The sequence below is a fragment of the Streptomyces sp. NPDC027672 genome (assembly GCF_055566335.1).
Window position 1 is genome coordinate 1 of the sequence record NZ_JBVHSO010000022.1, and the last position, 56,143, is coordinate 56,143.

Consider the following 56,143-nt stretch of genomic DNA (forward strand, 5'->3'; position numbering starts at 1 on the left):
GCTACGAGAAGACCGCCACCATCTACCTGGCCGGACTTCACATCGCGGGCATCTTCCTCTGGTCCGCCCGATGATCCAAACGAGACTGCCTAGCCTGCGGGCACGTGTAAACGCTCCGCGGAACGAAGAAAGCCCCCTACCGCGGAGCGTTGAAGGGTTGGTGGATCTCGGAAGGGCTGAGATGGATCCGTCCCGCCGAAGCGTTCTCGGGGCCGGTCTGTACTCCGTTGCGCTCACGATCCCGGGGTGGCCGGACGTCGTGGGGCGGGCGGAGGCCGTGAAGAAGGGCAAGGGGCTGCGTATCGGCTTCGGCGAAGTCGACATGGTGGTTCAGATGACCGAGAAGGTGTCCGAGCTGGACGACCAGTTCGGGGGCCGCACCGCGCGCCCTATGGCCGCGTCGTTTCTCGTGAACACCGTTGCGCCCTGCCTTCGGGCGGACGCGCCCGAGAACGTGCGGAAGGCCATGCTGTCGGCTGCTTCCGACCTCTGCTACCTCACCGGATACATGGCCGTGGACGAGGGTCTTCACGGCCTGGCGCAGAGCTACTACCTGAAGGCACTCGAACTCGCGGGTGCCGCCGACGACCATCTGACGTACTGCACCACGCTCCGAGGGATGAGCGTTCAAGCCGTCGACCTCGGGCACGGACCGGACGCATGGCGTCTGGCCGACTCCGCTGCCGCCGCCTCGCCGAAGGCCGGCCCGCGCATGCTTGCCTTCCTGACCGGACAACAGGCACATGCCGCCGCGCAGCAAGGCGACCGTACGGCGGCCCTCCGGTACATCCGGGAAGCCGAGGCCGCTATGGACCGGGCCGAAAGCCGGGGAAAGCCCCTCGGGTCCTACGATCCCGCCGCGCTGAACTACCACATCGCGCAGGTGCGGTACGAGCTGGGCGACGTGAACGGCTCCATCGAAGCCCTACAGGAAAGCAACCGGGTCCGGTTCTCCGTCTATCGCCGGGGGAACGTGCGCATGCGGGCGCTTCTCGCCGAGCGTCAGCTTCAGGTGGGACGCCTCGAAGAGGCCCTGACGACCTGGCATGCGGCTCTCGGTCCGCGCCGAGGGCGGTGCCGAGTGGCCGGCCGGCTCCGGTGGGGGGCGGGGTTTGGGGAAGTGGTACGAGCGCGTCATGTGCGCGCAGCACCCGCTTAACACGCGTCCGGCACAGTAAGGGGTGTCGGCAAGGCGACGGAAGCGCCTCCCAGGCTTCGCGCAGGGGAAGGCTTCCCGCCCAGGCCGGCACCCGAACGGCGCCAAGGAACTCCGGAGCGGCTCCCGGACCTCCATGGACGCCACGGACGCGCCAGCCCGGCCCTGACCCGGCCCGCGTCCCTCGCGGGGACCGCCGTCGTCCCGCCCCCCGGCAACGGGGGTGCGGCGGTCCCCGCGCAAGCCTTTCCCGCGCCGGGCGCGTACGACGGCCCGGCGAGGGCTCCTAGACCGTCGTCCAGCTCCCCAGCAGCGCCAGCCGTTCCGCCGTCTCGGAACCGGGTTCCGGTGTGTAGACCACGAGCGTCTGCTCCGGGTCCGACGGCACCGTCAGGGTCTCGTACGGCAGGGCCAGCAGGCCCGCGACCGGGTGCTGGATCCTCTTCACGCCGTAGGCGCACTCGCGGACCTCGTGGTCCGCCCACAGCCGGCGGAAGTCGTCGCTCTTCAGCGAGAGTTCGCCGACCAGTGCGCACAGGACGGGGTCGTCGGCGTACCGGCCGGCGCTCAGCCGGAGCTGGGCCACCGTCTGGGCGGCCACCGCGGCCCACTCGGGGAACACCTCGCGGGCGGTCGGGCCGAGGAAGACCTGCCGGGGCATGTTCCGCTCCCGCGGTGTCATCCGGCTGAAGCCGTTGACCGCGTCGCCGAGCGCGTTCCAGGCCAGCACGTCCATGCGGCGGTCCAGCACGAAGGCCGGGCTGCGCTCCATGCCGTCGAGCAGGGCCTGGAGGCCGGGGCGGACCCGGGACGGGCCGGCCGGCTCCTTCCGCCGCCGGCGGGGCCGCGCCACCGTGCGCAGGTACGTGTGCTCGGTCTCGTCCAGCCGCAGCACCCGCGCGATCGCGTCCAGCACGGCGTCGCTGACGCTCGGACCCCGGCCCTGTTCCAGCCGGATGTAGTAGTCGACGCTCATCCCGGCGAGCTGGGCCACCTCCTCGCGGCGCAGACCCGGCACCCGGCGCCGCCCGTGCGCGGGCAGCCCGACCTCCTCGGGCCGGATGCGGGCGCGGCGCGAGCGCAGGAAGCCGCCCACCTCTGCTTCGGTCCAGTCCCCGTCCATGCGCCCGATCGTAGGGGACCGCCGCCCGCGCGTCCTGGTACTGCCAGACCCAGGAAAAGCGCATCCCTGGGTACGGCGGCCGGGCGCGGCCAGAGTGGTCCCGACCCGCCGGGGACCGCCCCGGCCGGCAGTCCGAGAGGGAGCACCCATGCCGTACGAGAGCCTGTCCGGCCGTACCGCCGTCGTCACCGGGGCCGCCAGCGGCATCGGCGAGGCCGTCGCCCGCCTGCTGGCCGCCGAGGGCGCCCGGGTGGCGCTGCTCGCCCGCCGCACCGACCGGCTCGACGCGCTGGCCGACGAGATCCGGGCGGCCGGCGGCCAAGCGCTGGCCGTGGCCGCCGACGTCACCGCCGACGCGTCCGTCGACGCCGCCCGGGACCGGATCCACGAGGCGTTCGGGCCCGTCGACCTCGTCGTCGGCAACGCCGGCGTCATGCTGCCCGGCCCCATCGAGGAGGGCCGGTCCGGGGAGTGGCTGCGGATGCTGGACACCAACGTGGCCGGAGTGCTGCGGACCCTGCGCGCCTTCACCGCCGACCTGCTCGCCGCCGCGGCCGGGGGCCGCGCCGCCGACCTGGTGCACATCTCCTCCATCAGCGCCCACCTGTCCTTCCCGAACTACGCGGTGTACGGGGCGACCAAGGCGGCCGTCACCCATCTGTCGCAGTCCCTGCGCGGCGAGCTGGGCCCGCGGGACGTCCGGGTCACCAACATCGAGCCGGGGCTGACGGAGACCGAGCTGGCGCGGCACGTCACCGACGCCGGGCTGTCCGGGCAACTGGACGGCATGTTCCGGGAGATCGGCGGGCTCGCGGCGGCGGAGGTGGCCGATGTCGTCGCCTACGCCGCCAGCCGCCCCCGGCACGTCAACCTCCGCCAGATCATGGTGCTGCCGACCCGGCAGGCGTGACCGGCGGAGGACCGGTCACTCCCCGGTCACTCCCCGGGCGCGCGGCGGCCCCGGCCGGCCAGGAGTTCCGGGCTGAGCCGTACGGCCTGCACCGCGTTGACCCCGACGAGGCCGGCCCAGGCGACCAGGATGCCGGGCAGGTGGGCGAGGGCGCCGGCGATCGCGGACAGCGGGATCGCCAGCACCAGCGTGATCAGCGCGAAGCCGTACCGCTCGGCCCAGGAGTCGGCCGGTCCGGGCCGCCGGGTCCCGCGCACCTCGGCCAGCCGCTGTTCGGCCAGCTGCCGGCGTACCCGGCGGTCCACGGTGTCGTCGATCCGCTCGCCGACCCTCTCCAGAAAGGAGTCCACCAGGGCGGAGTCGTACTCCTCGCCCAGTTCCGCGCGGGCCCGCACGGTCGCGTGGAGGTCCCCGCGCAGACCGGGGTCCGCGCCGGGGCCGGGGTCCTCCCGGAAGTCCGGGTCCTCCCGGCGGCCCGGGTCCTCCCGGGGGCCGGGGTCCTTCCGGAGGTCCGGGGCCTTCCCCGGGCCCGTGTCGCGCGGGTCGGTGGTGTCCATGACGGTCAGCGTAGGAAGCCGGCGGGCTCGTCCGCACTGGGGCCAGCCCCCGCATCCGCGGTCGGGACCGCCACCGGACGGCGGCGGGCGAGCAGCCAGTACAGCAGCGCCGGCACGGTCAGGCCGACGATCCAGGAGACGTCCGCGCCGCCCAGCGGGCCCACCAGCGGGCCGGTGTAGAAGCCGGTGGCCAGGAACGGCAGCTGGGCCAGCAGACCGGCCGCGTACACGGCGAGCGCGTCCCAGCGCCAGGCGCCGTAGCGGCCGTGCGGGTCGGCGAGGGCCGCGAGGTCGTAGCGCTCCTTGGCGACCAGGTAGTAGTCGGCCAGGTTGATCGCCGACCAGGGTGTGAAGAACGTCAGCAGGAACAGCAGGAAGTCCTTGAAGGAGGACAGGAAGCTGTCCTTGCCCAGCAGCGCCACCGCGGTGCCGGCCGCCATCACCAGCCCGATGTAGGCGGCCCGGCCCGCCCGGGACAGCCGCCGCTGCCCGCGGAAGCCGCTCACGCTCGTCACCAGCGACATGAAGCCGCCGTAGGTGTTCAGGACGTTGACGGTCAGCTTGCCGAGCGCGATGACGAAGTAGAAGAAGGAGGCCACCAGACCGGTGCCGCCGAGACCGACCACATAGCCGACCTGGCTGTCCAGGAACTCCTTGCCCGCCGTGGCCGCGACCAGCACCCCGAAGGTCATCGAGAACTGCGCGCCGAGCGCCGAGCCGGACAGGGTCCACCAGAAGGTCGCCTTCGTGGACGTCGTGCGCGGCAGATAGCGCGAGTAGTCCGCCACGTACGGCCCGAACGCCAGTTGCCAGGACGCCGACAGCGACACCGCGAGCAGGAACAGCGGCAGCGAGAAGTGCGCGTCGTGCACCAGCGCGGAGACGTCGGCGCGGTCCAGGAGCCGTACGGCGAGATAGCCGAAGGCGAGTGCGCAGACCGTGCCCGCCACCTTGCCCAGGGCGTGGATGACCCGGTAGCCGGCGGTCGCCATGACCGCCGTGACGGCCGCGAAGACGATGATCCCGGTGGTGTCGCCGGTGTGCGTCAGCTCGCCCACCGCCTGCCCGGCGAGCACACTGCCGGACGCGAAGAAGCCGACGTACATCACGATGACCAGCAGCAGCGGTACGACCGCCCCGCGCACCCCGAACTGGGCCCGGGACTGGATCATCTGCGGCAGGCCGAGGCGCGGGCCCTGGGCGGAGTGCAGCGCCATCACCGCGCCGCCGAGCAGGTTGCCGAGCAGCAGACCGGCCGCCGACCCCACCACGTCCCCGCCGAAGACGACGGCCAGGGCGCCCGTGACGACGGCCGTGATCTGGAGGTTCGCTCCCAGCCACAACGTGAACTGGCTGAACGCCGTACCGTGCCGTTCCTCGTCCGGAACGACGTCGATGGAGCGCAGTTCCACGAGCTGTGCCATGCGTTCTCCCCACACTGGGCTGTATAACTGTATGCAGCGACACACTGTCTGAATAGACGGGTGGTGTTTGTCAATGCCCCGGCGCTGTACTCTCCCGGGGCGTCGAGGACATCCGGAGGGGGAGTACGCCATGAGCGGGAGCGACAGCCCGGCCGGCCGGCTGCAGGCGCTCTTCGAGGGCCACCGGCTCACGCCGACCCAGCGCCGCATCGCGCACAGCATGGTGCGCCGGGCCGCCGACGTGCCCTTCCTGTCCAGCGTGGAGCTGGCCGAACTGGCCGGGGTCAGCCAGCCGTCGGTGACCCGGTTCGCGGTCGCCCTCGGCTTCGACGGCTACCCCGCCCTGCGCAAGCACCTGCGCGAGGTCGTCCCGGCCGGACCGGCCGCCGGCGCCGGCGCCTACAACGAGTACCAGCAGGCGGTCGAGGCCGAGATCGAGAACCTGCGCCACCTGGCCGAGCTGCTCGCCGACCCGCGCCCGGTGCAGCGGGCCGGCCGGGTCCTCGCCGCCTCCCGCCCGCTGCCGGTGCTCGGCCTGCGCGCCGCCGCCTCCCAGGCGTACGGCTTCGCCTACTTCGCCGCCAAGGTGCACCCGGACGTCCGGCTGCTCAACGAGGGCGGCACGATGATCCAGGACCGGGTGGACGCCGCCGTCCGCGCGGGCGCCACCGCCCTGCTGTGCTTCGCGCTGCCCCGGCATCCGCGCGAGGTCGTGGACAGCCTCGCCTACGCCAAGGACGCCGGCCTGACCGTGGTCACGGTCGCCGACTCGGCGTTCGCGCCGGTCGCCAAGTACTCCGACCTGCTGCTGCCCGCCGCCGTCGGCACCGGGCTCGCCTTCGACACCGCGTGCGCGCCGATGCTGCTCGGCCGGGTGCTGCTGGAGGCGCTCTGCGACGGCCTGCCGGACGCCCAGGCCCGGCTGGAGGAGTTCGACGCCAGGGCGGCGGCGCGCGGCCTGTTCGTGGAGTGAGCCCGCCGCCCGTCCTCTCCCGGACCCGCCGTTCCCGGACCGGCCGTTAGCGCACCGGCCTCTCCCGGACCCGCCTTCCGCGGACCGCCCTCTCCCGGACCCGTTTTTTGCGGACCGGCCTCTCTCAGACTCGTCTCACGTTCTGCTATTAGCTTTCCCGGAAGAACGCGAGCGCTGTGTGGACACGTGACACGGGAGGCAGACGTGGCGCGCGGAGGAGGACAGGGACTGGCGCGGGTGGCCGTCGTCGTACGGGCGGGGGCCGCACCGCTGTGGTGGCTCGGGGTCGCCGCCGCCGGGATCGGTGCCGTACCGCAGGGACTGACCGGGCGCCGGATCGGCGTGCTGGCCGGGGCGGCGCTGTTCCTGGCCGGCGCGGCGGCGGTGACGCTGGCCCGGCGCGGCCGGTACACCGGCCTGGCCCGCGGGACGGCCCGCGCGGGCAAGTACGACGTGTTGCAGGACCGCGCGGTGACCGCGCGCGTCTGGCGCCGGGGCCACCGCTGGTGGCTGCTGATGGGCTGGGCGCTCGCGCTCGGCTCCGCCTTCGCGGTGCCCGTGGCCGGCGGTCTGCTGCTGGCCGGGCTCGGCGCCGGGCTGTGGCTGAAGGCCGCCTGGATCGGACGGCTGGAGCGGTCCGCCGAGACGCTGCTGTGGGTGCGGGTCGACTGGCTCGACCGGCGCGGCGGACGTCCGGCGGGCAAGGCCGTGAAGGGCCTGCGGGGTACGGGCATCGCGGCCGGCGACGCGGCCCCGGGCGGGGCCCGCCGCCGTACCGCGGCACTGGTCTGAGGTCCGGTCAGACCTCCAGGTCCTCTTCGATCCGCTTGAGCTGGTGCCGGGCCATCGCCAGGTTGGCCCGGGCCCCGTCCAGGACCAGGTAGAGGAACAGGCCGTTGCCGCCGCGGCCCTTGAGCAGCCGGATCAGGTGGTACTGGTCCGACAGCGTGATCAGGATGTCCTCGATCTCGCTCTTGAGGCCCAGGTGTTCCATCGTGCGCATCTTGGCGCGGATGACGTCGGTGTTGCCGGCGGCGGCCACGGTCAGGTCGAAGTCCTTGCCGCCGCCCAGCGTGCCCAGCGCCATCCCGCTGGTGTAGTCGACCAGCGCGACGCCGGTGGCGCCCTCTATGGAGGTGAGGGCGTCCTTCAGCGCGGTCTCGGTGTTGGTCATGGTGGTCCTCTCAGCTATCGGTTGCGGTGGGCGCCCCGCCGGCCGCGGCACGGGGCGCGCGGTGGCCGGCGGGGCGTACGGGTGCGGTCCGGGGGAGCGGGCGCACGGCCTCGGCGGCGTCCAGCAGCTCCCCGATACGGGCGCCGGCCCGGCGGCCCTCCAGGTGCAGCCGGCCGACGTTGACCCGGTCCTGGGCGAGCAGGGTGAGGACGGCGGTGCGGCCGGCCGCGTAGGTGGCGACGTAACCGCGCTCGCCGCGCACCAGCAGCTCCCGGAAGCCGCCGTGTCCGGTCGTGTCGCTGACCCGGACCGCGACGCCGAGCGCGGCGGCGGTGAGCGCGGCCAGGCCGTCCGGGTCGACGCCGGGCGTGTCATGGGCGACGACGAGGCCGTCGACGCCGGCCGCGAGGGCGCCGGTGAGCTGCGGCACCCGGGTGCGCAGCCGGTGCAGCTCCGCCAGGACGGCGCGCAGATCCTCTTCGGCCACCATCAGATGTCTCCTCTCGGCGGGGCGGTGCCGTTCAAAGGGCCTCCAGCGCATCCCTGAGCCTCTTCAGCAGCGCGATGTCGGGGTCGGTGGTGACCGGGCGGGGCGGTGGGACGGGCGCGGCCGGGGCGGGGGCCGCGGGCGCGATCCGGCCGGCCGCGGTGAGCCGGCGGACGTCGACCAGGGTGTGGAAGGCCGGCCGGCCCAGGTCCCGGGCGATGTCGGCGGCGGTGCGGACGCCGTCCACGCGGTCCAGGACGGCGCGCTGCCGTGCGGTGACCGGCGCGGCGGGGCCCCGGCCGGGGACGGCCGGGTCGGCGCGGGTCAGCGGGGCGCTGTCGGCGGCCGGGTCGGGCCACAGCCGGTGCAGCAGCAGCCGGCGGCGCAGCGTCTCGCGTTCCAGCGCGACGACCGGCACCGAGGGCAGCGGGCCGGGCGGGGGCCCGGGCTCGTAGCGGAACCGGCCCGGGGTGCTGCTCGGCGCCAGCGCGAAGTACCCGGCGTCGTACAGCGCGTCCAGGTGGCACAGCTCCAGCGCGCCGGTGGGCAGCACCCCGGAGCCCAGCAGGAGGCCGGCCGTGTGCGCCGGGGTCGGGGACCGGGCGGCGGCGCGCTGCCAGGCGGCGGCCGCGAGGGTGCCGTGGGCCGTGAGGAGCACGCCGAGGCCCGGGGCGAGCGGGCTCTCGGCGTGCACCACCCGGCCCCCGGCGAGGTGCAGGGCGCCGTGTTCGCGGACCAGGACGCCGGTGGCCCGCTCCTCGGCGAGCCGGGTCAGCATCGGGGACAGGGCGCGCGGGGCCCGCTTGTCCCGCACCGGCAGGGCCGGGGGAGGAGTCCTGACCATGGTCATCCCAGCACCAGGCGGGCGGCCATCTCGCCGAGCCGGATCCGGGCGAGCGCGAGGTTGCCCTCCTCACGGCCGAGCCACAGATGCAGGAACACGCTGCTGTCGAAGGACGTGTCCACGAAACGCAGCAGGTGGTAGCTGTCGCCGTTGCTGATGATCACGTCCTCCACGGGTGGCGACTCCTCGCCCGCCGCCGCGAAGGTGCCGTGCTCGGCGGCCATCCGGGCCAGTTCGGCGGCCTCGGCGGCGGTCGTCTCGTGGTCGCCGCCGGGCGCCTCCCCGACCGCGCCGAGGGCCAGTCCGCTCGTCCAGTCCACCAGCGCGGCCCCCCGGGCACCGGGCAGTCGCATCGCTTCCAGTAAGCACTCGTCGATTCCGGGCACCGTGGCTCCCCTCCCGCCGGACTCCGGCTGAGTGACGCCGACACTACGCATCGTGTGCGCGACGGGTGAGGCCTTTGGCATTTTCCGGTGGAACATGCGTCCGTCGTACTAGTGTGGGTCAACTGGCCTGTGCGTCCGGGGCGTTGAGCTGTCCCGCCCGGCCGCCCGGTCCATTGGGCCGACAGGCGCCCGGGGCGCGTCAACGGCGCCCGGGCGCGCCGAGGGTGGTGAGCGCGGACGCGCACGCCCCTCCGAATCCGGCCACCCCGTCGGCAAGGAGTCACCCCCTCAGCGAGACCCGGCGCCCACCGCAGGACCGCCAGAGCGACGCCTCCGCGCCCGCCTGCCGTACGTCCGCCAGGGTGGCACCCCCGCCCCCGTCCGGCGCGCAGCCGTACACACGCCGCCGTATTCGGCCACCCGCCCGCGTCGTACGCGGCGATCCGCCGCGTCCCCGCCGCCGGCGCGGGCGCCGACAGGGCCGGTGGATGTATTGACTAGCTCTATTCAGGTCGACAGGATGTGAATAGACGTAGGCACAAGGAGGCAGACGATGTCGGGACCCCGCCCCGTACGAGCACCGCGCGGCACGGAACTCAGCACCCTGGGATGGCAGCAGGAGGCCGCCCTGCGCATGCTGCAGAACAACCTCGACCCCGAGGTCGCCGAGCACCCCGACAAGCTGGTCGTCTACGGCGGCACCGGCAAGGCCGCCCGCGACTGGCGCTCCTTCGACGCGATGGTCCGTACCCTGCGGACCCTCAAGCAGGACGAGACCATGCTCGTCCAGTCCGGCCGCCCGGTCGGCGTGATGCAGACCCACGAGTGGGCCCCGCGCGTCCTCATCGCCAACTCCAACCTGGTCGGCGACTGGGCCACCTGGGAGGAGTTCCGCCGCCTGGAGGCCCTCGGCCTGACCATGTACGGCCAGATGACCGCCGGCTCCTGGATCTACATCGGCACCCAGGGCATCCTCCAGGGCACCTACGAGACCTTCGCCGCCGTCGCCGCGAAGAAGTTCGGCGGCACCCTCGCCGGCACCATCACGCTCACCGCCGGCCTCGGCGGCATGGGCGGCGCCCAGCCCCTCGCCGTCACCATGAACGACGGCGTCGCCCTCTGCGTCGACTGCGACCCGCGCGCCATCGAGCGGCGCATCGAGCACCGGTACCTCGACGTCCGGGCCGACAGCCTGGAGCACGCCCTGCGCCTGGCGGTGGAGGCCCGCGACGCCCGCCGCCCGCTGTCCATCGGCGTCCTCGGCAACGCGGCCGAACTGGTCCCGCAGCTCCTCGCGATGAACGCCCCCATCGACATCGTCACCGACCAGACCTCCGCCCACGACCCGCTGTCCTACCTCCCGGTGGGCGTCGCCTTCGAGGACATGGCCGACGAGGCCGCGAAGGACCCGGCCGGCTTCACCACCCGCGCGCGCGAGTCCATGGCGCGGCACGTGGAGGCCATGGTCGGCTTCCTGGACGCCGGTGCCGAGGTCTTCGACTACGGCAACTCCATCCGCGGCGAGGCCCGGCTCGCCGGGTACGACCGCGCGTTCGCCTTCCCGGGCTTCGTCCCCGCCTACATCCGCCCGCTCTTCTGCGAGGGCAAGGGCCCCTTCCGCTGGGCGGCGCTCTCCGGCGACCCGGCCGACATCGCCAAGACCGACAAGGCGATCCTGGAGCTGTTCCCGGAGAACGAGTCCCTGGCCCGCTGGATCAGGCTGGCCGGCGAGCGGGTCCACTTCCAGGGCCTGCCCGCGCGCATCTGCTGGCTCGGCTACGGCGAGCGGGACAAGGCCGGCGAGCGGTTCAACGACATGGTGGCGAGCGGCGAGCTGGCCGCACCGCTGGCCATCGGACGCGACCACCTGGACTGCGGGTCCGTCGCCTCGCCGTACCGCGAGACCGAGGCCATGCGCGACGGGTCCGACGCGATCGCCGACTGGCCGCTGCTGAACGCCATGGTCAACGTGGCCTCGGGCGCGTCCTGGGTCTCCCTCCACCACGGCGGCGGGGTGGGCATGGGCCGGTCCATCCACGCCGGCCAGGTGACCGTGGCCGACGGCACGAAGCTGGCCGGCGAGAAGATCCGCCGGGTCCTCACCAACGACCCCGGCATGGGCGTCATCCGGCACGTGGACGCCGGGTACGACAGCGCGGAGTCGGTGGCCGAGGAGCGCGGCGTCCGGGTGCCCATGCGCGAGGGTGACGACGCGTGAACCCGGAACAGACCGGACCCGGCGGCGGCCTCCCGGCCGGGTCCGCCGCCCCCCGCGTGCCCTCCTTCCAGGAGATGTGGCGCGAACTGCTGCCCATCGGCCGGCACCCCGGCTCCGGCGGCTACCGGCGCTACGCCTGGACCGGGGCCGACGCCGAGTGCCGGGCGTGGTTCCGGGAGCAGGCCGAGCGGCGCGGACTGACGTACGAGGTGGACCGCAACGGCAACCAGTGGGCCTGGCTCGGCGACCCCGCCGCCGGGGACGCCGTGGTCACCGGCTCGCACCTGGACTCCGTGCCCGACGGGGGCGCCTTCGACGGGCCCCTCGGCGTCGTCTCCTCCTTCGCCGCGCTGGACGAACTGCGCGGCAGGGGAGCGCGGTTCGCGAAGCCGTTCGCCGTCGTCAACTTCGGCGACGAGGAAGGGGCCCGGTTCGGGCTGGCCTGCGCCGGCTCCCGGCTCACCGCCGGACGGCTGACCGCCGAACAGGCCCACCGGCTCACCGACGGCGACGGGATCACCCTGCCCCGCGCCATGGAGGCCGCCGGCTACGACCCGGAGGTCATCGGACCCGACCCCGAGCGGCTGGCCCGGATCGGCGCCTTCGTCGAGCTGCACGTCGAACAGGGCCGCGCGCTCGACCTGTCCGGCGACCGGGTGGGCGTCGCCAGCGCCATCTGGCCGCACGGGCGCTGGCGGTTCGACTTCCGGGGCGAGGCCAACCACGCCGGCACCACCCGCCTCGTGGACCGGCGCGACCCGATGCCGCCGTACGCCGAGACCGTGCTCGCCGCCCGCCGCGAGGCCGAGCGCGCCGGTGCCGTCGCCACCTTCGGCAAGATCTCCGTCGAGCCGAACGGCGTCAACGCGATCCCCTCGCTGGTGCGCGGCTGGCTCGACTCCCGCGCCGCCGACCAGGAGACCCTGGACACGGTCGTGGGCGGCGTGGAGAAGGCCGCGCGCGCCTACGCCGACGCCCACGGCGTCGGCCTGGACGTCGTACGGGAGTCCTTCACGCCCGTCGTGGAGTTCGACCACGCGCTGCGCGACGAACTCGGCCGGATCCTCGGCGCGGCCACCGGCCTGAAGGTGCCCGTCCTCGGCACCGGGGCCGGACACGACGCCGGGATCCTCTCCGGGAGCGTCCCGACCGCCATGCTGTTCGTGCGCAACCCCACCGGTGTCTCGCACTCCCCGGCCGAGTCCGCCGCCGAGGACGACTGCGTGGCCGGGGTGCGCGCACTCGCCGACGTACTGGAAGGACTGGCCTGCCGGTGACCCACGCAACCTACTGGCTGGAACACGCCTGGCTCGGCACGCACGTCGAGCCGGGCGTCGTGGTCGAGGTCGCGGACGGCCGGATCGGCGCCGTCCGCACCGCGGTGCCCGCCCCGCCGCCCGGCGCCGAGGTGCTGCGCGGACTGACCCTGCCGGGGCTCGCCAACGCCCACAGCCACGCCTTCCACCGGGCGCTGCGCGGCACCGTCCAGGTCGGCAGCGGCACCTTCTGGACCTGGCGCGAGGTGATGTACTCCGTCGCCGACCGGCTGACCCCGGAGACCTACCACGCCCTGGCCCGCGCGGTGTACGCCGAGATGGCCCTCGCCGGGATCACCTGTGTCGGCGAGTTCCACTACGTGCACCACGCGCCCGGCGGCACCCCCTACGCCGACCCCAACGCCATGGGCGAGGCGCTGATCGCGGCCGCCGCCGAGGCCGGCATCCGGATCACCCTCCTCGACACCTGCTATCTCTCCGCCGGCTTCGGCGAACCGCCGGACGCCCACCAGCTGCGCTTCTCCGACGGCAGCGCGGACGCCTGGGCCGAACGCTGCGCGGCCCTCAAGGAGCGGGAGCACGCGAGGATCGGGGCGGCCGTCCACTCCGTGCGGGCCGTGCCCGCGGCGCAGCTGGGCACCGTGGCCGGCTGGGCCCGGCAGCGGCGGGCTCCGCTGCACGTGCACCTGTCGGAGCAGACCGCCGAGAACGACGCCTGCCGCGCCGCGCACGGCCGCACCCCCACCCGCCTGCTCGCCGACCACGGAGTCCTCGGGCCGCGCACCACCGCGGTGCACAGCACCCACCTCACCGACGAGGACATCGCCCTGCTCGGCGGCTCCGGCACCGGCACCTGCATGTGCCCGACCACCGAACGGGACCTGGCCGACGGCATCGGCCCGGCCGCCGCCCTCCAGCGGGCCGGCTCCCCGCTGTCCCTCGGCTCCGACAGCCACGCCGTCATCGACCTGCTCGAAGAGGCCCGCGCCATGGAGCTGGACGAGCGGCTGCGCACCCGCACCCGGGGCCACTGGACGGCCGCCGCCCTGCTGCGGGCCGCCACCGCCGACGGCCACGCCGCCCTCGGCTGGGACGACGCCGGCACCCTCGCGCCCGGCGCGCTCGCCGACCTGACGACGATCGCCCTGGACTCGGTCAGGACAGCCGGGCCGCTGCCCGCGCTGGGCGCCGAGACCGCCGTATTCGCGGCGACGGCGGCCGACGTACGGCACACGGTCGTGGGCGGCCGGCACGTCGTACGCGACGGTGCGCACACGCGCGTGCCCGACGTGCCGCGGGCCCTGGCCCGAGCCGTCGCGGCCCTCCGCTCCTGACGACCACCCACGAGGACACCATGAGCAGCACCGCCATCACGCACATCGCCACGCTGGTCACCAACGACCCCTCCCTCGGCGACAACTCCCCGCTCGGTCTGATCCAGGACGCGGCCGTCGTCATCGACGGCGACCGCGTCGTGTGGACCGGTGAGTCAAGCAAAGCACCCGCCACCGACAACCGGGTCGACGCGGGCGGCCGGGCGGTGCTGCCGGGCTTCGTGGACTCCCACTCCCACCTGGTCTTCGCCGGTGACCGGACGCAGGAGTTCAACGCCCGCATGTCCGGCCGCTCCTACACCGCGGGCGGCATCCGCACCACGGTCGCGGCCACCCGTGCCGCGAGCGACGCGGAACTGGAGGCCAACCTCACCCGGTACCTCGCCGAGGCCCTGCGCCAGGGCACGACCACGTGCGAGACCAAGTCGGGCTACGGCCTCACCGTCGAGGACGAGGCCCGCGCCCTGCGCCTGGCCGCGCGGCACACCGAGGAGGTGACCTACCTCGGCGCGCACATCGTCAGCCCCGACCTCGCCGACGACCCAGCGGCCTATGTCGCCCTGGTCACCGGCGCGATGCTGGACGCCTGCGCGCCGCACGCCCGCTGGATCGACGTCTTCTGCGAGAAGGGCGCCTTCGACGGCGACCAGGCCCGCGCCATCCTCACGGCCGGCCAGGCCAGGGGGCTGCACCCGCGCATCCACGCCAACCAGCTCTCCCACGGCCCCGGTGTGCAGCTGGCCGTCGAACTGGACGCGGCCAGCGCCGACCACTGCACCCACCTCACCGACGCGGACGTGGACGCCCTGGCGCACAGCCGTACGGTCGCCACCCTCCTGCCCGGCGCCGAGTTCTCCACCCGCGCCGAGTGGCCGGACGCCCGGCGCCTGCTGGACGCGGGCGTGACGGTCGCCCTGTCCACCGACTGCAACCCGGGTTCGTCGTTCACCTCGTCGGTGCCGTTCTGCATCGCCCTGGCCGTCCGCGACATGCGGATGACCCCGGACGAGGCGGTCTGGTCGGCCACGGCGGGCGGGGCCGCCGCCCTGCGCCGCACCGACATCGGCCGGCTCACTCCGGGCGCCCGGGCCGACCTTCTTGTGCTCGACGCCCCGAGCCACGTCCACCTGGCCTACCGTCCGGGCGTGCCCCTGGTCGGCCAGGTGTGGCGCGCCGGGGTCCGGGTGGCCTGAGCGGCGCCGCGGGTCCCGGGCCGGCCGCGCCGCATGGCGCCACGGAGGCCGGGTACCCGTCAACCGGTGGAGTGGGACGCGAAGCGGCCCGGCGTCGGCCGGGCCGCTTTCCGCGAGCCGTCGGGGGTCGTCGGCGAACCTCGGTGCACCGCTCGCACGACCGGACGGAGGTCACTCCTCCACGGTCAGTCCCTTGCGCAGCCGTACCAGCGTGCGCGACAGCAGCCGGGAGACGTGCATCTGGGAGATGCCCAGTTCCTCGCCGATCTCGGACTGCGTCATGTTCGCCACGAAGCGCAGGGACAGGATCTTCCGGTCCCGGGACGGGAGCCGGGCGATCATCGGCTTGAGCGACTCGATGTACTCGATGCCCTCGATCCCGTGGTCCTCGTAGCCGATCCGGTCCGCGAGCGCGCCCTCGGAGTCGTCCTCGACGGGCTGGGCGTCCAGCGAGGAGGCCGTGTAGGCGTTCGAGGCGGCCATGCCCTCGACGACCTCCTCGGCGGAGATGCCGAGGCGCTCGGCGAGTTCTGCGGGCGTGGGGGCGCGGTCGAGCTGCTGGGCCAGTTCGTCGCCCGCCTTGGCGAGGTCGAGCCGCAGCTCCTGGAGCCGGCGCGGGACGCGCACGGACCACGAGGTGTCCCGGAAGAACCGCTTGATCTCGCCGATGATGGTCGGCATCGCGAAGGTGGGGAACTCCACGCCGCGGGCCAGCTCGAAGCGGTCGATCGCTTTGATCAGGCCGATGGTGCCGACCTGGATGATGTCCTCCATCGGCTCGCTGCGGGAGCGGAAGCGGGAGGCGGCGAACTTGACCAGCGCGAGGTTCAGCTCGACCAGGGTGTTGCGGACGTACGCGTGCTCGTGCGTCCCTTCCTCCAGCGCCTCCAGGCGCCCGAAGAGGGTCTTGGACAGGGCCCGCGCGTCCACCGGGCCGATCTCGTCGTAAGGGGGGATCTCCGGGAGCCCCGCGCAGGGGTCGAGGAGATCGATGGGATGATCCAGTTCGGCCGGTGGGGGTGTCGACGTCGCGATCGGGGTAGGCGATGCGTCGAGCCGGGGTGACATGGTGTCCTCCATCGTTCTCGGCATACGGCTGCCGAAGCCAGTACGTGCACTGCGGTGTGCGGCGCCTCCGAAGCCGGCGTGTAGGAGTGTGTGCCTTACTAGCCCTACCCGCTGTACCGAGCGGGTCGCAAGTGCCTTCTGTTCCGCTATGTCCGTTTCTGCGCGGATGTTCGGGTGTCGAAGTGCGCAGGGAAGGCGTAATGTTCGAGGGCATCAGCAGCCACGACCTCGGGAGAGAGAGACGGCATGGACCACGGGACGGTCGGCAGCGCACAGTCGGGCCGGCTTCTGGTGGAGGTGCGCGAAGAGGGCTCCAGCGCCGTTGTGACACCGGCGGGTGAGCTTGATCACCACACCGCCGATCTTCTGCGGGAGCCCCTCGACGACCTCCTGGCCAAGGGCTTCTCGCGGCTCGTGGTGGACTGCTCACGCCTGGAGTTCTGCGACTCCACGGGCCTGAACGTCCTGCTCGGCGCCCGGCTCAAGGCGGACGCCGCCGGCGGCGGGGTCCACCTGGCCGGAATGCAGCCGGTGGTCGCGCGCGTGTTCGAGATCACCGGTGCCGAGGCGGTCTTCACCCTCCACGACTCCGTGGAGGCGGCCCTGGCCGACGGTGCCGACTGATCCACCGTCCCTCCCCGCCGGCCCGGTCCGGGCACCGGCCTCCGCGGCGTCGCGCGTGTCACGCCAAACACGGGGGTGTTCCCTGGGATCGGCCGGGCAGGAGAGGGCAGAAGAACACAGGAGGCGTCCCGCAGGCCGCCGTCCGCCGGACCTCGCGAGGACCGGCGGACACCACGGACGCGGGACGCCGGCGAACGACCTGGACGGAACGAGCGTCCGGCGGACGGGCGGGAACGGGACCCCGCCCGCCGGACGGACGGCCGGACTCCGGTCGGTGCGACGGGCGGCCGGTGCCCACGGCCCGGTCCCGGCCGGACCGGCGGCGGGAGTGCCGGCCGGACCTGATGCCGGACCACGGACCGGACTGTTGACGGACTTTTGAATTCTGAACTGGTGAATCGGTGAGGTGAAGCGCTGATGAGCACCACCCGGCCTTACTCGCCGGGCGACCGCGGCCCGGAGCCCAGCGGCGCTTCCGGGGCGTCCGAGGAAGCCTCGCCGGCCGCCGGCGCGGCCACGGGGGCAGCCGCGCCGTCCGGGGCGTCCGCGCCGTCGGGCCCGGCCGCGCCGTCCGGGTCGTCCGGCCCGGCCGACGGCACCCCGCGGCCCGGTGGGCGGCAGGTGCGCAGACTCCGCCTGGAAGGCGAGAGCGGGGTCGTCCCGCTCGCCCGCGACTTCACCCGCCAGGCGCTGTACGCGTGGGGCTGGCTGCCCGCCGAGGGCGGTGACCAGCGGGCCGCGGCCGAGGACGTGCTGCTCGTGGTCTCCGAACTGGTCACCAACGCCTGCCTGCACGCCGAGGGCCCCGACGAACTCCGGCTCGCCTGCGACAACAAGGTGATCCGGATCGAGGTCTCCGACCGCGGCGCCGGCCAGCCGGCCCCGCGCAATCCGCACCGGGCCGGCCGGCCCGGCGGCCACGGCATGTTCATCGTGCAGCGGCTCTGCCTGGACTGGGGCGTCCTGCGCGTCACCGGTACGCCGGGCAAGACGGTCTGGGCGGAACTGGGCACCCCCGCCTGACGGCACCCCGCCTGACCGCGGCCTCCGCCCGGCCGCAGCCGCCCCCGCCCGACCGCGCGGGGCGAACGGCACCCTGGAACGCCAAGAGGGCCGCCGCATCCCCTGGATGCGGCGGCCCTCCCGGCTGTCCGGGGCGGCGGCTAGTTGACGTCGCCCATCATCTTCTTGACCTTGTTGCGGTACATCCACACCGCCGCGCCCGCGACCACCGCGAGCACCGCCTCCAGGGCGACGAAGCCCTTCCGGTCGAGGTTGACACCGCCTATGGCCGGGTTCGACAGCAGGGCGGTCACGGAGTCGCCCGCGGTCACCGCGAGGAACCAGACGCCCATCATCTGCGAGGCGTACTTCTTCGGCGCCATCTTCGTCGTCACGGACAGACCCACCGGCGACAGCGTCAGCTCGCCGACGGTCTGCACGAAGTAGATCGCGACCAGCCACAGCGCGGCGGCCTTGTGACCGCCCTCGGCGACGGACAGCGGGGCGAGGAAGACGAAGAAGGACGCGCCCACCAGCACCAGGCCGGAGGAGAACTTCACGATCGTGCTCGGCTCCTTGCCGCGCCGGTTCAGCCACAGCCACAGCCAGGCGAAGACCGGCGCCAGCGCCATGATCATGACCGGGTTGACGGACTGGTACCAGGAGACCGGGAAGTCCCAGCCGAGGACCGAGTTCTCGGCGCTCTTCTCGGCGAACAGCGACAGGGTCGAACCGCCCTGGTCGTAGATCATCCAGAAGACGGCGGCGGCGACGAAGAACCAGATGTACGCCGACACCTTCGTGCGCTCGGCCGTGTCGAGGTCCTTGTCCCGCAGCATCCGGGCGATGACCATGATCGGCACGATCAGGCCGATCAGGGTGAGCGGGATCAGCGCCCAGTTCAGGGTGAAGTGACCGGTGCCGCCGACGACGCCGTAGAAGACCGCGGCGGCGGCCAGCCAGATCAGGCCCTTGCGCAGCGTGGCGGCCCTCTCCTCGGCGGACAGCGGGGTCGGGACCTCGCTGCTCCTCGGGTTCAGGTGGCGGCCGCCCAGCAGGTACTGGGTCAGCCCCAGCGCCATGCCGAGCGCGGCCAGCGCGAAGCCCAGGTGCCAGTTGACGTTCTCGCCGATGGTGCCGATGACCAGCGGGGCGACGAAGGCACCGAGGTTGATGCCGATGTAGAAGAGCGTGAAGCCGCCGTCACGGCGCGGGTCCTGCGGACCCTTGTAGAGGTGGCCGACCATCGTGGAGATGTTGGCCTTCAGCAGACCCGAACCGATGGCGACGAGCACCAGGCCGACGTAGAAGCTGGCGGCGGCGGGCAGCGCCAGGCACAGGTGGCCCAGCATGATGACGCCGCCCGCGACGGCGACCGTCTTGCGGGGGCCGAGCAGACGGTCGGCGAACCAGCCGCCGGGCAGGGCGAGCAGGTAGACGAGCGACAGGTACACCGCGTAGATCGCGCTCGCCGTGCCCGCGCTGAGGTGCAGGCCACCCGGAGCCACCAGATACAGCGGGAGCAGGGCCCTCATGCCGTAGTAGGAGAAGCGCTCCCACATCTCGGTCATGAAGAGAGTGGCCAGTCCGCGGGGGTGGCCGAAGAAGGTCTTCTCGGAACCGGGGGTGCCCGGTCGGACCGAGTCCTTCGTCAGGCTGGACGCCATGGTCGTTCCTTGCTGGTCGGGACGCGCGGTAGAGCGTGCGCGCCCGGTGGGGGGCGGCCGGCACCGGCAGTCGGCCGCCCACCCCCACGCCCAGGGGGAGTCCGTTCCGGATCACGGAGCGGCGGACGGCGACCACCGGGATCCACGCCCCGCGACGCGTCGCTGCGTCCGGAGCCCGGCCAGAGGTCATTCCTTTCAAGGCTGATCATGATCAGCCCGCACACAAAAGAGACCTTCAGCGTATGTTCCCGCCAAAGGTCCCCGGTGTACTACAGGCGTTCAGGTCACCATACGGCAGGACACTGCCGGATATGGAAGGTCTTGAGACGGGGATCACAGGTGTCGGGGGAACCGCACGGGGGAATTCGAAGGTCTCTTCCACGATCGCATCCCCAGGTCAATGGTGTGTACCAGGGGCGCGTGAAGGTAAGAAGCCCTGCGGCCGATCACACCCCGGCACCGCGCACGGGCGGTCTACCATCACCTCATGACCCGTGTACTGCTCGCCGAGGACGACGCGTCCATCTCGGAACCGCTGGCCCGCGCCCTGCGCCGGGAAGGTTACGAGGTCGAGGTGCGCGAGGACGGACCCGCCGCGCTCGACGCCGGAATGCAGGGCGGCGTCGATCTGGTCGTGCTCGACCTGGGCCTGCCCGGCATGGACGGCCTGGAGGTCGCCCGCCGGCTGCGCGCCGACGGCCACACCGTGCCGATCCTCATCCTGACCGCGCGGGCCGACGAGGTGGACACCGTCGTCGGCCTGGACGCGGGCGCCGACGACTACGTCACCAAGCCGTTCCGGCTCGCCGAACTGCTCGCCCGGGTCCGGGCGCTGCTGCGGCGCGGCGCCGCGGAGCCGCAGCAGCCGCCGGCCACGCACGGGGTGCGGATCGACGTCGAGTCGCACCGCGCGTGGATGGGCGACGAGGAGCTCCAGCTCACCGCCAAGGAGTTCGACCTGCTGCGGGTGCTGGTGCGCGACGCCGGCCGCGTGGTCACCCGGGACCAGCTGATGCGCGAGGTCTGGGACACCACCTGGTGGTCGTCGACCAAGACCCTGGACATGCACATCTCCTGGCTGCGCAAGAAGCTGGGCGACGACGCGGCGAACCCCCGGTACATCGCCACCGTGCGCGGCGTGGGCTTCCGGTTCGAGAAGAGCTGAGCCCGGGTTCGGGCGATCACCACGGGTAAAGGACCATGCGCCGACGTCTCATCCAGTCCACCCTCGCCGTCGTCCTGGTGGTGATCGCCGTCTTCGGCGTCTCCCTCGTGATCGTGGAGACGCGGACGATCAGCAACAGCGCCCAGGAACGGGTGGAGTCCGAGGCGGTGCGGCTGGCCAGCATCGTGGACAGCCGGATCCTCGCCGCGGAGAACGTCAACGCGGACGTGCTGCGCAACCCGGTCAGCAAGGAGCAGTACGCGGTCATCAGCATGCCCGGCAAGCCGCCCATCGAGATCGGCAGCAGGCCCGAGGGCGACACCATCCACTCCACGCAGCACGGCGAGGAGGGGGAGACGGTCACCGTGCAGGAGCCCCGCTCCGCGGTGACCCGGGAGGTCGGCCGGACGCTGCTGATCATCGGGCTGGTCGCGCTGCTCGCGGTGATCGCGGCGGTGCTGCTCGCCGTACGGCAGGCCAGCCGGCTCGCCTCCCCGCTGACCGACCTCGCCGAGACCGCCGAACGCCTCGGCTCCGGCGACCCGCGCCCGCGGCACAAGCGGTACGGCGTCCCCGAGCTGGACCGGGTCGCCGATGTGCTGGACTCCTCCGCCGAGCGGATCGGGCGCATGCTGACGGCCGAGCGGCGCCTCGCGGCCGACGCCTCGCACCAGCTCCGCACCCCGCTCACCGCGCTGTCCATGCGGCTGGAGGAGATCACCCTCACCGACGACCCGGACACGGTGAAGGAGGAGGCCACCATCGCGCTGACCCAGGTGGAGCGGCTGACCGACGTGGTGGAGCGGCTGCTGACCAACTCGCGCGACCCGCGCACCGGCTCCGCGGTCTCCTTCGACCTGGACGAGGTCATCCAGCAGCAGCTCGCCGAGTGGCGGCCCGCCTACCGCAGCGCCGGCCGGGCCGTGGTCAGCTCCGGGAAGCGGCATCTGACGGCGGTGGGCACACCGGGCGCGGTCGCCCAGGTGCTGGCCGCGCTGATCGAGAACTCGCTGATGCACGGCGGCGGCACCGTCGCCCTGCGCACCCGGGTCACCGGCAACCAGGCCGTGATCGAGGTGACCGACGAGGGGCCGGGCGTGCCGGCCGACCTCGGCGCGCGGATCTTCGAGCGGACGATCAGCGGGCGGAACTCCACGGGCATCGGCCTGGCCGTCGCCCGGGACCTCGCGGAGGCGGACGGCGGCCGGCTGGAACTGCTCCAGGCGCAGCCGCCGGTGTTCGGCCTGTTCCTCTCCCGCACGGCCCCGGCGCGGAAGGCGGACGAGGACCGGCCGATGGTCCGCTGACCCGCCGCCGGGCGTCCGCTACGGCACGCGCTGGTGGCGCGGCGCCGGCTGTGAGGGACCTTCCAGAATCGATTCCGCATCCGCCCCGGCCGGCAGCGCCCGGAACACCCAGCTTCGGTACGACCAGAACCGGAACAGCGTCGCGACGCCGATGCCGACGAACTTCCAGACGTTGTTCTGCAGCGGGCTGTCCCAGCCGAGACCGTAGGTCGCCAGGAACAGCACCCCGTTCTCGATCACCAGGCCGGCCAGGCTGAACAGCAGAAACAGCATCAGTTCCCGGGTGCGCCCGCTCTTGTCGCGGTCCCGGTAGGTCCAGTACCGGAAGCCGACGTAGTTGAAGACGATGGCCACGACGGTCGCGATGACGCTCGCGCGCACCACCGGCAGGTCGGAGACGTGCCGGACCAGGTTGAACACACCGAGATTGACCAGGACGCCGGCGGCGCCGACGGCGCCGAATCTGACCACTTCGCGTACGAGCCGTTGCACCCCCGAGGAACGAGGTTCCATGGCTGTGCAGCTCCCGTCGGTAGGTTTCGTCAACCCCGCCATGCTAGCCGTGCGGGGCCGCCGCCGCCCTGCGGACCGGGCCACGGCCCGCGAAGGGGCCGCCGCGCTCCGGCCGCCCCGGCGCGGCCGATACGCTAGGGGTGTGACGTTCCCGGTAGTCGGCATGGTCGGCGGGGGGCAGCTCGCGCGTATGACGCACGAGGCGGGCATCCCGTTGGGCATCAGGTTCAAGCTCCTCAGTGACACTCCTCAGGATTCCGCGGCGCAGGTCGTGAACGAAGTCGTCATCGGCGACTATCGCGACCTGGACACGCTGCGCGAGTTCGCGCGCGGGTGCGATGTGATCACCTTCGATCACGAACACGTACCCACCGAGCACCTCAGGGCGCTCGAAGCGGACGGCATCCCCGTGCGCCCCGGCCCCGACGCGCTGGTGCACGCCCAGGACAAGGGCGTGATGCGCGCGCGGCTGGACGCGCTCGGCATCCCGTGCCCACGGCACCGGATCGTCGCCGATCCGGGAGATGTCGCCCGGTTCGCGGCGGAGGGCGACGGCTTCCCGGTCGTCCTGAAGACCGTCCGCGGCGGCTACGACGGCAAGGGCGTGTGGGTCGTGCGCAGCGCCGAGGAGGCCGCCGACCCGTTCCGCGCCGGCGTCCCGGTCCTCGCCGAGGAGAAGGTCGACTACGTCCGCGAACTCGCGGCCAACGTCGTCCGCTCCCCGCACGGCCAGGCCGTCGCCTACCCGGTCGTGGAGTCCCGGCAGGTCGACGGCGTCTGCGACACGGTGATCGCGCCCGCGCCCGGCCTGGAGGAGGACCTCGCCCTGCACGCCGAGCGGCTGGCCCTGACCATCGCCAAGGAGCTGGGCGTCGTCGGCCACCTCGCCGTCGAGCTGTTCCAGACCCGCGACGGCCGCGTCCTGGTCAACGAACTCGCGATGCGCCCGCACAACTCCGGCCACTGGTCCATGGACGGCGCGATCACCTCGCAGTTCGCCAACCACGTCCGCGCGGTGCTGGACCTGCCGCTGGGCGATCCGCGCCCGCGCGCCCCGTGGACGGTCATGGTCAACGTCCTGGGCGGCGACTACCCGGACATGTACTCCGCGTACCTGCACTGCATGGCCCGCGACCCCAAGCTGAAGATCCACATGTACGGCAAGGACGTGAAGCCCGGCCGCAAGGTCGGACACGTCAACACCTACGGCGACGACCTGGACGACGTGCTGGAGCGCGCCCGTCACGCAGCCGGCTACCTGAGAGGCACGATCACCGAATGAGCCCCGTTGTTGGCATCGTCATGGGGTCCGACTCGGACTGGCCCGTCATGGAAGCCGCCGCGAAGGCCCTGGGCGAGTTCGAGATCGCCTACGAGGTCGACGTCGTCTCCGCGCACCGCATGCCCCGCGAGATGATCGCGTACGGCGAGCAGGCCGCCGACCGCGGCCTGAAGGTGATCATCGCGGGCGCGGGCGGCGCCGCCCACCTGCCCGGCATGCTCGCCTCCGTCACCCCGCTGCCGGTCATCGGCGTGCCCGTGCCGCTGAAGTATCTGGACGGCATGGACTCGCTGCTGTCCATCGTGCAGATGCCGGCCGGCGTCCCGGTCGCCACGGTCTCCGTCGCCGGTGCCCGCAACGCCGGCCTGCTCGCGGCCCGCATCCTCGCCGCCCACGACGAGGACCTGCTGCACCGGATGCGCGACTTCCAGCAGGACCTCAACGACCAGGCCACCGAGAAGGGCAAGCGGCTGCGCGCCAAGGCCGAGGGCGCGAGCGGCTTCGGCTTCGGGAAGTGACGCCGTGACCGCACTGGAGGAGGCCCGCGCGCTGCTGCGCGAGTTCCCGGTCGCCGACGGCCACAACGACCTGCCGTGGGCGCTGCGCGAACAGGTCCGCTACGACCTCGACGCCCTGGACCTCGCCGGGCACCACCCCGGCCGGCTGCACACCGACCTGCCGCGGCTGCGCGCGGGCGGTGTCGGCGCCCAGTACTGGTCGGTGTACGTGCCGTCCGACCACCCCGAGCCGGTCGCGGCCACCCTGGAGCAGATCGACTGCGTCCGCCGGATGCTGGACCGCTACCCGGCGGACCTGGCGCCCGCGCTGACCGCCGCCGACCTGGAGGCGGCCCGCACCGAGGGCCGCATCGCCTCCCTCATGGGCGCCGAGGGCGGCCACTCCATCGCCAACTCCCTGGGCACCCTGCGCGGCCTGTACGCGCTCGGCGTGCGGTACCTGACGCTCACCCACAACCACAACGTGGACTGGGCGGACTCCGCGACCGACGTGCCCCGGGTCGGCGGCCTGACCGCCTTCGGCCGCGAGGTGGTCCGGGAGATGAACCGGCTCGGCATGCTGGTCGACCTCTCCCACGTGGCGGCCACGACCATGCGGGACGCGCTGGACGCCACCGCCGCGCCGGTGATCTTCTCGCACTCCTCCGCCCGCGCGGTGTGCGACCACCCGCGCAACATCCCCGACGACGTCCTGGAGCGGCTGCCCGCCAACGGCGGCGTGGCGATGGTGACGTTCGTGCCCAAGTTCGTCCTCCAGGCGGCCGTCGACTGGACGGCGGCGGCCGACGACAACCTGCGCGCCCACGGTCTGCACCCCCTGGACACCGGCCCGGAGGCGATGCGGCTGCACCGCGCCTTCGAGGAGCGCAACCCGCGCCCGGTCGCCACGGCGTCCACGGTGGCGGACCACCTGGACCACATGCGCGAGGTGGCCGGCGTCGACCACCTCGGCATCGGCGGCGACTACGACGGCACCGCGTTCACGCCGGACGGCCTGGACGACGTCTCCGGCTACCCGAACCTCGTCGCCGAGCTGCTGGACCGCGGCTGGTCCCGGACCGACCTGGCCAAGCTGACCTGGCAGAACGCGGTGCGGGTGCTGGGCGCGGCGGAGGACGTGGCCCGCGGCCACCAGGCCGCGCGCGGTCCGTCCGTGGCCACCATCGAGTCGCTGGACGGCCCGCGCGGCGAGAGCTGACCGGGTGACCCCCGAACGCGCCACTCACCAGGAGAGTTCCCTCCGCTCCGTGCGACCGTGTCGGTACGCCGGCCGGAGCCGCCGTAGCTCACGGCCGGCGTAGCCGCCGACGACGTACGGAGCCCGCCATGGCCGACCTCCAGGACGACATCCCCCTCGCCACCGAGGTCGGCCGGGACGACGGCCTGCCGGACGGCCCGCGCCCGGCCGGGCCCGGCGGCGGCTACGGCCCGCCGCCCCGGCCGGCCGGGGAACTGCTGGAGCGGGCGCGCGCCGTGCTCGCCGCCCACCCGGTCGCCGACGGCTACAACGGCCTGCCCTGGGCCCTGCGCCGGCTGCCCCGGTACGACCTGGAGCTGGGTGAGAGCGCCGTCGACACCGACCTGCCCCGGATGCGCGAGGGACACGTCGGCGCGCTGTTCTGGTCGCTGCACCTGCCCGACGGACCCGGCCGCGACCGCCCGGTGACGGCGACCCTGGAACAGCTCGACCTGGTCCGCACGGTCGTCGGGGCCCATCCGGAGGGGCTGCGGCTGGTGCGCACCGCCGGGCAGGTCATCGACGCCCGCAACCGCGGCCGGGTCGCCGTCGTGCTGGGCCCCGCGCACGGCGCCGCGCTGGACGGCTCCCTCGGCCTCCTGCGCGTCCTGCACGCCCTCGGGCTGCGCGTGCTCAGCCTCGCGGGCACCGCCTGGGCCGGCGCGTCCGGCCTGACCCGGTTCGGGGAGGAGGTGGTGCGCGAGATGAACCGGCTCGGCGTGCTCGCCGACGTCAGCGGCGCCGGTCCGGCCACCGTCGAGCGGACCGCCGCCCTGTCCAAGACCCCGGTGCTGTGCACCCGCTCGGCCGCCCGCGCCCTGCGCCCGCACCCGGCCAACCTGTCCGACCAGCTCCTCGCCGTGCTGGGCGGGGCGAAGGGCCTGTGCATGGTGCCGCTGACCGCCGAGCAGACCGGCCCGGCCGTCCCGGACGTCGCCGATCACCTGGAGCACATCCGTGACGTGGCCGGCCCCGAGTGCGTCGGCCTGTCCGGCACCTACGACTGCGGGGCCGTCCACCCCCGGGACCTCGCCGACGCCTCCCGCTACCCGCACCTGATCGCCGAGCTGCTCAGCCGCGGCTGGTCCGAGACCGAGCTGGCCCTGCTGACCTGGGGCAACGTCCAGCGGGTGCTGCGCAGCGCGGACTTCACGGCCCGGGCCGCGCAGCACCGCCGGGAGCCGACGGCGCCACCCCGGACGACCGGCCTGGACGGGACTTAGGGCTCCTCGATCCGGCACAGGCAGAACGGGTGCCCGGCCGGGTCGGCGTAGACCTGGAAGTCCTTCTTCTCGCGGTCCTCCAGGTCCAGCGGGCGGGCGCCGAGCGCGAGCACCCGCTCGTGTGCCGCGTCGACGTCCGCCCAGGTCGGGCCGGCGTCGAAGTCGAGGTGGAACTGCTGGCCGTTGCGGTCCGCGCGCGGCCACTCCGGCGGGGTGTGGTCCTCGGCCCGCTGGAAGGCCAGCCGGGGCCCGTCCGGCACCCGCAGGACGACCCAGTTGTCGTCCTCGGCCTGCGGGGTGCCGCCGGCCACCGCCGCGTAGAAGGCGGCCAGCGCGTGCGGGTCGGGGCAGTCGAGGACGATGCTGCGCAAACGGGCCACGGAAGCCATCAGGGTCCCTCCGGTCGTCTTCGGAAAGCGCCGCTAACCGGCGCACAGACAGAACGGGTGCCCAGCGGGGTCGGCGTAGACACGGAAGGTCCGGGACCGGTCCGCCGTGTCCAACGGCCGCGCGCCCAGCTCCAGCACCTCCTTCTCGGCCGTGTCCAGGTCGTCCACGGTCAGGTCCAGGTGGAACTGCTGGCCGTTGCGGTCCGCCCGCGGCCACTCCGGAGGGGTGTAGCCCACGGCCTGCTGGAAGGCCAGCGTCCGCCCGTCGGGCAGGTTCAGGTCCACCCACTCGCCGTGCCCCTCCACCGTGCCGCCCAGCACGGCGGCGTAGAAGCCGGCCAGCGCGTACGGGTCGGGACAGTCCAGGACCACGACGTCCAGCTTGGCGAGAGCCATGACTACCTCCTTGCGTTGCCTGTACAGACGGGTAACCGGAAACGGTGGCAGCGAGACCCGCACCGGCGCGCCGGACACGCCGGTGCCGGCCGCCGGTGCCGGAGGCGGGCGCGCGGGGGCCGTGCCGCGCCGGGGGGAAGGGCCGTGCGGCGTGGCGGCGATGGGGCAGAATTGCGCACGGACGCCGGTTCGGCCGACTGAGCCTCGGCCGAACCGGCGTCACCCGGCCCGGCCCCGTGCCCTCAGGCCGTCGGACGGCCCATCGCCCGGTAGGTCCAGCCGGCCCGCCGCCACAGCTCCGGGTCGAGCGTGTTGCGTCCGTCCAGCAGCACCCGGGCCGCCGCGGCCTCGCCGAGCACCGCCGGGTCCAGCTCGCGGAACTCCCGCCACTCGGTCAGGTGCAGGACCACGTCGGCGCCCCGGACGGCCGCCTCGGCGGAGTCGGCGTAGCCCAGCGTCGGGAAGACCTTGCGGGCGTTGTCCATGCCCTTCGGGTCGTACACCGTCACCTGTCCGCCCTGGAGGTGGATCTGGCCGGCCACGTTCAGCGCGGGCGAGTCGCGGACGTCGTCCGAGTCCGGCTTGAAGGTGGCGCCGAGCACCGCGACCCGCTTGCCGAGGAAGGAGCCGCCGCCCAGCGCCTCCCGGGCCATCTCCACCATCTGGCCGCGCCGGCGCATGTTGATGGAGTCGATCTCGCGCAGGAAGGTCAGCGCCTGGTCGGCGCCCAGCTCGCCCGCGCGGGCCATGAACGCCCGGATGTCCTTGGGCAGGCAGCCGCCGCCGAAGCCGATGCCGGCGCGCAGGAACTTGGCCCCGATCCGGTCGTCGTAGCCGATGGCCTCCGCGAGCCTGGCCACGTCGCCGTCGGCGGCCTCGCACACCTCCGCCATCGCGTTGATGAAGGAGATCTTGGTGGCGAGGAAGGAGTTCGCGGCCGTCTTCACCAGCTCCGCGGTCGGGAAGTCGGTGACGACGAACGGCGTGCCGGCCGCCAGCGGCGTCGCGTACACCTCGCGCAGCAGCTTCTCCGCGCGCTCGCTGCGCACGCCGACCACGATCCGGTCCGGGTGCAGGGTGTCCTCGACGGCGAAGCCCTCGCGCAGGAACTCCGGGTTCCAGGCCAGCTCGGCGTCGCCGCCCGCGGGGGCGTGCGCGGCGAGGTAGGCGGCCAGCCGGTCGGCGGAGCCCACCGGCACGGTCGACTTGCCGACCACCAGCGCCGGGCCGCGCAGATGCGGGGCCAGGGAGGCGATCGCGGAGTCCACGTAGGACATGTCGCAGGCGTACTCGCCGTGCTTCTGCGGGGTGTTCACGCACACGAAGTGCACATCGCCGAAGGCGCCCGCCTCGGCCCAGTCCGTGGTGAACCGCAGCCGGCCGGAGGAGCCCTCGATCCCGGCCACGTGCCGGCGCAGCAGCTCCTTCAGTCCCGGCTCGTACATCGGGGTCTCGCCGCGCTCCAGCAGGGCGATCTTCTCCGGTACGACGTCCAGGCCCAGCACCTCGAAGCCCAGCTCGGCCATGGCCGCGGCGTGCGTGGCGCCTAGGTAGCCGGTGCCGATCACGGTGATCTTCAGGCTCATGGGTGCTCCAGCTCGGGTCCGTCGGTGGTGCGCGGTCATGCGCGCCCGAGCATATCCGGGCCTCTCACCGGGCAACTTCGCCGCTGTCGCGTAGCTCACGTAGGCGTGTGGGAGCGGGGCAACTAAAATTTGAGTTACTTAACGGTAATTAGCGTCAAGTATCACTGCGTCTTTGGAGCGTGAGAGACCGTGGCCGGATCGGCTGAGTTCGACCTGTACCGCCCGTCCGAGGAGCACGACATGCTCCGGGACGCCGTCCGCTCGCTGGTCGAGGCGAAGATCGCGCCGTACGCCGCGGCGGTGGACGAGGAGGCCCGCTTCCCGCAGGAGGCGCTGGACGCCCTGGTGGCCAACGACCTGCACGCCGTGCACGTCCCCGAGGAGTACGGCGGCTCCGGCGCCGACGCGCTCGCCACGGTCATCGTGATCGAGGAGGTGGCCCGCGCCTGCGTCTCCTCCTCGCTGATCCCCGCCGTGAACAAGCTGGGCTCGCTGCCGGTGATCCTGTCCGGCTCCGAGGACCTGAAGAAGAAGTACCTGGGCCCGCTGGCCAAGGGCGACGTGATGTTCTCGTACTGCCTCTCCGAGCCGGAGGCGGGCTCGGACGCGGCCGGCATGAAGACCAAGGCCGTCCGCGACGGCGACCACTGGATCCTCAACGGCGTGAAGCGCTGGATCACCAACGCGGGCGTCTCCGAGTACTACACGGTGATGGCCGTGACCGACCCGGAGAAGCGCTCCAAGGGCATCTCCGCCTTCGTCGTCGAGAAGTCCGACCCGGGCGTCTCCTTCGGCGCCCCGGAGAAGAAGCTGGGCATCAAGGGCTCCCCGACCCGCGAGGTCTACTTCGACAACGTCCGCATCCCCGCCGACCGCATGATCGGCGAGGAGGGCACCGGCTTCCTGACGGCCATGAAGACCCTGGACCACACCCGCATCACCATCGCCGCCCAGGCCCTCGGTGTCGCCCAGGGCGCCCTCGACTACGCCAAGGGCTACGTCCAGGAGCGCAAGCAGTTCGGCAAGCCGATCGCCGACTTCCAGGGCATCCAGTTCATGCTGGCCGACATGTCCATGAAGATCTCGGCGGCCCGCGCCCTCACCTATCAGGCCGCCGCCGCCTCCGAGCGCGGCGATGCCGACCTCACCTATCTGGGCGCCGCCGCCAAGTGCTTCGCCTCGGACATCGCGATGGAGGTCACCACCGACGCCGTCCAGCTCCTCGGCGGCTACGGCTACACCCGCGACTACCCGGTGGAACGCATGATGCGCGACGCCAAGATCACCCAGATCTACGAAGGCACGAACCAGGTCCAGCGGATCGTCATGGCCCGCAACCTGCCGTAACCCCCGCGGTTGCGGAACCCTGTGGAAGGCGCCCCTCCGGGCGCCTTCTCGTTTTTCCGGCTCCCCCGGTGGGCCGGGGGCCGACGTGCGGGGTGGCTGTGCCGGACGTAGGACGGAAGCAGACGGGCCCGTTCCGGGCCCCGCCTTCCAGGAGGAGCCATGACCCAGTCGCAGTCGCAGTCGCAGTCGATGCCTGCCCTCACCGCGCAGATGCAGGAGTGCATCGAGGCCTGCATGAGCTGCCACAGCATGTGCGAGGAGACCATGAGCGCCTGCATGCAGAAGGGCGGCCAGCAGCAGATGCAGATCATGCGCGCGCTGATGGACTGCTCCGAGGCGACCCGCATGTGCGCCGACATGATGATGCGCCGCTCGCCCATGTCCGCCGACATGTGCGCGCTGTGCGCCAAGGTGTGCGACATGTGCGCCGAGGCGTGTACGGCGATGCCGGACGATCAGCAGCTGATGCGCTGCGCGGAGGCGTGTCGCCGCTGTGCGCAGACCTGCCGGGCGATGGCGGGCGCCGGCAGCATGTGAGCTGCGCGCACCACGGCCGGGGGCGTCCGCCACGGGTGCCCCCGGCCGTGGTGCGCATGCCCTAGTTCCCGGAGACGGTGACCTTCTCGTCGTTGTTCAGCTCGTCCACCAGGGTCTTCACCTTGGCCTTGTCCCAGAGGAGGTTGCCGCCGACCGAGCCGGAGATCGGCATGTTCATCGAGGTGCCGTCACCGCCGCTGACGCCCTTCATCGCCCAGAACATCGAGGCCAGGTCCCACAGGGACATGTCCTTGTCGACGATCAGGGAGTCCAGGCCCGCGCCCATGGTCGGGTAGAGCTTGAACGGGTTCAGGATCGTCGAGGGGGTGGCCACCTGGTGGGCCAGGGCGGCCAGGAACTTCTGCTGGTTCTTGGTGCGCTGGAGGTCGGACGCGGCGAACGCGTGCCGGGTGCGGACGAAGGCCAGGGCCTGCTGGCCGTCCAGGGTCTGCTTGCCCGCCTCGAAGTCGGCGCCCGACCACTTGTCCTTGAAGCCCTTGTCGATGTCGATCTCGACACCGCCCACCGCGTCCACGATGCCGGCGAAACCCTGGAAACCGATCTCCACGTAGTGGTCGATGTGCAGCCCGGTGTTGGCCTCTATCGCGCGGACCAGCAGCGTCGGCCCGTCCTCCGCGTAGGTCGCGTTCAGCTTCGCGTGCCGGCCCTGCGCCGGGTAGACCTTCCCGGACGTCGAGCCCTCGTACGAGGGCACCACCACGTCCGAGTCGCGCGGCAGCGAGATCAGCGTGTCGCCGTTGCCGCCGACGTGCAGGATCATCATCGAGTCGGTGCGCTTGCCCTCGGCGCCGCCGGTGTGCAGCTTCTTCTCGTCCTCCTTGGACATGCCCTCACGGCTGTCCGAGCCGACGATCAGGTAGTTCGTGCCGTCGCCCCCCTCGGGCCGGTCGATGACCTTGGACAGGTCCACCTCACGGCGCAGCTTGGAGTCGGCCCAGAAGTAGGTCGAGACCGAGGTGACGACCACCACGGCCGCCAGCGTGATCGCGGTCCACTTGATCCGGCGCCGCCAGTCCGGCGCGGGACGCGGGGCGCGGCCGGGCGTGCCCGGGGTGCCGGCACCGCCGCCGCCGGGCGTGCCGTAGACCTGGCCGGTGTTGTAGCCGGCGCCGTCGTCGTGCCCCCGGCCGTCGACGTACGACGGCTGGCGCGGCACACCGGCCTGGTGCGGCGGCGCGGCCGGGCCGGGCTCGCCGTACGCCGAGCGCGGTCCGGGCGGCACCGCCGGGCCGCGCCGCACCTGACGCATCACGCGGGCGCTCTCCGGCTGCGCGCCGGCGCTGCCGCGTCCGTAGCGCGGGCCGCGGTTGTCGTCGGACCATCCCTCGGGCCAGTCATTCATGGGCCCCAGTGTGCCGGGCGCCGGTATGTCCCGTACAAGGGCTGTCGGAAAATCAGGGCGGTGCTGTTGCGAAGCCGACACAAAGTCCGCGAATGGTCCCTCGGCATAAGGTGGAGGGCATGACAGACCAGGCCATGGAAGCGGAACCGGACCAGGAGACGGACATCCCGGGCAAACCCACGTCCGCTTCGCGCACCACCCTCAGCCACATCATGACCCACAACGACACCAACCTGCTGGGCACGGTGCACGGCGGGGTGATCATGAAGCTGGTCGACGACGCGGCGGGCGCCGTGGCCGGCCGGCACTCCGGCGGCCCCGCCGTCACCGCGTCCATGGACGAGATGGCGTTCCTCGAGCCGGTCCGCGTCGGCGACCTGGTCCACGTCAAGGCGCAGGTGAACTGGACCGGCCGTACGTCCATGGAGATCGGCGTCCGGGTCCTCGCCGAACGCTGGAACGAATCCGCGCCGGCCACCCAGGTCGGCTCCGCCTATCTGGTCTTCGCGGCCGTGGACGCCGACGGCAAGCCGCGCCGGGTGCCGCCGGTCCTGCCCGAGACCGACCGCGACCGCCGCCGCTACCAGGAGGCCCAGATCCGCCGCACCCACCGCCTGGCCCGCCGCCGGGCCATCCGGGAACTGCGCGAGCGCAGGACGGCGGAGGGGTTCGCGGAGTAGACGGGGAGCCCCGCCCCGCTCAGCACGTCACCTCGTTGCCGCGCACGACGTTCTGCTCCGGCCGGCCCGGGTCGTCGAAGCGGACCTGGCGGACGTTGGTGAAGTCGGTGCCGGCCGTCACCTTCAGCAGCGGGCCCTGGCCCGGCACCGCGCGCAGCTCGCTGCCCGGCAGGGCCGCGGCCAGGGAGCGGGCGGAGCGGTCCCAGCGCGGGTCGTAGAAGACCACCGTGCGGGGCGCGTGGGCCGGCGCGGTGACCGGCTGGCGGGTGGTCGCGAAACCGGTCGCCGCCAGTGCCGCGTCGACCCGCTTGCCCAGCCCGGCCGTGCCGCTGCCGTTCGCCACCTGCACCCGGACGGTGTCCGGGGCCACCTCCACCGGCACCGGGGCGGGCGCCGGGGACCGGCGCGGGCGGTCCGTGCTCAGCGGCTTGTCGTCGCGCAGCGCGCCGAACAGCCGCGCCGCCTTCGCCGGGTCCCACTTCAGGGTCGAGCCGAGGCCCTTGACCCGGTAGTCGAGCTGTCCGATGGGCACGGTGGTGAACTCGGAGGAGGACGGCGAGAAGTTCCGCATCGCCCGGCCGAGGTCCAGCAGCTCGTCGGTGCCGAAGCCCGCGTCCGCGCGGACCGAGCCCAGCACGGCCCGGGTCACGTCCCGGAACCGCATCGGGTTCAGCAGCACCCCGGAGGAGGTCGCCTTGTCGATCAGCGCGGCCAGGAACCGCTGCTGCCGCTTCATCCGGCCCAGGTCGCTGGCCCCGTCGACATGCCGGGCGCGGACGTACTGCAGCGCCCGCCCGCCCGGCAGGACGTGCCGGCCCGGCGCCAGGTCGAGCCCGGTGTACCGGTCCTTCAGCGGGGTCGGCGTGCACACCTCGACCCCGCCGAGCACGTCCACGGTCCGCATGAAGCTGGTGAAGTCGACCTCCAGATAGTGGTCGATCTTCACATGGGTCATGTTCTCGACCGTGCGGATGGTCAGCTGCGGACCGCCCTCGGCGTAGGCCGCGTTCAGCTTCACCGGGTGCGGGCCGTGGTGCCGTCCCGAGGTCTGGTCGACGTGCGCGGGGATCTCGGCGTAGGAGTCACGCGGCAGGCTCACCACCGTGGCCCGCTCCCGGTCCTCGGCGATGTGCACGATCATCATGGTGTCGGTGCAGTGGCAGGGCTCGCCGCCCAGCCGGTAGGCACGCCGGTCCCGCTCGCTGATCTTGTCCCGGCCGTCGGTGCCGACCAGCAGGACGTTCATGCCGTGGCCGCCCCGGGGCCGGTTCTTCATGTCCTTGAAGGCGTCGATCCGGGCGATGCCCGCGTCCAGGCTGCTGACCACGGCGTGGCCGATCCCGGCGGAGGCGAGCACCACCACCGACAAGGTGGTGAGCGCCCGCATGGCCCAGCGGGGCCGCCGGGGCGGCCGGACGGGCCGCACGGGCCGCTCGGGCGGGCGCGGCACACGGCGGGGCGGCTGCGGGCGGCGCTGCGAGGGCGCCGGGGACCGGGGCGGGCTGGACAAGGAGGACACCTCCGGACGAGGCCGTACGCGGGATCCGGGAGCACAGTAGGCCGATACGATCTCCAGCCCGCGCCGCAGGCCCGGCGGCGCGCATCCGTGTCCCCCGTTCGCGGTAACGTGAGGCTCCTATGAACGCCAAGCCCGACGTGCGGCTCCCCGCTGTGTCCGTGATCATGCCCGTCCTCAACGAGGAGCGGCATCTGCGCGGGGCCGTCCAAGCGATCCTCGCGCAGGAGTACGCCGGCGAGCTGGAGGTCGTGATCGCCCTCGGTCCGTCCACGGACCGCACGGACGAGATCGCCGCCGAGCTGGTCCGCGCGGACCCCCGTGTGCACACCGTGCCCAACCCGTCCGGCCGCACCCCGGCCGCGCTGAACGCGGCGATCAAGGCCTCCCGGCATCCGGTCGTGGTCCGCGTGGACGGCCACGGCATGCTCTCGCCCGACTACATCGCCACCGCCGTGCGGCTGCTGGAGGAGACCGGCGCGCAGAACGTCGGCGGCATCATGCACGCCGAGGGCGAGAACGACTGGGAGCGCGCGGTGGCCGCCGCGATGACCTCCAGGATCGGCGTCGGCAACGCGGCCTTCCACACCGGCGGCCAGGCCGGCCCCGCCGAGACCGTCTACCTCGGGGTGTTCCGGCGCGCGGCGCTGGAGCAGCAGGGCGGTTACAACGAGGAGTTCATCCGCGCCCAGGACTGGGAGCTGAACTTCCGCATCCGCGAGGCGGGCGGACTGATCTGGTTCTCGCCCGAGCTGAGGGTGTCGTACCGGCCGCGTCCGTCCGTGCGCGCGCTGGCCCGGCAGTACAAGGACTACGGCCGCTGGCGGCACGTCGTCGCCCGCTACCACTCGGGCTCCATCAACCTGCGCTACCTCGCCCCGCCCGTGGCCGTGTGCGCGATCGCGGCGGGCCTGGTCGCCGGCGTGGCGCTGACCCCGTGGGCCCTGGTGGTCCCCGGCGGCTACCTGGCGGCGATCGTCGCGGGCTCCGTCCCGGCCGGCCGGGGACTGCCGGCGGCGGCCCGGCTGCGGATACCCGTGGCCCTCGCCACCATGCACATGTCCTGGGGCTGGGGCTTCCTGACCAGCCCGAAGTCGCTGGCCCGCAAGGTCATCGCCTCCCGCCGGCCGGCCGTCGCGAACTGAGCGTCCGCCAGGGCCCCGTCCGCGCGGGAGGGGGCCCTGTCAGCGCCGGCGGCCGCTCACCACTGGTAGACGCTGTAGACGTCCATGCACTTGGTGGTGTCCGAGCCGTTGACCGCGTCGGTGTTGTCGGGCAGGTCCCCGGCCTCCGGCTCCGACGTCTTCGGGTACGACGGGCCGGTGCGCCAGTCCGCGCCGACCACGACGGTCACGCCGGACACGTCGGTCGACTTCTGCACCTGCTCCCGCGGGATGCCCAGCGCGTCGGCCACCGCCTGCGCGTCACCCTCCAGGTCCGCGCTCGGATACCGCACGACCGTCTTCTCCTCGGCCAGGCTCCCCGAGGTGTCGGCCTGCGCCCGGGTGTAGCCCTTGTCCACCAGTTCCCGGCCGATCGCCGACGCCCGCTGCGGCACCGCGCCCTCGGTGGAGGTCCGGGTGGCGTTCCGTACCAGCACGCCGAGCCGGCCCGGATCGAGCGAGGGCTTCTTGGCCGGCTCGTCCTTCCCGTCCTTCCCGTCCTTCCCGCCGTTCTTGTCGAACGCCACGTCGTCCCGGAGCATCCGCCACATCTTGTCGGCGTTGCCCTCGTCCGGTACGACGTGGTTCTCGTCCAGCGGGTCCCGCTTGTTCGGCATGGTCACCGAGGTGATGCGGTCCGCCGGCACCGACTTCATCTGCATGCCGAGGTCGTAGAGATCCTTGACGTCGATCTCCTCCGACACCTTCAGCGACTTGGTCGCCGCGTCGGCGAGGTCCATCAGCCGGCCGGTGTCGGTGAACACGTTCTGCTTCTTCAGCGTGCGGATCATCGAGTTCAGGTACATGTGCTGGGCGCGGGCCCGCATCAGGTCGTCGCCCCAGGCGTGCCGGGTGCGCAGCCACTGCAGGGCCTGCTCGCCCTGCACCTTGTGCGTGCCCTTGGTCATCTTCAGCCCGGAGCCGCCGGACACGGTGGCCGTCGGCCGGTCCCACACGTTCTGGTTCACGCAGACGTCCACCCCGCCGATGGCGTCGGCCATCCGCACCACGCCCGCGAAGTCGATCGTCATCCAGTGGTCGATATAGACCCCGGTGAGGTTCTCCCAGGTGAGCAGCGTGCAGCCGGCTCCGCCGCGGGCCAGGGTGACGTTGATGATGTCGTTCGTCGCCGGGTAGGTCTTCCCGGTGTCCGGGTCCTTGCACTCGGGGATGTCCACCCGGGTGTCCCGCGGGATGCTGACCATGGCGGCGCTCTTGCGGTCCGCCGAGAGATGGATGAGCATCTGCACGTCCGCGAGCGGCGGGTCGCCGGCGTGGTCGCGGCTGCCGCCCAGCTTCACGTTCTCCTTGGAGTTCCGGCTGTCGGAGCCGATCAGCAGGATGTTCAGCGGGGTCTGGCCGGCCGCGTTGGGCGCGGTGCGGTGCGCCTTGGAGTCGTCACCGTTGGCCCGCCGGCCCTTCTGGATGTTGCCGTTGAGATGCTGGTAGTACAGGTATCCGGCCCCCGCCGTGCCGAGTATCACCACCGCCAGCACCGTCGCCGACCAGCGCAGCGTGCGCCGTCTGCGCCGCTTGCGGTCGGCCGTCGTCTGCGTACGCCGTCTGTCCCTGTCTCCGCGCCGGCCCGGACGTGCCGGCGCGTCCGGGGGCTGCGGTGTGCGCGCCACCGTGCCCTCGACCGCCGGAGCCTCCCCGCGCACCTCGCTCTGCGCCACTCCCTGCCCTCCCCACCCTTGCGCCAAGCAACGGGCCCGCCCCGCGTCCGGTTAGACGCACGACGGGCCCCTTGGGTTACCTACGAGGCGCACTTCACCTTGTCCGCCGTGGACTTGTCGACCTTCGGCGCCTTTGTCGGAGGTGTCAGGGAGATCCCGGCTCCCTTGAAGTCCTTGCCCAGGGTCAGCGTCATCGCCGGCAGTCCCTGTCCGTTGGTCACGCTCTCGCCCGGCTTCAGCGCGGATCCGGACAGGCCCATGATCGCGGCCAGCCGGCGCGCCTGGGGTGCCTGGTCGGGCGCGTACTCCAGGGTGGTCCGGCTCAGTGCCGCCGGGGCGTTGCCGTCGTTCTCCGACTTGGTCACGCCCGCGTCGTTCTGCAGCCAGTTGAGCACCGCCTGGGCGCTGCCGGTCTCGGCGCCGCCGTTGAGGATGCGCACCCGCACCTCGGAGGCGGGCGCCTTGGTGCCCTTCAGCCGGGCGGCCCGGGCGTCCTTCGCCGCCTTCTGCTTCTTCTTCACCTCGGTGAAGGACACGTCGTTCTGGACCGCCTGGAAGACCTGCGGGGCCAGCGCCGGGTCGATGATCACCGTCTTGTGCGTGACTCCGTCGGCCGGGTTGTCCTTGACCGGCACCGTCGTGAAGGCCAGGTTCTTCGGGTCCAGCTTGCCCAGCTCCAGGCCCAGGTCCTTCAGCTTGCCGATGTCGTCCAGCTTGTCGTCGACGGTCAGCGCCTTGGTGGCGGCCTCCGCCAGCTTCACCATCTTCGTCGGGCTGGTGAGCGTGTCGTTGCCCTTCAGCTTGCGCATCAGCGCGCCGAGGAACTGCTGCTGCAGCCCGATCCGGCTCAGGTCGCCGCCGAAGCCGACGGAGTGCCGGGTGCGCACGAACGCCAGCGCCTGCTCACCGGAGATCTTGTGCGTGCCCTTGGACAGCTTCAGGTGCGAGTCCGGGTCGTCGATGTCCTTGGCCAGGCACACGTTCACGCCCTCGACCGCCTCGGTCAGCGTCTTGACCGCGTTGAAGTCGGCCACCATGAAGTCGTCCGGCTTGATCCCGGTCAGCTCCGTCACCGTGCGCATGGTGCAGCTCGGCGTACGGTCGTCCTGTCCGAGGCTGGTGTTGAAGCGGACGCCCTGGGAGCCCGGGATGACCTTCTCGCTGCCGTCCTCCTGCCGGGTCGGGCAGTCCGGGATGTCCGTGATCAGGTCGCGCGGGATGCTCAGCGCGGTGGCGTTGGACCGGTCCTTGGAGACGTGCAGCAGGATCGTGGTGTCGGCGTGCCCGACGCTGCCCGCGTCGCCGTAGCCCTCGTTGCCCTTGCCGGTGCGCTTGTCGGTGCCGATCAGCAGGATGTTGATCGCCTCGTCCTTGCTGAAGCCGCCGGTGCTGGCGCCGTCGTCGGACACGGACGTGATGTTGTCGTTCAGGTGCTTGATGTAGAGGTAGCCGGCGGCCGACACGGCCACCAGCACGAAGGCCATGGAACCGCCGGTCCACAGCAGCGCCTTCTTCGCCTTCGACGTCTTCTTCACCGGACGCCGGGCCGCGCGCCGGCCCTGGGGCGGCTCCGGTTCGGCGCTCCGGCGCCGCGCCGAGCGCGGTGCGGGCACCTCGCCACCGCGCGCCCGCGAGGTCCCCCGGGCCTCGCCGGACTGCGGGTTCTCGCCGCCGGACGGGCGTTTCCCGCCGCCGGTCTGCCCCTTGTCCCGGGCCGCCCGCCGCGGACGGCCGTCCGCGGCGCCGGCGCCGTCCCGGGCGGACGGTCTGCGCGGTCCGGGAACCGGCGGCTGCGCTGCGGAAGGGCTCAGTCGCAGTTCGTATTCGCCGGTGTTCGGATTGAGTACCCACTGGTCTGCGGGGTCGATGTTCTCCGCCCGCCCACGGCCTTGCGCGTCCACGGTTGTCCGAATCCTCCGTCGGGGCCCACGCGGCGCCTTCCCCCTGCAAGGCGCTCGGGTCTCGGTGAAACAGTGCACGACCCAGGACGGACCTCGCGGCCAGGTGCACCGGATCGCTCACACTATCCGCCCAGTTCAGCGTCGGGCGACGCCGGTGACAAATTCCACCTGCCTACAACGGGCAATCCGCCTCATTTTCTGAACGGAAGACCGCTGTTTTTGGTACGCGCCTTACTCACAGGTGTGTTCGGCGGCCGTGTAACCGCGGAACGTCGGCACCGGCGAGGGCCCGTCCGGGCCGCCCGAACCGGTGTCCCGCCGGGGAACGTCCGGTGAATTCTCCCGGCTCACGGCCACCGGCTGGTCGGCCCGCAGCCGGGCGAACAGTTTCTCGGCCTCCGGCTCCACGAGCTGGTCGCGATTGGCGTCGTAGACGTACGACTTCCGCGGCACCGTCAGGAACCGGACCTGCGCGGTGGGGATGTCGCGCAGTCCGCGCGCCAACTGGTACAGGCCCCGCAGACTCGCCAGTTCCGGGTCGGTGGTCAGCGCGGAGGTCGCCGCGTCCAGCAGCGGGTACAGCTTCACCGGGTTCAGCAGCACGTCGTCACCGCGCACCTTGTCCACCAGCGCGCCGAGGAACCGCTGCTGCCGGTCCATCCGCTCGGTGTCGCTGCCGTTCCCGAGCGACTTGCGGGCGCGCACGTACCCGAGCGCCTGCTCCCCGTCGAGCGTGACCTTCCCCGCGGGCAGCCGCAGCTTCGCCGCCTTGTCGTCCACGGGCTCCTTCAGGCACACCCGCACACCGTCGACGGCGTCCACCATCTCCTTGAACCCGCTGAAGTCCACCACCAGGTGATGGTCGATCCGGATGCCCGTGAGCAGCTCGGCGGTCCGCACCGTGCACGCCGAACCGCCCATCTCGAAGGCGTGGTTGAACATGGCGAACACCGGGTCGCTGCGCCTGCCGTCCGCCCGCCGGCAGGACGGGATGTCCACCATCAGGTCCCGGGGCAGCGAGACGGCGGTGGCGCCGGCCCGGCCGGCGGCCAGGTGCAGCAGGATCGTCGTGTCCGAGCGCTCGCCGCGGATGCCCTTGCCGTAGGCCTGGTTGCCGTCCCCGGCCCGGGTGTCGGACCCGATCAGCAGGATGTTCTGCGCGCCCCGCACCAGCGCGGTGGGCCGCTCCCGCTCGTAGCGCGCGAGTTCGGCGGCGGCGGCCTCGTCGGCGGTGATGTTGGCGCTGAGCCGGGCGTAGACGGCCCAGCCGGCCCCGGCGGCCGCGAGGAGCAGGACGGCCGCCGCGAGCGCCGAGTTCCGCAGCAGGCGCCGCCGGCGCCGTCCCGGCCCGTTCCCCGTGGCCGAGGGACCCGGACCGGGGGGCCTGCCTGCGGTGTCGGTCACGGTGGGGCCGTCCCCTCATCGCGTACGGGCGTCACGTGCTGCCCTTACGACGATGGCGGCGAGCGGCGCCGACAGCGCCCGGTGCTACGCCGAACGGGGGACCCGGGGTCTGTCGTCCGGATCCGCCCGGCCTGATCCGGACGAGAGGCCCTAGCGGCGCACCACGGTCACCCGCTCGCTCTCCACCCGCTTGGCGAGGGCCTCCTCGTCCAGCCGCTCCGCGTTGCGGACCAGCACCACGGACCCGCCGACGGCCAGCGGCGCGTACAGCCCCGCGGCGAGCCCCTCCCAGGTGTCGTACGGCAGCCCGGACAGCACCCTGGAGCCGGGCCCGGTCAGGCCCAGCGACGGCGCCTCGGCGACGGCCCGTTCGACGGCCTCCGCGCCGCTGAACTCCCGCCCGGCCACGATGAGCGCCGGCTCCCGGGGGTCCACCGGGGCGAACGGGGCGAACCGGTCGCCCTGGCCCGGCACTTCCACGGCGTAGTCGGCGAACCCGGCCGGGGTCTGCGGGAAACGTCCGCCGAGCGGCCGCAGCGCCAGCGCGACCCGCTCGCCGGGGCAGGCGCGCGCGGCGTCGAGCGCGTCCGGCCCGCTCACCACCACGTCGGCCGCCGCCGGGTCCCCGGCGACGTCGGCGACCGCGCCCACCGAGGAGCAGGCCAGCAGCCACACCGCCGTCTGCCAGTGCGCGGGCAGCAGCAGCGCGACGCGGTCGCCGGGTCCGGCGGCCAGGTCGCCCTGGAGGAGGTTGGCGGTCTTGGCCACCCAGTTGGCGAAGGTGGCCACGGACAGTTCGACGCGTTCGCCCGTGGCGTCGTCGTAGAAGGTCACCAGCGGGCGGCCGGGATCCGCGGCGAGCGCGGAAGCCAGCAGGTCGGCGGGGGTGCGATCGGTGGCGTTCACGCGGGACAGGGTACGCGCGGGCGGGCGGGCACGAGGGCGGCCGGGGCCACCGGTTCGGCGGAACGGTTTCCGACGCTCCGTCAATTTGCCTATAGACATATGTGTAGGTATATGTCCAAGATCGTACGCATGCGTGGATTCCTCACTTTCTCTCCTGGCGTCTCCCCGCGCGCCGTCCGCCCGATCGGTGTCACCTGCGCCGCGGTCGCCGCCCTCCTGCCCGCCCCGCCCGCGCGGGCCGTGCCGGCCGCCCCGGCTGCGGCGGCGGCCCCGGCCGCGACGCCCGACACGGCCGTGGGCGAGCCGGCCGGGGGCGCGGTCCCGGGCAGGACCCGTTCGCTGCCGCTCGTCCCGCTCTCCCGGACGCGCGCCGCAGGCGCGGCCCCGGAACAGGGGGTGTACCGCGCCGCCACCGGCCGCTTCGCGCTGGTCGGCGTGGTCTGGGACGACCCCGGCAGCGTGCTGCGCGGCCGGGTGCGGGTGCGCACCCGGTCCGCCGGGACGGGACGCTGGACCGGCTGGCGGGACATCGAGACGCACCACGCCGACCACGGCGCGGACCCGGGCGCGGCGGAACGTGCCGCCCGGCCGGTGCGCGGCGGGACGGCGCCGCTGTGGGTGGGCGCCTCGGACGGCGTGGAGGTACGGGTGCGCGCGGAGGGCACGGGCGGAGCGGACGGCACGGGGGCCGGGGACCGGCGGGCGGGAGCGGTGCGGCCGGCCGCGTCGTCCGGGCCGTCGTCCGGGCTGCCGTCGGGGCTGCCGTCGGGGCTGCGTCTGGAACTGGTCGATCCCGGTGGGGACGCCGGGGGGACGGCGGACGCGGGGCCGGGCGCGAAGTCCGGGGAGCCGGGGGAGGCGGCGCCCGGGTCCGGCCCGGCCGACGACCCGCCCCACACCGAACTGGACACGGAGGCGTCGATCGCCGCGTCGGGCGCCAACTCCGACATCACCGCCTTCGGCGCCACCGAGATCCCGGAACTGGACCGGCAGGCCACCGAGGACGAGATGACCCTGCTGCTGGGCCCGGCGCGGACCAAGCCGTACATCGGGCCGCGCCCGCGGATCGTCACCCGCCGGGGCTGGGGCGCCGACGAGTCACTGCGCGAACGCGGGTTCGTCTACACGAAGAAGATCAAGGCGGCCTTCGTGCACCACACGGCCTCGGGCAACACCTACACCTGCGCCCAGGCACCCTCGGTCATCCGCGGCATCTACCGCTACCACGTCAGAAGCATGGGCTGGCGGGACATCGGCTACAACTTCCTGGCCGACAAGTGCGGAACCCTCTACGAGGGCCGGGCCGGGGGCGTGGCGAAGGCGGTGCTCGGCGCGCACACCCTGGGGTTCAACACCGACAGCATGGGCATCGCCGTGATCGGCACGTACGGCACCGCCCGGCCGCCGGGCGCCGCGGTGACGGCCGTGGCCCGGCTCACCGCGTGGAAGCTGGGGCTGTACGGCGTCGACCCGCGGGCGAAGACGCAGCTCACCTCGGGCGGCGGCAACCTCTTCGCCAAGGGCAGGAGCGTACGGCTGAACGTGATCTCCGGCCACCGGGACGGGTACGCCACCGAGTGCCCCGGAAAGCGGCTCTACGCCGAGCTGGGCACCGCCCGCACCGGCGCGGCGGACTACCAGGGGCGCTGAGGAGGGTGCGGACGGGGGAAACCGTGCGTCGATCCCGCCGGACACCGCGCGGCCGGCGCGGGCCGCACCGGCCGGTCTGCATACACTGACCGGCCGAAACGAGAGCCGACGAGCAGTGCGGCCGGTCCCGGCAGGAAGCAGAGACGACAGGTGAAAGAAGCGATCCTCCTGGTCGGCGGCAAAGGCACCCGGCTGCGCCCGCTCACGGTGCACACGCCCAAGCCGATGGTCCCGGCCGCGGGGGTGCCGTTCCTCACCCACCAGCTCGCGCGGGCGCGGGCGGCGGGCGTCGAGCACATCATCCTCGCCACCAGCTATCTCGCCGAGGTCTTCGAGCCGTACTTCGGTGACGGCTCCGCCCTGGGCCTGCACCTGGAGTACGTCACGGAGGAGGAGCCCCTCGGCACCGGCGGCGCCCTGCGCAACGTCGCCGGACGGCTGCACTCCGGTCCCGACGACCCGGTGCTGGTCTTCAACGGCGACATCCTGACCGGCCTGGACATCAGGGCGCTGGTGGACACGCACGAGTCGGCCGGCGCCGACGTCTCGCTCCATCTGACCCAGGTGACGGACCCGCGCGCGTACGGCCTGGTGCCCACGGACGGCACCGGGCGGGTCCTGGCCTTCCTGGAGAAGCCGCAGACGCCGGAGGAGATCGTCACCGACCAGATCAACGCGGGGGCGTACGTCTTCCGGCGCTCGGTCATCGACACGATCCCGGCGGGCCGCCCGGTCTCGGTCGAACGCGAGACGTTCCCGGGCCTGCTGGCCGCGGGAGCCCACCTCCAGGGCATGGTCGACTCCACCTACTGGCTGGACCTCGGCACCCCGGCCGCCTTCGTCCGGGGCTCGGCCGACCTGGTCCTCGGCCGCGCGCCGTCCCCGGCCGTCCCCGGCCGCTGCGGCGACCGGCTCGTGCTGCCCACGGCCACGGTGGCGCCGGACGCCAAGCTGACCGGCGGCACGGTGGTCGGCGAGGGCGCGTCCGTGGCCCGGGGAGCGCGGGTCTCCGGCTCGGCCATCCTGCCCGGCGCCGTCATCGAGCCCGGCGCCGTCATCACCGACTCCCTCATCGGCAGCCGCGCCCGGGTCGGCGAACGCTCCGTCCTCACCGGCACGGTCGTCGGCGACGGCGCGGTCGTCGGGGCCGACAACGAACTGCGGGAGGGGGCCCGGATCTGGTGCGACGCCCGCATCCCGGCGGGCGCGGTGAGATTCTCCCCGGACCGGTAGCCGGGCGCCGCCGGGCGCCCCCCGGCACCCTCACAGCAGCCCGATGTCCACCCGGGGCATCTTCGGCTTGCGCCGGGCCGGCACGTGCCCGCTCAGCAGGATCAGCCGGGCCGCCCGGTGCCGCTGCCCGGCATACGGCTCCAGCAGCCGCAGCATCGCGGAGTCGTCCGCGTCCCGGTCGCCCGCCAGCGCCCACCCCACGATCCCGGGCAGGTGCAGGTCCCCGACGGTCACCTCGTCGGCCGCCCCGTGACTGCGCTGCACGACCTCCGCCGACGTCCACGGACCCACTCCCGGCACGACCTCCAGCCGGGCCCGGGCCCGCGCCGCCGGCATCCCCGCGGCCTGCTCCAGCCGCGCGGCCAGCCGCACGGCCCGCAGGATGGTGGCCGCCCGCTTGTCGTCCACACCCGCCCGGTGCCACTCCCAGGAGGGGATCAGCGACCACGTCCGCGCGGCCGGCATCACGTACATCGGCCGTTCGCCCGCGCCCGCGGGTCCCGGCGCCGGCTCCCCGAACCGCCGGACGAGCAGCCGCCACGCCCGGTACGCCTCGTCGGTCGTGACCTTCTGCTCCAGCACCGACGGGATCAGCGACTCCAGCACCAGTCCGGTCCGGGTCAGCCGCAGCCCCGGCCGCCGGTGCCGGGCCAGCGCGACCACCCGGTGCCGCGGCACGAACGCCCCGGGGTCGTCGGCGGCACCGAGCAGCTGCGGCAACTGCTCCAGCAGCCACTCCGCCCCGGGGCCCCACGCCTCGCCGGTCACCTCACCGCCGTACGCGCGCACCCGCACGGTGCCCGGACCGGCGGGCGTACGGCAGGCCCGCCACACGGAGCCGTCCGCGGTGGCCCGGAACGTCGGGTCGGCGGGCCCGCGGCGCAGCGGCCCGAGGGTCAGCCCGAGGTCCAGCGGCCCGTCCGGCACCCACCGCCGTGTCCGCGCGGGCGCCGCCTGCCGGGGTATCCCGGCGGCCCCGGCGGGCAGGGGGACGCCTCCCGCGCCTCCCGCGCCTTCCGGGCCGCGGGGGAGCGTGGGCCGCTGGGGGAAACGTCCTGCCACGAAGGAGTCCTAGGGGTGGAGCCGGGGGAGGCACCCGAGGTGCCGGTGCCGCCCTACGAGGGTAGGCGCTCGGCGCTCACCGCACCTCCACGAACGCTTCCGCCTCCCGCCGCGGCCGCGGTCCCGGCTCCCCGGCCGGATGGCCGACCGCCACCGCGCCCATCGGATCCCAGTCCGCCGGCAGCTCCAGCACCTCGCGCACCACGTCCCGGCAGAACATCGTGGAGGACACCCACGCCGAGCCCAGCCGCTCCCCGGCCAGCGCGACCAGCAGGTTCTGCACGCCCGCGCCCATCGCGACCACGAACATCTCCCGCTCGGCACCGTCCCGCCGGGCGTCCCCGTAGGTGTGCGAGCCGTCCATGACCAGGCAGGGCACGATCAGATACGGCGCGCGCCGCAGCACGTCACCGCGCCGGACGCGCCTGGCGATGGACTCCTCGCTCTTGCCGTCCCGGCGCAGGTCGGCGATCCAGGCGTCCCGCATCGCGTCCAGCAGCCGTACCCGCGAGCGCTCCGACTCCAGCAGCACGAACCGCCAGGGCGTGGTGTGGTGCGGGGCGGGCGCGGTGACCGCCGCGGCCACCGCGCGGCGGACGGCGCCGGGGTCCACGGGCTCGTCGGCGAAGTCCCGCACGGTGCGGCGCTGGGTGACGGCCTCCCGGACCGCCTCGGAGGTGCCGAGCCGGAACATGTCGTCCCGCGCCCCGCGCACCAGCGCGCGGGCGCCCTCGCCGGCCTCGGGGTGCACGGCGCCGGGGAGCCCGCGCAGCACGGCCACCGGCCGCCCCGCCGCCTTGCCCTTGACCAGGTCGCCGGCGGCGGCCAGCTCGTCCGCCGTGGCGACGACGGTCGCGCTGAGCGGATTGCCGTGCGCGTCCGTGCCCCCGCGCAGGTCGTCCAGCACGCGCACCCCGGCGGCGCCGATCGCCACGTCCGTCAGTCCCGTGCGCCAGGGCCGCCCGAAGGTGTCGGTGACGAGGACACCGACATCGACGCCGAGCGCGTCGCGCAGGCCGGCCCGGATCGCGCGCGCGGACGCGTCCGGGTCCTCGGGCAGCAGCAGCACGGTCCCGGCCGGGGTGTTGGAGGCGTCGACGCCGGCGGCGGCCATCACCAGGCCCTGCCGGTTCTCCACGATGCGCAGCGGGCCGCGCCGGGCCACCACGCGCACCGTCTCCGCGTCGATCGCGGCCTCCCGGTCGGCCGCCCGCACCACCCGGCCCTCCGCCTTGGAGACGATCTTGGAGGTGACGATCACGACATCCCCGTCGGCCAGGTCCGGTCCGGCGGCGGCGATCAGCTTGGCGAGGTCGTCGCCCGGCCGCACCTCGGGGATGCCGGGCAGGGCCCAGACCCGGTACCCGGGCCGCTCGTCCGCCGCGGCGGACGCCGTCCCGCTCACGCGCCCCGCACCTCCTCGGCCAGCGCCAGCGCCTCCCGCGCCATTTGGGCGGTCGCGTCCACGTCGGTCATCATCAGCGGGACGGCCCGGCAGCGGATGCCGTCCGCCTCGACCCGCTCCACCGCGCCGGCGTCCACCGTGTCGACCAGCCAGCCGTCCAGCAGCCCGGGGCCGTAGTGCTCGGCGACCGCGGCGGCCGTGGACTCCACGCCGACCGCGGCGAGCACCTTGTCGGCCATCCCGCGCACGGGCGCGTCCCCGACGATCGGGGAGAGGCCGACCACCGGCACGCCCGCGTCCGCGATGGCCCCGCGGATGCCGGGCACGGCGAGGATGGTGCCGATGGACACCACCGGGTTGGACGGCGGGAAGAGGATCACGTCCGCCGCGGCGATGGCCTCCAGGACGCCCGGGGCCGGCTTGGCCTGCTCGGCGCCGACCGGGACGATGGCCTCGGCCGGGACGGAGGCGCGCAGCCGCACCCAGTACTCCTGGAAGTGCACCGCCTTGCGCTCGCCGTCCAGTTGTACGGCCACGTGCGTCTCGACGCGGTCGTCGGTCATCGGGATCAGCTTCACGCCCGGCTGCCAGCGGTCGCACAGCGCCTCGGTGACCGCGCTGAGCGGGAAGCCGGCGCCGAGCATCTGCGTCCGCACGATGTGCGTGGCGAAGTCGCGGTCGCCGAGCCCGAACCACTCCGGGCCGACGCCGTAGGCCGCCAGTTCCTCCTTGAGGTGGAAGCTCTCGTCGGCCCGCCCCCAGCCCTGTTCCTCGTTGATGCCGCCGCCCAGCGTGTACATCACCGTGTCCAGGTCCGGGCAGACCTTCAGACCGAAGAGATGGATGTCGTCGCCGGTGTTGCCGATGACCGTGATGTCCGCGTCCGGCGCGGCCCGCTTCAGACCGCGCAGGAAACGGGCACCGCCGATGCCCCCTGCCAGAACCACAATGCGCATGGGAGCCAGTCTTGCAGGCGGGGCCGACAACGTGTCAGCCAGTCGGCCCGTCAGGCGGTCACCGCGTGCGCCGCGGTGTGCGGTCCGGTGCGCGCCGCGCAGTGCGGGGAGGTGTGCATCGGCATCTCGGTCAGGCCCGGGTGGTACACGTGCAGGCTGACCGCCGGTTCCAGCGCGTCGTTGACGACCTCGTGCACGTACCCGGGCGCGAACACCCGCTGGGCGGCCGCCGCCAGCGCGCGCGTGCCGCGCGCGGTGTGCTCGGTGAGGGTGCCCTCCAGGACGGTGAGCACCCCGGAGGAGCGCCCGTGGCCGTGCCGTCCGCTGCCCTGTCCGGGCACCCAGGACAGCAGCCACACCTCGTAGCCGGGGCCGGTGCGCAGCCGGTGGTACCAGCGGGTGGTGGCGTCGAACCGGACCAGGTGCGCCCACTGGTCGCGGTCGGCGGCGATCGAACGGGCGAGCCCCGCGAACTCGGCGACGGTGGCCGGGTGCGCGCGCGGCGGCTGGAGCAGGTGCGGGACTTCGAGGATGTCGCCGGCGATCTGGAGGTCGTTGTCGCTGTTCATCGGGGTGCGGTGGTCCTCGGCGAAGGGTGGGGGCTGGAGCTGGGGGCGGAGCTGGGTGACGCGTGGGGGCCGCCCGGGTCGCGGGCGGGCGGGAGACGCCCTGGGTCAGGGATCAGCAGACGCGGTACGCGGCCGGGCCGGGATGGGCTCGGGAACAGCCGGAGCGGACGTGGCTCAACAGCTGGGACAGCAACAACAGCTACAGCGCGCGCGGGCGGCACCGAGGGACCCGGCGGAGCGGGTCGAGGTGAGCGCCAAGTTCGCGAGCATGCCCACTAGGACATCGGTTCACACGCGCAGTGTCAACTCGACGCCCGTTATGTGGGACATGTTTCACCGCATCCGGTTTATTTCTTAGGTGAAAGGTTTGCTCAGAGGGGTCTCGGGACACATGGGGCACATCCGAGCGCGTGAGCCTCGCGGAACGCGATCGAACACGGAGGCGTCCTTCTCCGTACAGAGATCTGTACGGGGTGCGGCCGCCCCCGTGGGTCCTGCTGCGTGTCAAGGTTTATGGCGATTTGAACACTTTCCGCACGGCCTTGGTTCCGCAGAGTGAATAACGGGCCCAATAGCAGATCTCGGCTTGACTCGCCCGGAGCAGCACACTTGTAATTTCACTCGTGTCGTTCAGCCGGAACGGTAACGGCCACGCACGGGGACGCGAAGACAGACGAGGGGCGCACATGACCGAGCTGGTGCAGCAACTGCTGGTCGACGACGCGGACGAGGAACTCGGCTGGCAGGAGCGCGCGCTGTGCGCCCAGACCGACCCCGAGTCCTTCTTTCCCGAGAAGGGCGGCTCCACCAGAGAGGCCAAGAAGGTCTGCCTCGCCTGCGAGGTCCGCTCCGAGTGCCTCGAGTACGCCCTCGCCAACGACGAGCGCTTCGGCATCTGGGGCGGTCTGTCCGAGCGCGAACGCCGTCGGCTGAAGAAGGCCGCCGTCTGACACGGCCCGGCGGACGCGCACCCACACCGACGCGTGCGGACGCGCACGCCCACCCGCCCGTACCTCCGCGTACGCACCCGAACGTCACGAACGGCCCGCCGCCCACGGGTTATCCACAGGCGGCGGGCCGTCGTCATGGCCAGCCGATAGTGTGGGCGCTCGTCCGAGACGCCCCGCTGTCCCCTCGGCGCACGAGGAGGCGCGGGCGTCCACCGCAGTCCATCGAACCGGGGCCCGTACCTCGATGTCCGTGCACAGCCATGCGGCAGCCCGACACGGCGCTGCCACCGCCGGGTCCGACCCGTCGTCCCGCCCGCTCGGGTCCGACCCGTCCCGCCCTCCCGAGTTCCCGCGCCACGTCGTGACCGCCGTCCTCGTCTCCCACGACGGGGCCCGCTGGCTGCCCGACGCGCTCGCCGGGCTGCTCGGCCAGGAGCGCCCCGTCCAGTACGCGGTGGCCGCCGACACCGGCAGCGCGGACGACTCCGCCCACCTGCTCGCCGAGGCCCTCGGCGACGCGAGCGTGCTGCACCTCGCCCGCCGTACCGGCTTCGGCCAGGCCGTGGAGGAGGCCAGCCGCACCGCGCCCGTCCTCGGCCCCGGGGAACTGCCGTACCTCACGCGCCCCAGCGGCTGGGACCCCGTCACGCGCAGTTGGCACGACGACGCCTACGACCTGCCCGAACTGCCGCACGGCGAACCCGTCCAGTGGCTGTGGCTACTGCACGACGACTGCGCGCCCGAACCCGACGCCCTCGCCCAGCTGCTGCGGGTCGTCGACAACGAACTCGAACTCGGCCGGGACGACGTGGCGATCGTCGGCCCCAAGCTGCGCGGCTGGTACGACCGCCGCCAACTGCTGGAGGTCGGCGTCTCCATCGCCAACTCCGGCCGCCGCTGGACCGGTCTGGACCGCCGCGAACAGGACCAGGGCCAGCACGACCACGTCCGCGCCGTGCTGTCGGTGTCCACCGCCGGCATGCTCGTCCGCCGCGATGTCTTCGAACAGCTCGGCGGGTTCGACCGCAGGCTGCCCCTGATGCGCGACGACGTCGACCTGTGCTGGCGCGCCCACACCGCCGGCCACCGCGTCCTGGTCGCACCCGACGCCGTCGTCCGGCACGCCGAGGCCGCCTCCCGCGAGCGCCGCGCGGTCGACTGCGCCGGCCGCGCCACCGCCTCCCCGCACAAGGTCGACAAGGCCGGCGCCGTCTACACCCTGCTCGCCAACGCCCGTACGGCCGCGCTGCCCTGGGTGCTGCTGCGGCTCGTCCTCGGCACCGTCCTGCGCACCCTCGCCTACCTCGTCGGCAAGGTCCCCGGCCAGGCCCTCGACGAGATCCGCGGTCTGCTGAGCACCCTGCTGCGGCCCGAGCGGATCATCGCCGCCCGGCGCCGCCGCGGCCCCGCGCGCATCGACAAGGGCGAACTGCGCGCGCTCTTCCCGCCGCCCGGCGCCACCGTCCGGGCCACCGTGGAACAGCTCGCGGGCAACCTCGGCGGCGGCGGCGACACCGACACCTCCTCGGCCGGCCGGCACGGCGGCGCCGTGGAGTCCGGGCCCGGCGGCGACGACGCCGACTTCCTGGAGGTCGAGCAGTTCGCCCGGCTCAAGCGGATCGCCCGCCGGCCCGGCCCGGTGCTCTTCCTCGTCCTGCTGCTCGTCTCCCTCGCCGCCTGCCGCGCCCTGCTCGGCGGCGGCGCGCTCGCCGGCGGCGCCCTGCTGCCCGCCCCGGCCGGCGCCGGCGACCTGTGGTCCCGCTACCTGGACGCCTGGCATCCGACCGGCACCGGCGGCACCTCCTCCGCACCGCCCTACCTGGCCGTCGTCGCCACCCTCGGCTCGCTCCTGTTCGGCTCCGCCGGCCTGGCCGTCACCGTCCTGCTGGTCGGCTCGGTGCCGCTGGCCGGATGCACCGCCTACTTCGCCTCCCGGCCCCTGGTCACCTCCCGGCTGCTGCGCGCCTGGGCCGCCGTCGTCTACGCCTTCCTGCCCGCCACCACCGGCGCCCTGGCCGGCGGCCGGATCGGCACCGCCGTCCTCGCCGTGCTGCTGCCGCTCCTCGCGCGCGCCGGCATCGCCGCGAGCGGCCTGGCCCACCGCGCCGGCCTGCGCGGCAGCTGGCGCGCCACCTGGGCGTACGCGCTGCTGCTCACCGTCACCACCGCCTGCACCCCGATCGTCTGGCCCCTCGCGCTGCTGCTCGGCCTCGGCGTGCTGGTGCTGCGCCGCGGCGACCTCCCCGCCTACGGCCTGCGCTTCCTCGCCCAGCTCGGCACCCCGCTGCTGATCCTCGCCCCCTGGTCGCTGACCCTGTTCCCGGCCGGCTTCTTCCGCGAGGCCGGCCTGGAGTACGGCCCGTCCGCCGCCTCCGCGCTCGACCTGCTCGGCGCCGCTCCCGGCGGCCCCGGCACCGTGCACGGCCTGATGCTCATCGGCATCGTGCTCGCCGCGCTCGGCGCCCTGCTGCGCTCCGAACGGCGGCTCGGCATCCGTACCGCCTGGGCCGTCGCCCTGACCGGCCTCGTCTTCGCGGTCCTGTCCAACAAGTCCGCCTGGGCCGGACCCGCCACCCTCGTCTACGGCATCGCCCTGCTGGCCGCCGCCGCCCTCGGCGCCGACGGCGCCCGCGCCCGCGTGGCCGAGCAGAGCTTCGGCTGGCGCCAGCCCGTCGCCGCGCTGATCGCCTTCGCCTCGGCCGCCGGCCCGCTGCTCGTCGCCGCCGGCTGGATGATCCGCGGCGCCGACGGCCCGCTGGAGCGCCGCGACCCGGCCCAGGTGCCCGCGTTCGTCGCCGAGGACTCCACCGGCGGCGACCAGGCCCGCACCCTGGTCCTCGACAGCGACTCCGGCGCGCGCGTGCGCTACACCCTGGTCCGCGGTGCCGGCGCCCGCATGGGAGACGCCGAACTCACCGCCGCCGACGGCGGCAACGCCCGCCTGGACAAGACCGTCGCCCATCTGGTGGCCGGCTCCGGCGCCGACCAGGCCGACGAACTCGGCGGCTTCGCCGTGCGGTACGTCCTCGTCCACAAGGGCGCCCCGCGCGAGATCACCCGCGTCCTCGACGCCACTCCCGGCCTGTCCCGGCTCAGCCGGCAGAACGGCATCGCCCTGTGGCGCGTGGACCAGCGCACCGCCCGCGCCGCCATCCTGCCCGCCGGCGGCACGGGCACGGCCCAGCCGGTCACCGCGGGCCCGGTGGAGGTCCACACCACGGTCCCCGCCGGTGCCGACGGGCGCGTCCTGCGGCTCGCCGACAGCGCGGCCGGCGGCTGGACGGCCACGCTGGACGGCAAGCCGCTCACCCCGACCACCGTCGACGGCTGGGCCCAGGGCTTCCGGCTGCCCTCCGCCGGAGGCAGGCTGGACGTCACCTACGACGCCCCGTTCACCCGGACCGCCTGGCTCTGGGCGCAGGGCCTGCTCGCCGTCGTCCTGGTCGTCCTCGCCCTGCCCGGCCGCCGCCGCGACGTCGACGACGACCTGCCCGAGGAGCAGCCCGTGCCCGCCCAGGCCACCGCCGGCGAGGGCCGCCGCGCCCGCCGGCTGCGCGCCCAGGCCGAGGCGCCGCCCGCCGGGGAGCAGCCCGCCCCGGCCCCGGCCGAGCCCCCGGCCGCCGTGCCCCACCAGCAGCCGTACGACGAGTGGAACCCGGCCACCTACGAGAACACGGCCTACCCCACCGACCCGTACCAGACCACGACCGGCTACGACCAGCAGCCCTACCAGCAGCCCGACCCGTACCAGCCGGCCCCGTACGACCCCTACGGCTACGGCACCACCGACGGCGAGCCGTCCTACGACCCGGCGGCCTACCCGCAGCAGGGCTACGACCCGGCGTACGACCCCGGCCGGCCCGAGCACCCCCACGGCACCGCCAGCCAGCGTCCCGACGGGAGCCAGCAGTGAACCGCGCCACCCTGTCCCTGATCGCCGGCACGGCCGCGCTGGCCGCCGTCACCGGATACGCCGCGTTCGACTCGCCGTCCGCGTCCGGCGCCGCCCCCGAGGCGGCCGCCCGGCTGCCGGTGGAGCGCACCAGCCTGGTGTGCCCGGCACCGAGCACGTCGGACATCGCTGAGACGTCGTACACGTCGTTCACACCCGCCACCCAGGGCGCTGCGAGCGGCGGCAAGGCCCTGCTCCAGGCGGCCGGCGCCCGCAAGGCCGGGCACCCGGTGCTCACCCCGAAGGCGCCCGGCACACCCGCCGCCGGCGATGCCTCCGGCGGCGACGCGTCCGCGCTCCTCGGCACCGCGGACGGCGCGTTCGCGCCCGGCTGGACCGTCCAGGAGACCACCGAGGTCGCCGCCGGCACCGGCCGCGGCCTCCAGGGCGTCACCTGCACCGGCGCCGACACCGAGTTCTGGTTCCCGGGCGCCGGCACGGCCGCCGGCCGCACCGACTACGTCCACCTGACCAACCCGGACGACTCCGCCGCCGTGGTCGACATCGAGCTGTACGGCAAGGACGGCGCGGTCAAGGCCCCGCTGGGCGAGAACGTCACCGTCAAGCCGCACGCGAGCGACGCGATCCTGCTCCCCACGCTCACCGACGAACGGCAGTCCGACCTGACCGTGCACGTCAGCGTGCGCAGCGGCCGGGTCGGCGCGGCCGTGCAGGCCCTGGACGACAAGGCGGGCGGCGACTGGCTGGCGGCCGCCGCCGACCCGGCCGGCAGCCTGGTCCTGCCCGGCATCCCGAAGGACGCCACCGACGTCCGCCTGATCGCCTTCAGCCCCGGTGACGACGACGCCGACCTGAAGATCCGCCTCGCCTCCCCGGGCGGCCTGATCACCCCGGCGGGCAACGAGAGCCTGCACGTCAAGTCCGGCATGACCGCGGCGGTCGACCTCGGCGACGTCACCCGCGGCGAGGCCGGCTCGCTGGTCCTCACGCCCACCGACCGGGACGTCCCGGTCGTCGCGGCGCTCCAGGTGGTCCGGGGCAAGGGCGACGGGCGGGAGACGGCGTTCATCCCGGCCACCGCCGCCGTCGGCACGCGCGCGACCGCGGCCGGCAACAGCGCGAAGGGCACGACACTGGCCCTGACGGCGCCCGGCGGCACGGCCACGGTCAAGGTCACGGCCTCGGCGGGCAGCGAGGGCGGCACACCGGCGACCAAGAGCTACACGATCAGGTCCGGCACCACGCAGAACGTCGACGCGCCGGTCCCGGCGGGCCTGAAGGGCACCTACGCCCTCACGGTGGAGCCCGTCTCCGGCGCCCCGGTGTACGCCTCGCGCACCCTGGAGGCCACCGGCTCGGGCGTGCCCGCCTTCACCGTCCAGACCCTCCCGAACGACCACGGTCTGGTGGCGGTCCCGGAGACGGAACAGGACGTGTCGGTCCTGCTGAAGTGACCGCCCGCGCCCCCGCGAGGGGCGCGGGCCACCGCCGACAGCGGCCCCGGCGGGCGCCGGGGCCGCTCCACCGGAGAGGGCTAGTCCTCGCCGTACCGGGGGTCGACCGTCTCCGGCGTCAGCCCGAGCAGCTCGGCCACCTGCTCCACCACCACCTCGTGCACCAGCGCGGCCCGCTCGTCGCGTCCCTTGGACCGGATCTCCACCGGCCGCCGGTACACCACGACCCGGGCCCGCTGCCCGTCCCGCGCGGGCACCACCCCGCCGAGCGGCACGGCCTCGTCCGCCCAGGCCATCCCCTCGTCCCGGCCGTCCAGCCGGGGCACCTCCAGCACGAGGAAGTCGATGTCCGCAAGCTGCGGCCAGCGCCGTTCGAGACGCTCCACGGAGTCCTGCACCAGGTCCGCGAACACCTCGGCACGGCTGGCCGCCAGCGGCACCTGCGGCGGCGCGATCGGCCCTCGCATGCCCCGCCCGTGGCGATCACGACGACGGGGCCCGGGGCCGCTGGCAGGGGGCGGTACACGGTTGTCCATCACGGTGCAGCGTAGTCCCCGCACCCCGCGCCCGTCCGGCTCCCCACGGGAACCGGACCGCGCCCGCCGTGTCGCGGGATGACCATTCCGGCCAACGTCTGACTCGTTTCCGTAACTCTCCGAGACCACCGGACTCAAGGCGATTGGCGGGGTTTGTACCGGCTCATGACCGGAGGGGGCGGTTCCGGACATGAGCCGCGAACTCGTCCATGCAGGTCAATGAGGTCCGCTCGAAGGGGTGTGTGGGGTGTTTCACAGCACGACACGGGGGAGTGACCTGGTGGAGAGTCGTCGCGGCCCGCTCAAGAGTGCGGTACCGTCCAACGTCGTGAGCCCTGTACGTCGCTGTTCGCGCACCGCCTGCGGCCGACCCGCCGTCGCGACGCTGACGTACGTCTACGCCGACTCGACCGCGGTCCTCGGCCCGCTCGCCACCTACGCCGAACCCCACTGCTACGACCTGTGCGCCGAGCACTCCGAGCGCCTCACCGCCCCGCGCGGCTGGGAGGTCGTCCGGCTCCTCGACGGCTCCGCGCCCGCGCGGCCCAGCGGGGACGACCTGGAAGCGCTCGCCAACGCCGTGCGCGAGGCGGCCCGCCCCCAGCAGCGCGCGGCCGAGGCCAGCGGCGGCGGGGCCCGCACCGTGGACCCCATGGAAGTCGCCCGCCGCGGTCACCTGAGGGTCCTGCGCTCCCCGGACAACTGAGCCGGTCGCGCTTCCGAGATCACCTTTGCCCCCGACGGGTAGTTTGTGGGCACCCCTAGGACTTTCAGGAGGTTGGCCGTGGCCGATCTGTCGCAGATCGTGAAGGCGTACGACGTACGCGGAGTGGTTCCGGACCAGTGGGACGAGACGCTGGCCGCACACTTCGGCGCCGCCTTCGCGGAC

51 protein-coding genes (1 of these 51 cut by a window edge) are annotated in these 56,143 nt (G+C 73.5%); 27 read left to right on the top strand and 24 right to left on the bottom strand.

Annotated features, from left to right (window positions below):
* A partial coding sequence (locus tag ACZ4SV_RS34705; RefSeq protein ID WP_468010422.1) for a hypothetical protein occupies positions 1-1,159 on the top strand: 1,159 nt, incomplete at its 5' end.
* A 283-nt stretch (positions 1,160-1,442) separates the two neighbouring features.
* Here the strand turns inward: ACZ4SV_RS34705 and ACZ4SV_RS34710 are convergent.
* Positions 1,443-2,279, bottom strand: coding sequence for a helix-turn-helix transcriptional regulator (locus tag ACZ4SV_RS34710; RefSeq protein WP_468010426.1), 837 nt, complete (start codon positions 2,277-2,279; stop codon positions 1,443-1,445).
* A gap of 148 nt (positions 2,280-2,427) precedes the next feature.
* Between ACZ4SV_RS34710 and ACZ4SV_RS34715 the strand changes: the two genes are divergently transcribed.
* Positions 2,428-3,189: an SDR family oxidoreductase gene (locus tag ACZ4SV_RS34715; RefSeq protein WP_468010430.1), complete on the top strand. Its 762-nt coding sequence runs from the start codon at positions 2,428-2,430 to the stop codon at positions 3,187-3,189.
* Between the two features lie 26 nt (positions 3,190-3,215).
* Here ACZ4SV_RS34715 and ACZ4SV_RS34720 read toward each other — a convergent pair whose 3' ends face one another.
* A complete protein-coding gene (locus tag ACZ4SV_RS34720; RefSeq protein ID WP_468010593.1) occupies positions 3,216-3,608 on the bottom strand; it encodes a hypothetical protein in 393 nt (130 codons plus the stop codon).
* Positions 3,609-3,751: 143 nt separating this feature from the next.
* Complete coding sequence (locus ACZ4SV_RS34725) at positions 3,752-5,170, bottom strand: purine-cytosine permease family protein (RefSeq protein ID WP_468010433.1); 1,419 nt, start codon at positions 5,168-5,170, stop codon at positions 3,752-3,754.
* A gap of 130 nt (positions 5,171-5,300) precedes the next feature.
* On the opposite strand from ACZ4SV_RS34725, the gene ACZ4SV_RS34730 reads away from it, so the two are divergent.
* Together ACZ4SV_RS34730 and ACZ4SV_RS34735 are read left to right on the top strand one after the other, a co-directional pair.
* Positions 5,301-6,143 (top strand): MurR/RpiR family transcriptional regulator, encoded by an 843-nt coding sequence (locus ACZ4SV_RS34730; RefSeq protein ID WP_468010439.1) that lies wholly within the window; start codon positions 5,301-5,303, stop codon positions 6,141-6,143.
* Between the two features lie 204 nt (positions 6,144-6,347).
* A complete protein-coding gene (locus ACZ4SV_RS34735) occupies positions 6,348-6,935 on the top strand; it encodes a hypothetical protein (protein ID WP_468010442.1) in 588 nt (195 codons plus the stop codon).
* Positions 6,936-6,942: 7 nt separating this feature from the next.
* Here the strand turns inward: ACZ4SV_RS34735 and ACZ4SV_RS34740 are convergent, their stop codons facing one another.
* The 4 genes from ACZ4SV_RS34740 to ACZ4SV_RS34755 are packed head-to-tail and all read right to left on the bottom strand — an operon-like array spanning position 6,943 to position 9,034.
* Positions 6,943-7,317, bottom strand: a complete 375-nt coding sequence (locus ACZ4SV_RS34740; RefSeq protein WP_365877373.1) for a roadblock/LC7 domain-containing protein — start codon at positions 7,315-7,317, stop codon at positions 6,943-6,945.
* A 10-nt stretch (positions 7,318-7,327) separates the two neighbouring features.
* Positions 7,328-7,807 carry a roadblock/LC7 domain-containing protein gene (locus tag ACZ4SV_RS34745; RefSeq protein WP_365877375.1) on the bottom strand — a complete coding sequence of 160 codons (480 nt, stop codon included), beginning with the start codon at positions 7,805-7,807 and terminating at the stop codon, positions 7,328-7,330.
* Positions 7,808-7,838: 31 nt separating this feature from the next.
* On the bottom strand, positions 7,839-8,654 hold the full coding sequence (locus ACZ4SV_RS34750) for a transcriptional regulator (RefSeq protein WP_397938025.1): 816 nt from the start codon (positions 8,652-8,654) through the stop codon (positions 7,839-7,841).
* Positions 8,651-9,034, bottom strand: coding sequence for a hypothetical protein (locus tag ACZ4SV_RS34755; RefSeq protein WP_365877379.1), 384 nt, complete (start codon positions 9,032-9,034; stop codon positions 8,651-8,653). Before ACZ4SV_RS34755 ends, ACZ4SV_RS34750 begins: the two co-directional genes overlap by 4 nt.
* A gap of 553 nt (positions 9,035-9,587) precedes the next feature.
* On the opposite strand from ACZ4SV_RS34755, the gene hutU reads away from it, so the two are divergent.
* The 4 genes from hutU to hutI all read left to right on the top strand — a co-directional run bounded on the left by hutU (position 9,588) and on the right by hutI (position 15,056).
* The gene (gene hutU, locus ACZ4SV_RS34760; RefSeq protein WP_365877381.1) at positions 9,588-11,252 is read left to right on the top strand and encodes a urocanate hydratase; all 1,665 of its coding nucleotides are present in this window, start codon (positions 9,588-9,590) and stop codon (positions 11,250-11,252) included.
* Positions 11,253-11,326: 74 nt separating this feature from the next.
* A complete protein-coding gene (locus tag ACZ4SV_RS34765) occupies positions 11,327-12,529 on the top strand; it encodes an allantoate amidohydrolase (RefSeq protein ID WP_468010596.1) in 1,203 nt (400 codons plus the stop codon).
* On the top strand, positions 12,526-13,863 hold the full coding sequence (locus tag ACZ4SV_RS34770; protein WP_468010458.1) for a formimidoylglutamate deiminase: 1,338 nt from the start codon (positions 12,526-12,528) through the stop codon (positions 13,861-13,863). Before ACZ4SV_RS34765 ends, ACZ4SV_RS34770 begins: the two co-directional genes overlap by 4 nt.
* 20 nt (positions 13,864-13,883) lie before the next feature.
* Positions 13,884-15,056, top strand: coding sequence for an imidazolonepropionase (gene hutI, locus ACZ4SV_RS34775; protein ID WP_365880618.1), 1,173 nt, complete (start codon positions 13,884-13,886; stop codon positions 15,054-15,056).
* Between the two features lie 171 nt (positions 15,057-15,227).
* On the opposite strand, the gene ACZ4SV_RS34780 is transcribed toward hutI, so the two are convergent.
* Positions 15,228-16,124, bottom strand: a complete 897-nt coding sequence (locus ACZ4SV_RS34780; RefSeq protein WP_468010600.1) for an RNA polymerase sigma factor SigF — start codon at positions 16,122-16,124, stop codon at positions 15,228-15,230.
* 246 nt (positions 16,125-16,370) lie between these two features.
* Between ACZ4SV_RS34780 and ACZ4SV_RS34785 the strand changes: the two genes are divergently transcribed.
* Together ACZ4SV_RS34785 and ACZ4SV_RS34790 are read left to right on the top strand one after the other, a co-directional pair.
* The gene (locus ACZ4SV_RS34785; protein WP_468010464.1) at positions 16,371-16,748 is read left to right on the top strand and encodes an STAS domain-containing protein; all 378 of its coding nucleotides are present in this window, start codon (positions 16,371-16,373) and stop codon (positions 16,746-16,748) included.
* Positions 16,749-17,165: 417 nt separating this feature from the next.
* Positions 17,166-17,771, top strand: a complete 606-nt coding sequence (locus ACZ4SV_RS34790; RefSeq protein ID WP_365880612.1) for an ATP-binding protein — start codon at positions 17,166-17,168, stop codon at positions 17,769-17,771.
* Between the two features lie 140 nt (positions 17,772-17,911).
* Here the strand turns inward: ACZ4SV_RS34790 and ACZ4SV_RS34795 are convergent, their stop codons facing one another.
* Positions 17,912-19,417, bottom strand: a complete 1,506-nt coding sequence (locus ACZ4SV_RS34795; RefSeq protein ID WP_397938039.1) for a peptide MFS transporter — start codon at positions 19,415-19,417, stop codon at positions 17,912-17,914.
* A 487-nt stretch (positions 19,418-19,904) separates the two neighbouring features.
* Here ACZ4SV_RS34795 and ACZ4SV_RS34800 point away from each other — a divergent pair, with 487 nt between their 5' ends.
* Together ACZ4SV_RS34800 and ACZ4SV_RS34805 are read left to right on the top strand one after the other, a co-directional pair.
* Complete coding sequence (locus tag ACZ4SV_RS34800; protein ID WP_030653180.1) at positions 19,905-20,582, top strand: response regulator transcription factor; 678 nt, start codon at positions 19,905-19,907, stop codon at positions 20,580-20,582.
* A gap of 35 nt (positions 20,583-20,617) precedes the next feature.
* Positions 20,618-21,889 carry an ATP-binding protein gene (locus ACZ4SV_RS34805; protein WP_397938042.1) on the top strand — a complete coding sequence of 424 codons (1,272 nt, stop codon included), beginning with the start codon at positions 20,618-20,620 and terminating at the stop codon, positions 21,887-21,889.
* 18 nt (positions 21,890-21,907) lie between these two features.
* On the opposite strand, the gene ACZ4SV_RS34810 is transcribed toward ACZ4SV_RS34805, so the two are convergent.
* Positions 21,908-22,402 carry a GtrA family protein gene (locus ACZ4SV_RS34810; RefSeq protein ID WP_397938044.1) on the bottom strand — a complete coding sequence of 165 codons (495 nt, stop codon included), beginning with the start codon at positions 22,400-22,402 and terminating at the stop codon, positions 21,908-21,910.
* A 142-nt stretch (positions 22,403-22,544) separates the two neighbouring features.
* Between ACZ4SV_RS34810 and ACZ4SV_RS34815 the strand changes: the two genes are divergently transcribed.
* The 4 genes from ACZ4SV_RS34815 to ACZ4SV_RS34830 all read left to right on the top strand — a co-directional run bounded on the left by ACZ4SV_RS34815 (position 22,545) and on the right by ACZ4SV_RS34830 (position 26,662).
* Complete coding sequence (locus tag ACZ4SV_RS34815) at positions 22,545-23,684, top strand: 5-(carboxyamino)imidazole ribonucleotide synthase (RefSeq protein ID WP_468010475.1); 1,140 nt, start codon at positions 22,545-22,547, stop codon at positions 23,682-23,684.
* Positions 23,681-24,202 (top strand): 5-(carboxyamino)imidazole ribonucleotide mutase, encoded by a 522-nt coding sequence (purE, locus tag ACZ4SV_RS34820; RefSeq protein ID WP_365880602.1) that lies wholly within the window; start codon positions 23,681-23,683, stop codon positions 24,200-24,202. The genes ACZ4SV_RS34815 and purE overlap by 4 nt, the downstream gene beginning before the upstream one ends.
* A gap of 4 nt (positions 24,203-24,206) precedes the next feature.
* Positions 24,207-25,400, top strand: a complete 1,194-nt coding sequence (locus tag ACZ4SV_RS34825; protein ID WP_468010480.1) for a dipeptidase — start codon at positions 24,207-24,209, stop codon at positions 25,398-25,400.
* Positions 25,401-25,528: 128 nt separating this feature from the next.
* The gene (locus ACZ4SV_RS34830; protein WP_468010485.1) at positions 25,529-26,662 is read left to right on the top strand and encodes a dipeptidase; all 1,134 of its coding nucleotides are present in this window, start codon (positions 25,529-25,531) and stop codon (positions 26,660-26,662) included.
* Here the strand turns inward: ACZ4SV_RS34830 and ACZ4SV_RS34835 are convergent.
* From ACZ4SV_RS34835 to ACZ4SV_RS34845, 3 genes are all read right to left on the bottom strand, one after another.
* Complete coding sequence (locus tag ACZ4SV_RS34835; protein WP_468010489.1) at positions 26,659-27,051, bottom strand: VOC family protein; 393 nt, start codon at positions 27,049-27,051, stop codon at positions 26,659-26,661. The genes ACZ4SV_RS34830 and ACZ4SV_RS34835 overlap by 4 nt on opposite strands.
* 33 nt (positions 27,052-27,084) lie before the next feature.
* Positions 27,085-27,447, bottom strand: coding sequence for a VOC family protein (locus ACZ4SV_RS34840; RefSeq protein WP_468010493.1), 363 nt, complete (start codon positions 27,445-27,447; stop codon positions 27,085-27,087).
* Between the two features lie 242 nt (positions 27,448-27,689).
* Positions 27,690-29,033, bottom strand: coding sequence for a UDP-glucose dehydrogenase family protein (locus ACZ4SV_RS34845; protein WP_397946038.1), 1,344 nt, complete (start codon positions 29,031-29,033; stop codon positions 27,690-27,692).
* Positions 29,034-29,222: 189 nt separating this feature from the next.
* Between ACZ4SV_RS34845 and ACZ4SV_RS34850 the strand changes: the two genes are divergently transcribed.
* Both ACZ4SV_RS34850 and ACZ4SV_RS34855 read left to right on the top strand, forming a co-directional pair.
* Positions 29,223-30,380: an acyl-CoA dehydrogenase gene (locus tag ACZ4SV_RS34850; RefSeq protein ID WP_468010500.1), complete on the top strand. Its 1,158-nt coding sequence runs from the start codon at positions 29,223-29,225 to the stop codon at positions 30,378-30,380.
* Positions 30,381-30,539: 159 nt separating this feature from the next.
* Positions 30,540-30,917: a four-helix bundle copper-binding protein gene (locus ACZ4SV_RS34855; protein WP_468010503.1), complete on the top strand. Its 378-nt coding sequence runs from the start codon at positions 30,540-30,542 to the stop codon at positions 30,915-30,917.
* A 61-nt stretch (positions 30,918-30,978) separates the two neighbouring features.
* On the opposite strand, the gene ACZ4SV_RS34860 is transcribed toward ACZ4SV_RS34855, so the two are convergent.
* A complete protein-coding gene (locus ACZ4SV_RS34860; RefSeq protein WP_468010508.1) occupies positions 30,979-32,280 on the bottom strand; it encodes an LCP family glycopolymer transferase in 1,302 nt (433 codons plus the stop codon).
* 92 nt (positions 32,281-32,372) lie between these two features.
* Here ACZ4SV_RS34860 and ACZ4SV_RS34865 point away from each other — a divergent pair, with 92 nt between their 5' ends.
* Positions 32,373-32,960, top strand: coding sequence for an acyl-CoA thioesterase (locus tag ACZ4SV_RS34865; RefSeq protein ID WP_468010512.1), 588 nt, complete (start codon positions 32,373-32,375; stop codon positions 32,958-32,960).
* A 19-nt stretch (positions 32,961-32,979) separates the two neighbouring features.
* On the opposite strand, the gene ACZ4SV_RS34870 is transcribed toward ACZ4SV_RS34865, so the two are convergent.
* Positions 32,980-34,470 carry an LCP family protein gene (locus ACZ4SV_RS34870; RefSeq protein WP_468010516.1) on the bottom strand — a complete coding sequence of 497 codons (1,491 nt, stop codon included), beginning with the start codon at positions 34,468-34,470 and terminating at the stop codon, positions 32,980-32,982.
* Positions 34,471-34,598: 128 nt separating this feature from the next.
* Here ACZ4SV_RS34870 and ACZ4SV_RS34875 point away from each other — a divergent pair, with 128 nt between their 5' ends.
* On the top strand, positions 34,599-35,621 hold the full coding sequence (locus tag ACZ4SV_RS34875) for a glycosyltransferase family 2 protein (RefSeq protein ID WP_365883602.1): 1,023 nt from the start codon (positions 34,599-34,601) through the stop codon (positions 35,619-35,621).
* Positions 35,622-35,677: 56 nt separating this feature from the next.
* Here the strand turns inward: ACZ4SV_RS34875 and ACZ4SV_RS34880 are convergent, their stop codons facing one another.
* From ACZ4SV_RS34880 to ACZ4SV_RS34895, 4 genes are all read right to left on the bottom strand, one after another.
* Positions 35,678-37,315 (bottom strand): LCP family protein, encoded by a 1,638-nt coding sequence (locus ACZ4SV_RS34880; RefSeq protein WP_468010520.1) that lies wholly within the window; start codon positions 37,313-37,315, stop codon positions 35,678-35,680.
* A gap of 80 nt (positions 37,316-37,395) precedes the next feature.
* Positions 37,396-39,216, bottom strand: a complete 1,821-nt coding sequence (locus tag ACZ4SV_RS34885; protein WP_468010524.1) for an LCP family protein — start codon at positions 39,214-39,216, stop codon at positions 37,396-37,398.
* Between the two features lie 231 nt (positions 39,217-39,447).
* Complete coding sequence (locus tag ACZ4SV_RS34890) at positions 39,448-40,620, bottom strand: LCP family protein (RefSeq protein WP_468010528.1); 1,173 nt, start codon at positions 40,618-40,620, stop codon at positions 39,448-39,450.
* Positions 40,621-40,770: 150 nt separating this feature from the next.
* Positions 40,771-41,526, bottom strand: coding sequence for a TIGR03089 family protein (locus ACZ4SV_RS34895; RefSeq protein ID WP_397968389.1), 756 nt, complete (start codon positions 41,524-41,526; stop codon positions 40,771-40,773).
* A gap of 129 nt (positions 41,527-41,655) precedes the next feature.
* Here ACZ4SV_RS34895 and ACZ4SV_RS34900 point away from each other — a divergent pair, with 129 nt between their 5' ends.
* Both ACZ4SV_RS34900 and manB read left to right on the top strand, forming a co-directional pair.
* Positions 41,656-43,176: a peptidoglycan recognition protein family protein gene (locus ACZ4SV_RS34900; RefSeq protein ID WP_468010534.1), complete on the top strand. Its 1,521-nt coding sequence runs from the start codon at positions 41,656-41,658 to the stop codon at positions 43,174-43,176.
* Positions 43,177-43,326: 150 nt separating this feature from the next.
* The gene (gene manB, locus ACZ4SV_RS34905) at positions 43,327-44,409 is read left to right on the top strand and encodes a mannose-1-phosphate guanylyltransferase (protein ID WP_468010537.1); all 1,083 of its coding nucleotides are present in this window, start codon (positions 43,327-43,329) and stop codon (positions 44,407-44,409) included.
* A 30-nt stretch (positions 44,410-44,439) separates the two neighbouring features.
* On the opposite strand, the gene ACZ4SV_RS34910 is transcribed toward manB, so the two are convergent.
* From ACZ4SV_RS34910 to ACZ4SV_RS34925, 4 genes are all read right to left on the bottom strand, one after another.
* Positions 44,440-45,471 carry a DNA-3-methyladenine glycosylase family protein gene (locus ACZ4SV_RS34910; RefSeq protein ID WP_468010541.1) on the bottom strand — a complete coding sequence of 344 codons (1,032 nt, stop codon included), beginning with the start codon at positions 45,469-45,471 and terminating at the stop codon, positions 44,440-44,442.
* A 76-nt stretch (positions 45,472-45,547) separates the two neighbouring features.
* Positions 45,548-46,876 (bottom strand): coenzyme F420-0:L-glutamate ligase, encoded by a 1,329-nt coding sequence (locus ACZ4SV_RS34915; RefSeq protein WP_468010545.1) that lies wholly within the window; start codon positions 46,874-46,876, stop codon positions 45,548-45,550.
* A complete protein-coding gene (cofD, locus tag ACZ4SV_RS34920) occupies positions 46,873-47,832 on the bottom strand; it encodes a 2-phospho-L-lactate transferase (RefSeq protein WP_468010549.1) in 960 nt (319 codons plus the stop codon). Before cofD ends, ACZ4SV_RS34915 begins: the two co-directional genes overlap by 4 nt.
* Positions 47,833-47,882: 50 nt before the next feature.
* Positions 47,883-48,401, bottom strand: a complete 519-nt coding sequence (locus ACZ4SV_RS34925) for a cysteine dioxygenase (protein WP_468010552.1) — start codon at positions 48,399-48,401, stop codon at positions 47,883-47,885.
* Positions 48,402-49,087: 686 nt separating this feature from the next.
* On the opposite strand from ACZ4SV_RS34925, the gene ACZ4SV_RS34930 reads away from it, so the two are divergent.
* From ACZ4SV_RS34930 to ACZ4SV_RS34940, 3 genes are all read left to right on the top strand, one after another.
* Positions 49,088-49,351 carry a WhiB family transcriptional regulator gene (locus ACZ4SV_RS34930; protein ID WP_003975777.1) on the top strand — a complete coding sequence of 88 codons (264 nt, stop codon included), beginning with the start codon at positions 49,088-49,090 and terminating at the stop codon, positions 49,349-49,351.
* 244 nt (positions 49,352-49,595) lie between these two features.
* On the top strand, positions 49,596-53,264 hold the full coding sequence (locus ACZ4SV_RS34935; RefSeq protein WP_468010556.1) for a glycosyltransferase family 2 protein: 3,669 nt from the start codon (positions 49,596-49,598) through the stop codon (positions 53,262-53,264).
* The gene (locus tag ACZ4SV_RS34940; RefSeq protein ID WP_468010560.1) at positions 53,261-54,718 is read left to right on the top strand and encodes a DUF5719 family protein; all 1,458 of its coding nucleotides are present in this window, start codon (positions 53,261-53,263) and stop codon (positions 54,716-54,718) included. Before ACZ4SV_RS34935 ends, ACZ4SV_RS34940 begins: the two co-directional genes overlap by 4 nt.
* Positions 54,719-54,798: 80 nt before the next feature.
* Here ACZ4SV_RS34940 and ACZ4SV_RS34945 read toward each other — a convergent pair whose 3' ends face one another.
* Positions 54,799-55,185, bottom strand: a complete 387-nt coding sequence (locus tag ACZ4SV_RS34945; RefSeq protein WP_365880888.1) for a metallopeptidase family protein — start codon at positions 55,183-55,185, stop codon at positions 54,799-54,801.
* A 349-nt stretch (positions 55,186-55,534) separates the two neighbouring features.
* On the opposite strand from ACZ4SV_RS34945, the gene ACZ4SV_RS34950 reads away from it, so the two are divergent.
* Positions 55,535-55,960, top strand: coding sequence for a DUF3499 domain-containing protein (locus ACZ4SV_RS34950; protein ID WP_365880886.1), 426 nt, complete (start codon positions 55,535-55,537; stop codon positions 55,958-55,960).
* A gap of 72 nt (positions 55,961-56,032) precedes the next feature.
* Positions 56,033-56,143: the beginning of a phosphomannomutase/phosphoglucomutase gene (locus ACZ4SV_RS34955; protein ID WP_468010568.1), read on the top strand. Its footprint extends 1,257 nt past the window's final position; the window shows 111 of its 1,368 coding nt (coding positions 1-111); it begins with the start codon at positions 56,033-56,035; its stop codon lies beyond the right edge, outside the window.

What these genes read in the sequence shown, in the direction of transcription:
- ACZ4SV_RS34930 (WP_003975777.1), top strand. Translation starts at nt 49,088, where the DNA reads ATGACCGAGCTGGTGCAGCAACTGCTGGTCGACGACGCGGACGAGGAA.
- ACZ4SV_RS34935 (WP_468010556.1), top strand. Translation starts at nt 49,596, where the DNA reads ATGTCCGTGCACAGCCATGCGGCAGCCCGACACGGCGCTGCCACCGCC.
- ACZ4SV_RS34810 (WP_397938044.1), bottom strand. Translation starts at nt 22,402, where the DNA reads ATGGAACCTCGTTCCTCGGGGGTGCAACGGCTCGTACGCGAAGTGGTC.
- ACZ4SV_RS34795 (WP_397938039.1), bottom strand. Translation starts at nt 19,417, where the DNA reads ATGGCGTCCAGCCTGACGAAGGACTCGGTCCGACCGGGCACCCCCGGT.
- ACZ4SV_RS34780 (WP_468010600.1), bottom strand. Translation starts at nt 16,124, where the DNA reads ATGTCACCCCGGCTCGACGCATCGCCTACCCCGATCGCGACGTCGACA.
- ACZ4SV_RS34730 (WP_468010439.1), top strand. Translation starts at nt 5,301, where the DNA reads ATGAGCGGGAGCGACAGCCCGGCCGGCCGGCTGCAGGCGCTCTTCGAG.
- ACZ4SV_RS34900 (WP_468010534.1), top strand. Translation starts at nt 41,656, where the DNA reads ATGCGTGGATTCCTCACTTTCTCTCCTGGCGTCTCCCCGCGCGCCGTC.
- ACZ4SV_RS34875 (WP_365883602.1), top strand. Translation starts at nt 34,599, where the DNA reads ATGAACGCCAAGCCCGACGTGCGGCTCCCCGCTGTGTCCGTGATCATG.
- ACZ4SV_RS34860 (WP_468010508.1), bottom strand. Translation starts at nt 32,280, where the DNA reads ATGAATGACTGGCCCGAGGGATGGTCCGACGACAACCGCGGCCCGCGC.
- cofD (WP_468010549.1), bottom strand. Translation starts at nt 47,832, where the DNA reads ATGCGCATTGTGGTTCTGGCAGGGGGCATCGGCGGTGCCCGTTTCCTG.
- ACZ4SV_RS34765 (WP_468010596.1), top strand. Translation starts at nt 11,327, where the DNA reads ATGTGGCGCGAACTGCTGCCCATCGGCCGGCACCCCGGCTCCGGCGGC.
- ACZ4SV_RS34785 (WP_468010464.1), top strand. Translation starts at nt 16,371, where the DNA reads ATGGACCACGGGACGGTCGGCAGCGCACAGTCGGGCCGGCTTCTGGTG.
- ACZ4SV_RS34855 (WP_468010503.1), top strand. Translation starts at nt 30,540, where the DNA reads ATGACCCAGTCGCAGTCGCAGTCGCAGTCGATGCCTGCCCTCACCGCG.
- ACZ4SV_RS34865 (WP_468010512.1), top strand. Translation starts at nt 32,373, where the DNA reads ATGGTCCCTCGGCATAAGGTGGAGGGCATGACAGACCAGGCCATGGAA.
- ACZ4SV_RS34925 (WP_468010552.1), bottom strand. Translation starts at nt 48,401, where the DNA reads ATGAACAGCGACAACGACCTCCAGATCGCCGGCGACATCCTCGAAGTC.
- ACZ4SV_RS34740 (WP_365877373.1), bottom strand. Translation starts at nt 7,317, where the DNA reads ATGACCAACACCGAGACCGCGCTGAAGGACGCCCTCACCTCCATAGAG.
- ACZ4SV_RS34790 (WP_365880612.1), top strand. Translation starts at nt 17,166, where the DNA reads ATGAGCACCACCCGGCCTTACTCGCCGGGCGACCGCGGCCCGGAGCCC.
- ACZ4SV_RS34745 (WP_365877375.1), bottom strand. Translation starts at nt 7,807, where the DNA reads ATGGTGGCCGAAGAGGATCTGCGCGCCGTCCTGGCGGAGCTGCACCGG.
- ACZ4SV_RS34845 (WP_397946038.1), bottom strand. Translation starts at nt 29,033, where the DNA reads ATGAGCCTGAAGATCACCGTGATCGGCACCGGCTACCTAGGCGCCACG.
- hutI (WP_365880618.1), top strand. Translation starts at nt 13,884, where the DNA reads ATGAGCAGCACCGCCATCACGCACATCGCCACGCTGGTCACCAACGAC.
- hutU (WP_365877381.1), top strand. Translation starts at nt 9,588, where the DNA reads ATGTCGGGACCCCGCCCCGTACGAGCACCGCGCGGCACGGAACTCAGC.
- ACZ4SV_RS34800 (WP_030653180.1), top strand. Translation starts at nt 19,905, where the DNA reads ATGACCCGTGTACTGCTCGCCGAGGACGACGCGTCCATCTCGGAACCG.
- ACZ4SV_RS34715 (WP_468010430.1), top strand. Translation starts at nt 2,428, where the DNA reads ATGCCGTACGAGAGCCTGTCCGGCCGTACCGCCGTCGTCACCGGGGCC.
- ACZ4SV_RS34710 (WP_468010426.1), bottom strand. Translation starts at nt 2,279, where the DNA reads ATGGACGGGGACTGGACCGAAGCAGAGGTGGGCGGCTTCCTGCGCTCG.
- ACZ4SV_RS34725 (WP_468010433.1), bottom strand. Translation starts at nt 5,170, where the DNA reads ATGGCACAGCTCGTGGAACTGCGCTCCATCGACGTCGTTCCGGACGAG.
- ACZ4SV_RS34805 (WP_397938042.1), top strand. Translation starts at nt 20,618, where the DNA reads ATGCGCCGACGTCTCATCCAGTCCACCCTCGCCGTCGTCCTGGTGGTG.
- ACZ4SV_RS34945 (WP_365880888.1), bottom strand. Translation starts at nt 55,185, where the DNA reads ATGCGAGGGCCGATCGCGCCGCCGCAGGTGCCGCTGGCGGCCAGCCGT.
- ACZ4SV_RS34830 (WP_468010485.1), top strand. Translation starts at nt 25,529, where the DNA reads ATGGCCGACCTCCAGGACGACATCCCCCTCGCCACCGAGGTCGGCCGG.
- ACZ4SV_RS34840 (WP_468010493.1), bottom strand. Translation starts at nt 27,447, where the DNA reads ATGGCTCTCGCCAAGCTGGACGTCGTGGTCCTGGACTGTCCCGACCCG.
- ACZ4SV_RS34835 (WP_468010489.1), bottom strand. Translation starts at nt 27,051, where the DNA reads ATGGCTTCCGTGGCCCGTTTGCGCAGCATCGTCCTCGACTGCCCCGAC.
- ACZ4SV_RS34750 (WP_397938025.1), bottom strand. Translation starts at nt 8,654, where the DNA reads ATGACCATGGTCAGGACTCCTCCCCCGGCCCTGCCGGTGCGGGACAAG.
- purE (WP_365880602.1), top strand. Translation starts at nt 23,681, where the DNA reads ATGAGCCCCGTTGTTGGCATCGTCATGGGGTCCGACTCGGACTGGCCC.